Annotated in this window: 76 protein-coding genes (1 of these 76 only partly in view); 36 read left to right on the top strand and 40 right to left on the bottom strand. The window is 64.9% G+C overall.

The annotated features are described in order from the left end of the window. From AB3M81_RS17935 to AB3M81_RS17900, 8 genes are all read left to right on the top strand, one after another. Positions 1-377: the 3' portion of a hypothetical protein gene (locus AB3M81_RS17935; protein ID WP_412905305.1), read on the top strand. Its footprint begins 166 nt before the window's first position; the window shows 377 of its 543 coding nt (coding positions 167-543); the start codon falls outside the window, past its left edge; its stop codon occupies positions 375-377. Beyond that, positions 377-631 carry a hypothetical protein gene (locus AB3M81_RS17930; RefSeq protein WP_412905304.1) on the top strand — a complete coding sequence of 85 codons (255 nt, stop codon included), beginning with the start codon at positions 377-379 and terminating at the stop codon, positions 629-631. The genes AB3M81_RS17935 and AB3M81_RS17930 overlap by 1 nt, the downstream gene beginning before the upstream one ends. Then, entirely contained in the window at positions 628-801 is a 174-nt protein-coding gene (locus AB3M81_RS17925) for a hypothetical protein (RefSeq protein ID WP_412905303.1), read from the top strand. Before AB3M81_RS17930 ends, AB3M81_RS17925 begins: the two co-directional genes overlap by 4 nt. Then, the gene (locus AB3M81_RS17920) at positions 798-1,082 is read left to right on the top strand and encodes a hypothetical protein (protein WP_412905302.1); all 285 of its coding nucleotides are present in this window, start codon (positions 798-800) and stop codon (positions 1,080-1,082) included. The genes AB3M81_RS17925 and AB3M81_RS17920 overlap by 4 nt, the downstream gene beginning before the upstream one ends. Positions 1,083-1,105: 23 nt before the next feature. Next, entirely contained in the window at positions 1,106-1,462 is a 357-nt protein-coding gene (locus tag AB3M81_RS17915) for a hypothetical protein (RefSeq protein WP_412905301.1), read from the top strand. Beyond that, entirely contained in the window at positions 1,459-1,932 is a 474-nt protein-coding gene (locus tag AB3M81_RS17910) for a hypothetical protein (RefSeq protein WP_412905300.1), read from the top strand. Before AB3M81_RS17915 ends, AB3M81_RS17910 begins: the two co-directional genes overlap by 4 nt. A gap of 196 nt (positions 1,933-2,128) precedes the next feature. Continuing rightward, a complete protein-coding gene (locus AB3M81_RS17905; RefSeq protein ID WP_412905299.1) occupies positions 2,129-2,872 on the top strand; it encodes a GmrSD restriction endonuclease domain-containing protein in 744 nt (247 codons plus the stop codon). Continuing rightward, complete coding sequence (locus AB3M81_RS17900; RefSeq protein ID WP_412905298.1) at positions 2,869-3,660, top strand: hypothetical protein; 792 nt, start codon at positions 2,869-2,871, stop codon at positions 3,658-3,660. The genes AB3M81_RS17905 and AB3M81_RS17900 overlap by 4 nt, the downstream gene beginning before the upstream one ends. A 4-nt stretch (positions 3,661-3,664) precedes the next feature. Here the strand turns inward: AB3M81_RS17900 and AB3M81_RS17895 are convergent, their stop codons facing one another. Then, positions 3,665-4,123 (bottom strand): hypothetical protein, encoded by a 459-nt coding sequence (locus AB3M81_RS17895; RefSeq protein WP_412905297.1) that lies wholly within the window; start codon positions 4,121-4,123, stop codon positions 3,665-3,667. A gap of 119 nt (positions 4,124-4,242) precedes the next feature. On the opposite strand from AB3M81_RS17895, the gene AB3M81_RS17890 reads away from it, so the two are divergent. The 3 genes from AB3M81_RS17890 (at position 4,243) to AB3M81_RS17880 (ending at position 7,002) form a co-directional block, all read left to right on the top strand. After that, positions 4,243-5,016 carry a hypothetical protein gene (locus tag AB3M81_RS17890; RefSeq protein WP_412905296.1) on the top strand — a complete coding sequence of 258 codons (774 nt, stop codon included), beginning with the start codon at positions 4,243-4,245 and terminating at the stop codon, positions 5,014-5,016. 61 nt (positions 5,017-5,077) lie between these two features. Next, a complete protein-coding gene (locus tag AB3M81_RS17885) occupies positions 5,078-5,986 on the top strand; it encodes a hypothetical protein (RefSeq protein ID WP_412905295.1) in 909 nt (302 codons plus the stop codon). A 287-nt stretch (positions 5,987-6,273) separates the two neighbouring features. After that, complete coding sequence (locus AB3M81_RS17880) at positions 6,274-7,002, top strand: hypothetical protein (RefSeq protein WP_412905294.1); 729 nt, start codon at positions 6,274-6,276, stop codon at positions 7,000-7,002. Between the two features lie 6 nt (positions 7,003-7,008). Here AB3M81_RS17880 and AB3M81_RS17875 read toward each other — a convergent pair whose 3' ends face one another. The 11 genes from AB3M81_RS17875 to AB3M81_RS17825 all read right to left on the bottom strand — a co-directional run bounded on the left by AB3M81_RS17875 (position 7,009) and on the right by AB3M81_RS17825 (position 12,519). Further along, complete coding sequence (locus AB3M81_RS17875) at positions 7,009-7,374, bottom strand: hypothetical protein (RefSeq protein WP_412905293.1); 366 nt, start codon at positions 7,372-7,374, stop codon at positions 7,009-7,011. Positions 7,375-7,480: 106 nt separating this feature from the next. Next, on the bottom strand, positions 7,481-7,900 hold the full coding sequence (locus tag AB3M81_RS17870) for a hypothetical protein (RefSeq protein WP_412905292.1): 420 nt from the start codon (positions 7,898-7,900) through the stop codon (positions 7,481-7,483). A gap of 97 nt (positions 7,901-7,997) precedes the next feature. Next, positions 7,998-8,273: a hypothetical protein gene (locus AB3M81_RS17865; protein WP_412905291.1), complete on the bottom strand. Its 276-nt coding sequence runs from the start codon at positions 8,271-8,273 to the stop codon at positions 7,998-8,000. Further along, positions 8,249-8,476, bottom strand: a complete 228-nt coding sequence (locus AB3M81_RS17860; protein ID WP_412905290.1) for a hypothetical protein — start codon at positions 8,474-8,476, stop codon at positions 8,249-8,251. The genes AB3M81_RS17865 and AB3M81_RS17860 overlap by 25 nt, the downstream gene beginning before the upstream one ends. Before the next feature lie 35 nt (positions 8,477-8,511). After that, positions 8,512-9,237 carry a hypothetical protein gene (locus tag AB3M81_RS17855; protein ID WP_412905289.1) on the bottom strand — a complete coding sequence of 242 codons (726 nt, stop codon included), beginning with the start codon at positions 9,235-9,237 and terminating at the stop codon, positions 8,512-8,514. A gap of 69 nt (positions 9,238-9,306) precedes the next feature. Further along, positions 9,307-10,401, bottom strand: coding sequence for a tyrosine-type recombinase/integrase (locus tag AB3M81_RS17850; protein ID WP_412905288.1), 1,095 nt, complete (start codon positions 10,399-10,401; stop codon positions 9,307-9,309). A gap of 106 nt (positions 10,402-10,507) precedes the next feature. Further along, positions 10,508-10,939, bottom strand: a complete 432-nt coding sequence (locus AB3M81_RS17845) for a hypothetical protein (RefSeq protein ID WP_412905287.1) — start codon at positions 10,937-10,939, stop codon at positions 10,508-10,510. Between the two features lie 132 nt (positions 10,940-11,071). Further along, the gene (locus tag AB3M81_RS17840; RefSeq protein WP_412905286.1) at positions 11,072-11,422 is read right to left on the bottom strand and encodes a M35 family metalloendopeptidase; all 351 of its coding nucleotides are present in this window, start codon (positions 11,420-11,422) and stop codon (positions 11,072-11,074) included. Next, positions 11,422-11,835 (bottom strand): hypothetical protein, encoded by a 414-nt coding sequence (locus tag AB3M81_RS17835; RefSeq protein WP_412905285.1) that lies wholly within the window; start codon positions 11,833-11,835, stop codon positions 11,422-11,424. The genes AB3M81_RS17840 and AB3M81_RS17835 overlap by 1 nt, the downstream gene beginning before the upstream one ends. A gap of 25 nt (positions 11,836-11,860) precedes the next feature. Further along, the gene (locus AB3M81_RS17830; RefSeq protein WP_412905284.1) at positions 11,861-12,085 is read right to left on the bottom strand and encodes a hypothetical protein; all 225 of its coding nucleotides are present in this window, start codon (positions 12,083-12,085) and stop codon (positions 11,861-11,863) included. A gap of 35 nt (positions 12,086-12,120) precedes the next feature. Then, positions 12,121-12,519 carry a hypothetical protein gene (locus AB3M81_RS17825; protein WP_412905283.1) on the bottom strand — a complete coding sequence of 133 codons (399 nt, stop codon included), beginning with the start codon at positions 12,517-12,519 and terminating at the stop codon, positions 12,121-12,123. A 286-nt stretch (positions 12,520-12,805) separates the two neighbouring features. Between AB3M81_RS17825 and AB3M81_RS17820 the strand changes: the two genes are divergently transcribed. Together AB3M81_RS17820 and AB3M81_RS17815 are read left to right on the top strand one after the other, a co-directional pair. After that, entirely contained in the window at positions 12,806-13,231 is a 426-nt protein-coding gene (locus AB3M81_RS17820; protein WP_412905282.1) for a hypothetical protein, read from the top strand. A 38-nt stretch (positions 13,232-13,269) separates the two neighbouring features. Further along, positions 13,270-13,527 (top strand): hypothetical protein, encoded by a 258-nt coding sequence (locus AB3M81_RS17815; protein ID WP_412905281.1) that lies wholly within the window; start codon positions 13,270-13,272, stop codon positions 13,525-13,527. On the opposite strand, the gene AB3M81_RS17810 is transcribed toward AB3M81_RS17815, so the two are convergent. Genes AB3M81_RS17810 through AB3M81_RS17800 form a run of 3 tightly spaced genes read right to left on the bottom strand, consistent with a single transcriptional unit; the run spans position 13,515 to position 14,696 of the window. Continuing rightward, positions 13,515-13,796, bottom strand: coding sequence for a hypothetical protein (locus tag AB3M81_RS17810; protein WP_412905280.1), 282 nt, complete (start codon positions 13,794-13,796; stop codon positions 13,515-13,517). The genes AB3M81_RS17815 and AB3M81_RS17810 overlap by 13 nt on opposite strands. 2 nt (positions 13,797-13,798) lie before the next feature. Next, a complete protein-coding gene (locus AB3M81_RS17805; RefSeq protein WP_412905279.1) occupies positions 13,799-14,140 on the bottom strand; it encodes a hypothetical protein in 342 nt (113 codons plus the stop codon). A gap of 58 nt (positions 14,141-14,198) precedes the next feature. Beyond that, positions 14,199-14,696 carry a hypothetical protein gene (locus tag AB3M81_RS17800; protein ID WP_412905278.1) on the bottom strand — a complete coding sequence of 166 codons (498 nt, stop codon included), beginning with the start codon at positions 14,694-14,696 and terminating at the stop codon, positions 14,199-14,201. Positions 14,697-15,071: 375 nt separating this feature from the next. Between AB3M81_RS17800 and AB3M81_RS17795 the strand changes: the two genes are divergently transcribed. After that, positions 15,072-15,365 carry a hypothetical protein gene (locus AB3M81_RS17795; RefSeq protein WP_412905277.1) on the top strand — a complete coding sequence of 98 codons (294 nt, stop codon included), beginning with the start codon at positions 15,072-15,074 and terminating at the stop codon, positions 15,363-15,365. Positions 15,366-15,378: 13 nt separating this feature from the next. Here the strand turns inward: AB3M81_RS17795 and AB3M81_RS17790 are convergent, their stop codons facing one another. From AB3M81_RS17790 to AB3M81_RS17745, 10 genes are all read right to left on the bottom strand, one after another. After that, entirely contained in the window at positions 15,379-15,657 is a 279-nt protein-coding gene (locus tag AB3M81_RS17790; RefSeq protein WP_412905276.1) for a hypothetical protein, read from the bottom strand. A gap of 34 nt (positions 15,658-15,691) precedes the next feature. Beyond that, positions 15,692-16,030: a hypothetical protein gene (locus AB3M81_RS17785; RefSeq protein ID WP_412905275.1), complete on the bottom strand. Its 339-nt coding sequence runs from the start codon at positions 16,028-16,030 to the stop codon at positions 15,692-15,694. Between the two features lie 57 nt (positions 16,031-16,087). Continuing rightward, positions 16,088-16,717, bottom strand: a complete 630-nt coding sequence (locus AB3M81_RS17780) for a hypothetical protein (protein WP_412905274.1) — start codon at positions 16,715-16,717, stop codon at positions 16,088-16,090. 49 nt (positions 16,718-16,766) lie between these two features. Further along, on the bottom strand, positions 16,767-17,339 hold the full coding sequence (locus AB3M81_RS17775; protein ID WP_412905273.1) for a hypothetical protein: 573 nt from the start codon (positions 17,337-17,339) through the stop codon (positions 16,767-16,769). 149 nt (positions 17,340-17,488) lie between these two features. Continuing rightward, entirely contained in the window at positions 17,489-17,953 is a 465-nt protein-coding gene (locus AB3M81_RS17770; protein WP_412905272.1) for a hypothetical protein, read from the bottom strand. Positions 17,954-18,057: 104 nt separating this feature from the next. After that, a complete protein-coding gene (locus AB3M81_RS17765; protein WP_412905271.1) occupies positions 18,058-18,963 on the bottom strand; it encodes a flotillin domain-containing protein in 906 nt (301 codons plus the stop codon). After that, complete coding sequence (locus tag AB3M81_RS17760; protein ID WP_412905270.1) at positions 18,938-19,378, bottom strand: SPFH domain-containing protein; 441 nt, start codon at positions 19,376-19,378, stop codon at positions 18,938-18,940. The genes AB3M81_RS17765 and AB3M81_RS17760 overlap by 26 nt, the downstream gene beginning before the upstream one ends. 128 nt (positions 19,379-19,506) lie before the next feature. After that, on the bottom strand, positions 19,507-20,022 hold the full coding sequence (locus tag AB3M81_RS17755; RefSeq protein WP_412905269.1) for a hypothetical protein: 516 nt from the start codon (positions 20,020-20,022) through the stop codon (positions 19,507-19,509). 81 nt (positions 20,023-20,103) lie between these two features. Further along, positions 20,104-20,382 carry a hypothetical protein gene (locus tag AB3M81_RS17750; RefSeq protein ID WP_412905268.1) on the bottom strand — a complete coding sequence of 93 codons (279 nt, stop codon included), beginning with the start codon at positions 20,380-20,382 and terminating at the stop codon, positions 20,104-20,106. A gap of 238 nt (positions 20,383-20,620) precedes the next feature. After that, complete coding sequence (locus tag AB3M81_RS17745; protein ID WP_412905267.1) at positions 20,621-21,178, bottom strand: hypothetical protein; 558 nt, start codon at positions 21,176-21,178, stop codon at positions 20,621-20,623. A gap of 156 nt (positions 21,179-21,334) precedes the next feature. Here AB3M81_RS17745 and AB3M81_RS17740 point away from each other — a divergent pair, with 156 nt between their 5' ends. Together AB3M81_RS17740 and AB3M81_RS17735 are read left to right on the top strand one after the other, a co-directional pair. Next, the gene (locus tag AB3M81_RS17740; RefSeq protein ID WP_412905266.1) at positions 21,335-22,174 is read left to right on the top strand and encodes an LppM family (lipo)protein; all 840 of its coding nucleotides are present in this window, start codon (positions 21,335-21,337) and stop codon (positions 22,172-22,174) included. A 119-nt stretch (positions 22,175-22,293) separates the two neighbouring features. Continuing rightward, positions 22,294-23,253: a hypothetical protein gene (locus AB3M81_RS17735; protein WP_412905265.1), complete on the top strand. Its 960-nt coding sequence runs from the start codon at positions 22,294-22,296 to the stop codon at positions 23,251-23,253. 68 nt (positions 23,254-23,321) lie between these two features. On the opposite strand, the gene AB3M81_RS17730 is transcribed toward AB3M81_RS17735, so the two are convergent. The 5 genes from AB3M81_RS17730 to AB3M81_RS17710 form a co-directional block, all read right to left on the bottom strand. Then, positions 23,322-24,191, bottom strand: a complete 870-nt coding sequence (locus tag AB3M81_RS17730; RefSeq protein ID WP_412905264.1) for a metallophosphoesterase family protein — start codon at positions 24,189-24,191, stop codon at positions 23,322-23,324. A gap of 269 nt (positions 24,192-24,460) precedes the next feature. After that, positions 24,461-25,312, bottom strand: a complete 852-nt coding sequence (locus AB3M81_RS17725) for a hypothetical protein (RefSeq protein ID WP_412905263.1) — start codon at positions 25,310-25,312, stop codon at positions 24,461-24,463. Then, positions 25,309-25,770, bottom strand: coding sequence for a hypothetical protein (locus AB3M81_RS17720; RefSeq protein WP_412905262.1), 462 nt, complete (start codon positions 25,768-25,770; stop codon positions 25,309-25,311). The genes AB3M81_RS17725 and AB3M81_RS17720 overlap by 4 nt, the downstream gene beginning before the upstream one ends. Before the next feature lie 7 nt (positions 25,771-25,777). Continuing rightward, positions 25,778-26,326: a hypothetical protein gene (locus AB3M81_RS17715; protein ID WP_412905261.1), complete on the bottom strand. Its 549-nt coding sequence runs from the start codon at positions 26,324-26,326 to the stop codon at positions 25,778-25,780. Between the two features lie 458 nt (positions 26,327-26,784). Next, on the bottom strand, positions 26,785-29,343 hold the full coding sequence (locus tag AB3M81_RS17710) for a nucleotide-binding protein (protein WP_412905260.1): 2,559 nt from the start codon (positions 29,341-29,343) through the stop codon (positions 26,785-26,787). Positions 29,344-29,372: 29 nt separating this feature from the next. Between AB3M81_RS17710 and AB3M81_RS17705 the strand changes: the two genes are divergently transcribed. After that, positions 29,373-30,074 carry a hypothetical protein gene (locus AB3M81_RS17705; protein WP_412905259.1) on the top strand — a complete coding sequence of 234 codons (702 nt, stop codon included), beginning with the start codon at positions 29,373-29,375 and terminating at the stop codon, positions 30,072-30,074. Between the two features lie 46 nt (positions 30,075-30,120). Beyond that, positions 30,121-33,405: a hypothetical protein gene (locus AB3M81_RS17700; RefSeq protein ID WP_412905258.1), complete on the top strand. Its 3,285-nt coding sequence runs from the start codon at positions 30,121-30,123 to the stop codon at positions 33,403-33,405. Positions 33,406-33,684: 279 nt separating this feature from the next. Here AB3M81_RS17700 and AB3M81_RS17695 read toward each other — a convergent pair whose 3' ends face one another. The 8 genes from AB3M81_RS17695 to AB3M81_RS17660 form a co-directional block, all read right to left on the bottom strand. Continuing rightward, positions 33,685-34,887 carry a hypothetical protein gene (locus AB3M81_RS17695; protein ID WP_412905257.1) on the bottom strand — a complete coding sequence of 401 codons (1,203 nt, stop codon included), beginning with the start codon at positions 34,885-34,887 and terminating at the stop codon, positions 33,685-33,687. A gap of 13 nt (positions 34,888-34,900) precedes the next feature. Next, positions 34,901-35,428, bottom strand: a complete 528-nt coding sequence (locus AB3M81_RS17690) for a hypothetical protein (protein ID WP_412905256.1) — start codon at positions 35,426-35,428, stop codon at positions 34,901-34,903. Between the two features lies 1 nt (position 35,429). After that, positions 35,430-36,023, bottom strand: coding sequence for a deoxynucleotide monophosphate kinase family protein (locus AB3M81_RS17685; protein WP_412905255.1), 594 nt, complete (start codon positions 36,021-36,023; stop codon positions 35,430-35,432). A 67-nt stretch (positions 36,024-36,090) separates the two neighbouring features. After that, entirely contained in the window at positions 36,091-36,390 is a 300-nt protein-coding gene (locus AB3M81_RS17680) for a hypothetical protein (protein ID WP_412905254.1), read from the bottom strand. Between the two features lie 97 nt (positions 36,391-36,487). Beyond that, positions 36,488-36,760 carry a hypothetical protein gene (locus tag AB3M81_RS17675; RefSeq protein WP_412905253.1) on the bottom strand — a complete coding sequence of 91 codons (273 nt, stop codon included), beginning with the start codon at positions 36,758-36,760 and terminating at the stop codon, positions 36,488-36,490. A gap of 34 nt (positions 36,761-36,794) precedes the next feature. Then, a complete protein-coding gene (locus AB3M81_RS17670; protein WP_412905252.1) occupies positions 36,795-37,313 on the bottom strand; it encodes a hypothetical protein in 519 nt (172 codons plus the stop codon). Positions 37,314-37,379: 66 nt separating this feature from the next. Next, complete coding sequence (locus AB3M81_RS17665; protein WP_412905251.1) at positions 37,380-38,120, bottom strand: hypothetical protein; 741 nt, start codon at positions 38,118-38,120, stop codon at positions 37,380-37,382. A gap of 187 nt (positions 38,121-38,307) precedes the next feature. Further along, entirely contained in the window at positions 38,308-39,432 is a 1,125-nt protein-coding gene (locus AB3M81_RS17660) for a MoxR family ATPase (RefSeq protein WP_412905250.1), read from the bottom strand. 192 nt (positions 39,433-39,624) lie between these two features. On the opposite strand from AB3M81_RS17660, the gene AB3M81_RS17655 reads away from it, so the two are divergent. The 18 genes from AB3M81_RS17655 to AB3M81_RS17570 all read left to right on the top strand — a co-directional run bounded on the left by AB3M81_RS17655 (position 39,625) and on the right by AB3M81_RS17570 (position 49,914). Next, on the top strand, positions 39,625-39,984 hold the full coding sequence (locus AB3M81_RS17655) for a hypothetical protein (RefSeq protein WP_412905249.1): 360 nt from the start codon (positions 39,625-39,627) through the stop codon (positions 39,982-39,984). A gap of 316 nt (positions 39,985-40,300) precedes the next feature. Then, positions 40,301-41,029, top strand: coding sequence for a hypothetical protein (locus AB3M81_RS17650; RefSeq protein ID WP_412905248.1), 729 nt, complete (start codon positions 40,301-40,303; stop codon positions 41,027-41,029). Then, entirely contained in the window at positions 41,022-41,384 is a 363-nt protein-coding gene (locus tag AB3M81_RS17645; RefSeq protein WP_412905247.1) for a hypothetical protein, read from the top strand. The genes AB3M81_RS17650 and AB3M81_RS17645 overlap by 8 nt, the downstream gene beginning before the upstream one ends. Before the next feature lie 79 nt (positions 41,385-41,463). Then, on the top strand, positions 41,464-41,790 hold the full coding sequence (locus tag AB3M81_RS17640; RefSeq protein ID WP_412905246.1) for a hypothetical protein: 327 nt from the start codon (positions 41,464-41,466) through the stop codon (positions 41,788-41,790). 55 nt (positions 41,791-41,845) lie between these two features. Beyond that, on the top strand, positions 41,846-42,211 hold the full coding sequence (locus tag AB3M81_RS17635) for a hypothetical protein (protein ID WP_412905245.1): 366 nt from the start codon (positions 41,846-41,848) through the stop codon (positions 42,209-42,211). Further along, a complete protein-coding gene (locus tag AB3M81_RS17630) occupies positions 42,208-43,098 on the top strand; it encodes a hypothetical protein (RefSeq protein WP_412905244.1) in 891 nt (296 codons plus the stop codon). Before AB3M81_RS17635 ends, AB3M81_RS17630 begins: the two co-directional genes overlap by 4 nt. 48 nt (positions 43,099-43,146) lie before the next feature. Beyond that, complete coding sequence (locus AB3M81_RS17625) at positions 43,147-43,629, top strand: hypothetical protein (protein ID WP_412905243.1); 483 nt, start codon at positions 43,147-43,149, stop codon at positions 43,627-43,629. 3 nt (positions 43,630-43,632) lie between these two features. Then, on the top strand, positions 43,633-44,325 hold the full coding sequence (locus tag AB3M81_RS17620) for a hypothetical protein (protein WP_412905242.1): 693 nt from the start codon (positions 43,633-43,635) through the stop codon (positions 44,323-44,325). A 22-nt stretch (positions 44,326-44,347) separates the two neighbouring features. Continuing rightward, on the top strand, positions 44,348-44,788 hold the full coding sequence (locus AB3M81_RS17615) for a hypothetical protein (RefSeq protein ID WP_412905241.1): 441 nt from the start codon (positions 44,348-44,350) through the stop codon (positions 44,786-44,788). Continuing rightward, positions 44,785-45,210 (top strand): hypothetical protein, encoded by a 426-nt coding sequence (locus AB3M81_RS17610; protein WP_412905240.1) that lies wholly within the window; start codon positions 44,785-44,787, stop codon positions 45,208-45,210. The genes AB3M81_RS17615 and AB3M81_RS17610 overlap by 4 nt, the downstream gene beginning before the upstream one ends. Before the next feature lie 107 nt (positions 45,211-45,317). Next, on the top strand, positions 45,318-46,022 hold the full coding sequence (gene pnuC, locus AB3M81_RS17605; protein WP_412905239.1) for a nicotinamide riboside transporter PnuC: 705 nt from the start codon (positions 45,318-45,320) through the stop codon (positions 46,020-46,022). A 1-nt stretch (position 46,023) separates the two neighbouring features. After that, a complete protein-coding gene (locus AB3M81_RS17600; RefSeq protein WP_412905238.1) occupies positions 46,024-46,629 on the top strand; it encodes an isochorismatase family protein in 606 nt (201 codons plus the stop codon). Next, positions 46,626-46,904: a hypothetical protein gene (locus AB3M81_RS17595; protein WP_412905237.1), complete on the top strand. Its 279-nt coding sequence runs from the start codon at positions 46,626-46,628 to the stop codon at positions 46,902-46,904. Before AB3M81_RS17600 ends, AB3M81_RS17595 begins: the two co-directional genes overlap by 4 nt. 35 nt (positions 46,905-46,939) lie before the next feature. After that, positions 46,940-47,377, top strand: a complete 438-nt coding sequence (locus tag AB3M81_RS17590) for a hypothetical protein (RefSeq protein ID WP_412905236.1) — start codon at positions 46,940-46,942, stop codon at positions 47,375-47,377. 35 nt (positions 47,378-47,412) lie between these two features. Continuing rightward, positions 47,413-47,787 carry a hypothetical protein gene (locus AB3M81_RS17585; protein ID WP_412905235.1) on the top strand — a complete coding sequence of 125 codons (375 nt, stop codon included), beginning with the start codon at positions 47,413-47,415 and terminating at the stop codon, positions 47,785-47,787. Continuing rightward, positions 47,784-48,851 carry an AAA family ATPase gene (locus AB3M81_RS17580; RefSeq protein WP_412905234.1) on the top strand — a complete coding sequence of 356 codons (1,068 nt, stop codon included), beginning with the start codon at positions 47,784-47,786 and terminating at the stop codon, positions 48,849-48,851. The genes AB3M81_RS17585 and AB3M81_RS17580 overlap by 4 nt, the downstream gene beginning before the upstream one ends. Continuing rightward, entirely contained in the window at positions 48,848-49,273 is a 426-nt protein-coding gene (locus AB3M81_RS17575; RefSeq protein WP_412905233.1) for a hypothetical protein, read from the top strand. The genes AB3M81_RS17580 and AB3M81_RS17575 overlap by 4 nt, the downstream gene beginning before the upstream one ends. A 230-nt stretch (positions 49,274-49,503) precedes the next feature. Further along, positions 49,504-49,914 (top strand): hypothetical protein, encoded by a 411-nt coding sequence (locus tag AB3M81_RS17570; protein ID WP_412905232.1) that lies wholly within the window; start codon positions 49,504-49,506, stop codon positions 49,912-49,914. Positions 49,915-49,947: 33 nt separating this feature from the next. Here the strand turns inward: AB3M81_RS17570 and AB3M81_RS17565 are convergent, their stop codons facing one another. Together AB3M81_RS17565 and AB3M81_RS17560 are read right to left on the bottom strand one after the other, a co-directional pair. Continuing rightward, entirely contained in the window at positions 49,948-50,298 is a 351-nt protein-coding gene (locus tag AB3M81_RS17565; protein WP_412905231.1) for a hypothetical protein, read from the bottom strand. Positions 50,299-50,395: 97 nt separating this feature from the next. Continuing rightward, positions 50,396-51,748 carry an AAA family ATPase gene (locus tag AB3M81_RS17560; RefSeq protein ID WP_412905230.1) on the bottom strand — a complete coding sequence of 451 codons (1,353 nt, stop codon included), beginning with the start codon at positions 51,746-51,748 and terminating at the stop codon, positions 50,396-50,398. Positions 51,749-52,158: the final 410 nt, after the last annotated feature.

Here is a 52,158-nt window from a genome sequence, read left to right as displayed (position 1 = left end):
GCGCCGCGCAGGCCTCGATCATCGCCCGGGTATGCGGTGAGGACACCGCGTACTGGGGGTACATCTCTGGTGACAGTGTGATGGCTGCGGACGCCCGCCGGTTCGCTGACGCGGTGGAGGAGACCGTGGTCGGCGTCGCGAGCCACGTCGAGCCGTACACAACTTCGGTGAACCCGGTACTGCGTGACGCTCTCATCTACCGCAACGAGCGGATGTCGATGGACGACCCGAAGGACTGGGCGCACGTCGTCCGGGTCGTGAAGCGCGCCGTCGCAGGCGGCGTGTACGTCGGCGTCGCCACCCCCAACCAGATCGAGAAGGCGTGCGCCGCGCTCGACGAGATCGCCGAGGCCGAAGCGAACGGACAGGCCTCCTGATGACCGTCATGGGTGTCGAGCAGGCCACCGGCACGCCAGTCGGTTCACTGATGAACCCTGTCCTGCGGGACGCACTCGCGTTCCGCAACGAGTGCCTCACGTTGGGTTCCCCGCTGCTGGATTGGGGGTTTGTCGTGCGAACGATGGAAGGCGCGGTCGCCGACGGCGCCTACGCTGGCGTCGCGACCGACACCCAGATCGCGTGTGCGTTGGCTGTCTTGCGTCGCGCGATCGAGTTCGGGAGCAATCTGTGAACGACCTCAGTACCCCGAAGCCGGTCATGGTGGTGAAGCCGGACCTGTTCCCGATCGCGTTCCTCCCGGGCCGCCCCGGGCTCCATCCACTGTTCGAGCCGGTGTACACCCGGCGTAGGACTCTGACCGATCCGGTCTACTGGCCGCCGAAACCGAAGGACGAGAAGTGACGAAGGCAGCACAAGCGTTCGACGAGTACCGCAAGGCGCGCGACACCCGCGGCACCACCGAGGTCGAGGACATGCTCACGGACGCGCTTGGCAGCCTCATCGCCGCGCTCCCCGACTACGACCAGTCCGCCACGGACATCTCAGCGTCGCTGCACATGGGGTACGACATCGAGGGGCAGGACGAGAACTTCACGTTCTCCAAGCCGTCCGACGACGAGATCGCGTGGCTGGCTGCGTGGCTGGCCGGTGAAGGGTTCGTGAAGAAGCCGAACGTGCCCTGAGTTCTCGCCGCATGTTCAGACCCATGAAACTGAGCAGTAGCGAGACTCCCGGGCAGGCGGCGGACCGACATATCCGCGAGTTCCGGCAGGACAACGGGATCCTCCCGGCGGACATCACCGAGCCGACCGAGGAGATGATCGAGGCGTTCAAGAAGGCATGGGAGGACGCCGACCGTCACGGCATGGAGGGACTGCGTACCGAGCACGGTCTGCGTGCGGTCCTTGAACTCATGGACGACCAAGGCCTCCTCGGCGGGTACGGTCGCGAGGCACTGGCGTGGCGTGTCGGGGTGCAGACTGCGCTCGCGCATGCCGAACCTCGCGTCGGTGGTGTCCCTTTGACGATCGACGTCGCGAACCCGTACGGCGGTGAGGCATGAGCGTCGACCCGACTGGCGTTCTCGTCTCCGACGCGATCGCGCAGTACAAGTCGGTCAAGGCGCTCGCCGTTACGTCCCTGACCGAGGACATGTTGATGGCTGCGGTCGAGGCGTTGTTGGCTGAGCGAGGCACCGTCGGCGCCGTCGTCTTGTCCCCGGCCGAGCCGACGTTGGCGTCCGGGCGTCCCGCGCCGGAAACCAAGAGCGGCAGCGTGGACCTCATCGCCGCCGTGGCGACGGGTCGGATGTCGGTACCGGAAGCGCTCGATGACCCGAGGTCCGACGCGCGTGTGGTGGTGGTCGCGGCGCGCAAGGCCCAGTCCTTGCAAGACCCGGGCGAGTTCACCGCAGCGGTCACAGCGATCGCGAACCACGTGGACACGCATCCGCGCATGTTGAAGGCGTTTGTGGCCGATGAGCGTCTGGACGAGGAGATGCGGTGGGCGCTCGAATCAAGGATCGAGCAGTGAACGGCATGCACATCGGTCGGTCGTTCACTGGCACCCGGCTCGAGGACTCGTGCCCGTGCGAGAAGGGCGTCTGCGGGTTGGCGGTTGCTGGTTCAAGGCCGGACTGCCCGGAGCATGGGTTCGCCGCGGCGAAGTCGATACGGCAGGGGCACGCGGCTTCGAACTGCCCGGCCTGAGCCCCGCATACCCTCATGGCATGACCATCGGAAAGCACGGCAAGCCGGTGAACGTCGAGCCCGGCGTTCAGGGGTTCCAAGAGACCAAGAAGGGCGTCCCCGTGAAGGACACCATCGACATCGACACGGCCGAGCCGAAGTTCGACATCTCGGCGTTCCTTCCTTCGTCGGGCACCCGCCAGAGTGACAAGCCCCTCGAGCGGCTGAACCTGCAGGCCCAGCAGCGGTCCGCCCGCGAGATGATCCGTCTGGCCGAGGAAGGCCAGATCGACATCAACCCGGCCTACCAGCGTCCGTCGGTGTGGTCGGCCGAGCAGAAGCAGAACCTCGTCAAGTCGTGGCTGTCCGGCGTCCCCATCCCGGCGTTGGTCGTCAATGACCGGTTCCACATCGGTTGGACCGACGAGAAGCCCGACCCGAAGACCGGCAAGGGCATGTACGCGGTCGTGGACGGCAAGCAGCGCATCGAGGCGGGCATGGACTGGCAGGCCGGTCGGCTCCCGGTCCCGGCGTCGTGGTTCGAGGACGAGTTCATCGACACGACCATCGAGACCGAGGACGGCCCGTACGTCACCAACGAGAACCTCACCGACGTCGGTCGTCGCCTCATCGAGTCGCGCATGCACTTCGCAGTCGTGGAGGGCAAGTTGGGGTCCGTGGAGGCCGAAGCGGAGTTGTACATGCGCCTGAACACCGGCGGCACCGCCCACACCGACGCGGACTTGGACAAGGCTCGCGCATTCACCAAGGAGGACAACCGATGACCGCCCGCAAGGATCTGAACGTCAAGAAGGGCAAGCAGGGGTTCCAGCCGACCGCGCCGAAGCCCGAGGCGACCTCGCCGATGAGGATCGTCGTTCCTGAGGGCCCCGACACGTCCTCGATGCCGGACCAGTTGCTCGCCAAGAGTGTCGATGACGGTCTCATCTCCATCGACGCGGCACTCGGCGTCGCGCACGCGGGCGACAAGACGACCGCGAAGGCCGTCCAGATGCTCACCGAGGACGACTTCTCGTGGGCTGACCATGAGCAGGGCATCGCCGAGATGGTCGCGAACCACCCAGCCTCGAGCGACGAGACGCTCCGCAAGTTGGCCGACGACCGCCGTCTCGACGCCCGCACCAAGGGACGCATCGCTGCCCGCTTGAACGGTGTCGAGGCCGTGGACCCGGTGCAGACCGAAGCCGACAAGGTCGTCGCTGAGCAGTCCGGGTTCTCGCATCGCACACTCGCAAAGCAGCGGGAGTTCATCACCGAGAAGTTGGGGAGCGGTCGACGGTTGACCAGCAACGACTACACGACCCTGATGAAGCGTGAGGCTCGCGCAGGCATCTGGACGGAGATCGACAATCTCGTCGCGGAGCGTGGTGTCACCTATAGCGAGGCGGCCCGGCGTGCCCGGAAGATGGCGGTACGCAAGGTACTGGGCCAGTTCCCGGACTCCCGATCGTCCAACCAGTTGTCAAACGTGATGGACGACTACCAGCAGGCGGAACTGTTGGAGTTCATCCGCTGGTCCGAAGATCTCGAAGATGACGGGACGGTCGGCTGACGCGCTACAGGCCGGAGTGGAAGGGCGTGCAGAACATGCACGTCCACTCCGGGTTCTGGTCACGGAACACGATCCGCAGGAACCGCATGTCGTCGAACCGTCCGGCCGCGTCGGGATTCATCTCGACCACACGGTCGTACACGCCGTCGCTGGTGCGTCCGCACGTGTCGCAGGTGGTCTCGGGCGTGTACTCGGACTCGAACAGGGCCCGCATCTGCTCGCGCTCCAACTTGCGCAGGTACGCGTCGGGGTGCTCGTGGGTGATGCCGTTGATGGCGTCCTGACGACGCACGATCTCCTTGACGCCGTGGATGCTGAGCCCGAACTTCCCGGCGGCCCGGCGCAGGGCCTGCTGCTTTCGCATGGCGGCGCGGGAGTCGGGTCCGTGCGCGTTGGCCTTCAACGACTTCAGGACGTGCCGATACCAGCGGTAGACGTCTTCGTCGGTGATCTCGGACTTCATGGTTACCTCCACGGGGAAGGGGATAGGCGCCGGGGCGTCCACGAGAGTTGGTCTCCCGTACCTATTCAAGCCCGCGAGCGTCGGTACGCCCGATCACAGGCCCCGCACACCTGCCGGGCATGACGACGACAGGTAAGAACGGCAAGAAGGTCAACGCATCGAAGGGCGTGCAAGGTTTCCACGAGGTCGAGCGCACGGCGGGTGAGGTGTACGACGGCGTGCTCGGCGCCCCGGACGCGAGTTCAGTGACCGATGAGGATCTCGCCCTCAAGATCGGCACGGGGGACGCACTGCCGACGTACGATACGTTCAGCGACCCGGCGTTCGGTGCGGAGTCCGCGAAGATGACGTACTCGCGCCTGCGCATCAAGGTTGGTGACGAGGCGCTCTCCCTCGACGATGAGTACGTCGCTGACGCGCTTTCGGATCACACGATCTCCCCGCCGGAAGTTCTGTCGGCGCTCGCGTCGTGGGAGGCTGTGCCTGACCAGATTCGCAAGCGTGCCGCTCGTCGTCTGGTCGCGTTCGAGGTCGACAGTGCTGCCGATGCGGCGCAGGTGACTTTGGACGCGACCCGTGACCGGCTTCGCAAGTGCCTCGACGAGGACAAGGAAGTTCCCTCCTCACTGATGGGCTACCTGATGTACGAGCAGGCGACGCGTGACCTGTGGCGTCAGGTCGGCCAGAAGGCCACGGAGGACGACATCGAGGTCGCCGACGCGTTGGCGCAGGTGTCGGAGGAGCAGCAGACCCGTCTCATCCACGGGATGACGCACATCGGTCACCGTCAGTTGCTCTCCTCGGGTGACGCGACGAAGAAGCAGGCCGAGGCGGAGGCGTCGGTGGACTTCATTCGGGCGTCCAAGCGGGTGTTGAAGCACACCGTGCTCTGAACGTGTCTCACGATGTGGACGGGAATCAACGGGGGTTGGTTCCCCACACACCCAACCTGTCATGAGCACGAAGACCACTGTTGACATCGACCGTCTCAACCGGAACCGCCGCAAGAACGGTGAGTTCGGCGAGAGCGAGCGTCAAGCCCCCAAGAACCAGACGATCGGCGGCATGTCCGACGAGCAGTACGCCGAGTGGACGTCGGACGCCGACGAACTGGCCGACCTGTCGCTGCACTCGGATTCGTGGGTTCGCACCCTCGTCGCCCGGAACCTGCACACGCCCGACGAGATGGTCGAGCGTCTCAAGGGTGACAAGTCTCCGGGTGTGCGCCGTGCCGCGTTCCTGCGTGACGACACCACGAGCGACGAGTTGGAGACGGGTTGGAAGTCCGGCGCCCTGTCCCCGACCGACGTCGCCGGTCACCCGGCCTCGAACGCCGAGACCATCGCGGCCGCGGCGCGCGTGGAACTGGCTGACGAGTACGCCGCCGACGATCTGGTGAACTTCACGGTTCACAACCTGATGACGCACGAGAACGCCGACAACGACACCTTCCGTGCCGCCATCGAGTCCCCGCGCACGGACCTGACCACGCTCGCGGTCGCCATCGAGAAGACCTCGAACCCCGACGACCTGCAGAAGGCTGCGGAGCGTTTGAGCGAGTCGAACCAGAACGACCCGCAGATCGTTGGTGCGTGGGAGGCCCTCGCAGGTAACGACTCGGCCGACGAGATGGCCCTCGATCTGGTTCCGCACACGACGGAGGACGTCTCGTACGATCTGACGTTGGCGCAGAACCAGAACCTGTCGTACGCGCGGTTCAGCGAACTGGTCGAGTCGCTCGACGAGTCGCCGGACCGTGTCGATCTGGCTCGGTTCCTCGCGAAGAACCCGTCGCTGCCGGACGCGGGCATGATCGTGCTGGCGAGCCACCCGGATGCGAAGGTGCGCGCGGTCGCCGCCTGACCCTTCACTGGTTCGCTCGAGGACAGCGATCGTGTTCGGTCGCGGTTCGGGCTTGTCCAGTTGGCGCCCGTGGGGAATCACCTCGCGAAACCGTCAGTCAAACGCCCCAGATTCGCTCTCTGGGGCGTTTTGGCGTTCCCGGGCCCGAATACCCGCCCGAGGCCTCCCAACGGCTCAGGGAGGCCACTGCGCCCGTGTCGACGCCCTTGCAGGGTGTGCTCGTTCCCTTGGTGGGCTTCCCATCCGGGGAGGGCGCGGAGCGCGCCGACCCCGCACACCGAACAGGCATGAACGGTCGCGAGCAAACCCGTCACAAGCACCTGCGTTCGGTCCCGGCGCCGGGTCAAGGAACCGCCGGTTCGTGGGCGGCTGTGACACGTCCTGAGCCCGCCGCGATGCCTCAGGTCATCGAGGAGCAGGACCGCCGCGTTCACACCGAGACCGTCGAGGTGGTCCCGGACGAACGGTTCGCCGTCACGGTGGACAACCTGCCGCTCGTCCCGCGCGTCATCGAGGCAAAGATCTCTTACGGGCGCCTGCACTCGGTGTCGGTGTCCGACGGCCGTCGCACGCACGCGTGGACCGGTCTGGACATGATCGCTGCCGGAGAGGGCAAGCCGGAGATGCCTGAATGGGTGACTCCGGTTCTGTGGCGCAAGGGTGTCGACGTGGAGACCGAACTGGATAGGTTGCACGCCGAGACAGGCAACGCGCTCGATGAGTTGCTGCTCGCCGACCGGTACCCGGTTCAGCCTGCTGACGCGAAGCGTGGTGAGGCGTACGACTTCTTCGAGTACCGGTCGTACCACAAGACACGTGCCGGGTCGTTGAAGGTGCGGCACGGGATGGTGACCGGCTACTGGGCCAACCCGCAGACGGGTGAGGAGGAGCCGGTCTTGTTCGAGACTTTGCCGGGTGCTCGTAGCGAGTTCACGCAGGATGAGCGGGACGAGTTCATGCTGCGGACCCGCAAGCAGATCGCTTTGATGCAGGTCCGCAGCCAGACGCGAGCCTGAGTGTCTTCACATCCAGTAGTCGTCGGGGGTGTGCTTGGGCATCAACGGTTCACCGGGGTCTCCCGTGCCGTTGAACTCCACGACTGACGTGTCGAGGATCTGGCGGACCTGTCGGCGTTCACGCTTCCAGCGGCCTCGAGGGCTGCAGGCCGCGCACGAGTCGGTGCCCTTGTAGGTGCGCCACAGGGACCAGTTGGCGGGGTGGCGGGTGCAGCGTGCGTTCTGGCCGGAGTCGACGTCACAGGGCAAGCCCAGTGATCCCTTGGCGGGCAGGTCGATGTCGGCGCAGTCCCGGTGATGCCAGATCACGGTCTCGTGAGGAACCTTCGCGAGCGTGACCCACAACGGGCGGGTGCGGTACGTCTTGGACAAGATGTGCTCCTTCGTCTGTCGCGCGTGGCTCACCCACGCGCGAACCTGTCGGGTTTGCACATCTGGTCCACCTCCTTGCTGTGGTTCACGTTTCGGTTCCTCTCGGTCAGACCCACACCTTGCGGCGGGGCATGGACTTGTAGGTCCAGTCGTCGTTGCAGTCGCCGTGGTGGTTGTACTCGCGGCGCATGTCGTTCAGGCTCTCGCGGGCGACTCGGCGGATGCGGCTCTCGGGGTAGTTCTCGGGACGGCAGCAGCCGCAGCCGCGGTACTTGTAGACGATCTCGTGGTCGCGCGGGTTGGGGATGTCCCAGCCGCACGGGCTGTTCTGCTTGCCGAGGGTGCACGGTCCGGTGTGGAGTTCACCGCGCGTCTCGTAGTGGTGGAACATGCGGCGCTGGTACGAGGTGGCCGCCTCGTAGTCGAACTCCACGCAGGTGTAGTGGTGCGTGGGCGTGGCTCGTCCGGCCGCCTCGAACTGCGCAGCGATGACGTAGTGGGGTCGGGTGTTGAAGGTTCTGGACATGCAGAACTCCTGTCTGAGGGTGGTGCGTATCTCGCACCTAATGGCCCCTTAACATGGCGTTCCTTTCGTCGTGGTTGACCGGCATCGAGGGCCGGGTTCAGCCGTGGGGGTTGAGGTCGTGGCGGGCCGCGAGCGACTCGGGGATGGAGACCCCGGCGGCGAGGAGCGCCTCGACGATCTGGTCGGCCCAGCCGATGGCGTCGATCTCTCCGTGGTCGTCGCCGAGGTCGATGAACGCGCTGTCGGCGAGGGAGTGCAGTTCCTCCATCACGATGTCCTTGGCGGCGGACACCTCGGCAGGCTCGTAGTCCTCGGGCCCGTACTCGACGTTCACCGGGTCGGTGTCGGTCAGCGGGGGGTGGGCGTCGGCCATGTCGTGGTCCATTCGCTCGGGACGGTGGTGTCCGTGGTTTCGCGGTCCTGATCTTCTTGATGCGGCGACAGGTCGGCCACATCCTCATCGGGGGTCAACTGGAGCCGGACCGCGTACACGATCGCTGCGATGGTGACGGCGAGGTAGATGACCAAGCCGACGCACAGCAGCACCATCAACGTGGTGGTGTCCGATGCGTCCATGACCGGGTCAAGGTCTCAGGCTCTGCGGGTTCCGATCACGAGTTGGCGTGCAAGGCGAGAGCGGCCGCGACCCGCGCGTTCACCTCGTCGGCTGCGGCGCACGCGGCTTCGATCCGGTCGTTCATCTCGTCGAGCGCTGCGACGGCCGCGGCGGTGTCCATGTTGTCCGGGACGGGTTTGATGAAGCGGGGTTCGTCGGTGACGGGGTTGCCGGTTCGTCTGCGCGCGATGACGGTGGTGATGGCGCGGGCGCTCATGGGCTTCCAGTCCTCGGTCCAGCCGTGCTGGTCGATGGAGCAGAACGCCCACCAGAGGCCGGTGCCGTCGGGGGCGGGCGCCGGGGTGTCGCACACGTGCACGCTGGTGAGCGGCCGGTCGATGGTGAGGTGCTGGCGGACGGCGGCGCGACCCCATGTGAGGTTCAGGTCGGCGAGGGTGACCCATCGCCACAGGACGCATCGGGGGCAGGTGCGGGGCGGGTCGGTGCGTTCGACGGAACCGATGTTCGCGGCGAGTTCGCTGAGGGTGAGCGCCCGGGTTTGTTTGCGGGTGAGTCCGAGCCCTCCTGCGGTCTTGGAGGCGACAGCGACGAGGAGGGCGGCGTCTCGGGTGCCGCGGTATCCGGAGGGCCAGCCGGTGATCTCGCAGGCCCATACGGCTCGGGTGAGGTCGTCGGTGGCGGTGATGGGCCGACCGGGAGGTTCGATGCGGGTGCGGTGGCTCAGGCCTGCACGCTTGATGGTCGACGGTGCGTAGGACACCCACTCCTCGAGGGGACCGGCTCGGTCACCGAGGGCTTGGCGGAGATCTTCGACCAGTGACCCCAACGGCTACATTCCCAGTTCGGTGACGGCGTTGCCGATGAGGGGAGCGAAGTCCCGGTCGTAGGCGTTGACCATGTCGTCGGACTTATGCCGGGTCTGCCTGCGGACGGCGCGGGTGTCGGCTCCGTTGCGGCGCGCTTGGGTGACGAACCCGGAGCGCAGACTGTGGAAGCCGTACTTGTCGGGGTTGAGTCCGAGGTCATTGACACGGCGCTTGACGATCATGTTGAGCGCGTTGCCGGACAGGTGTGCTTCGCCGAGCCCACCGGCGCGGTTGACCGACACGAACGCGGGCGCGTCGGGGTTCTCGGGTTTGACGTCGGGCTCGTCGAAGCAGATGTGCTTCCAGTGCGGGGAGTGGCCACGTTGGAACAACGCCATCATCCGTTCGGGCCGGGTGGTGAGGTGACGAAGCCGATTCCAGTGCAGCCATGCGCAGACGGCGCAGGTCAGTTCGGAGTTGCCGCGCGGGATCGCGAGGGTCGCTCCGGCGCCTTCTTGGTCGCTCTTGGACTGGCTGATGGTGATGATGAGGCCATCTTCGTTGACGGTCATGTTCCGCAGTTTGAGCGCGCCGACTTCGCTGCGTCGGGCGGCGCTGCCGAAGCCAAGGAGGATGACGGCGGTGTCGCGGGCGGCGGCCATCCCGGTCGGCCACAGGTGGTGGTCCATGCGGGCGATCATGTGCCGGATCTCGGTGAGCAGAAGGGGGTGCTTGCGGTCGATCTGTTCCTTGCGGGCGCGACGGACTCCGTTGATGGTGTCGTTGACGTCTTCGTTGGAGGCGCGGGGGTATCCGAGGGCACGGTGGACGGCGTTGATGGCGGCGATGGCCCGGCTGATGGAGGAGGCCTTGTAACGCCAGTGACCGTCGTGGTCGATCTGGGTGCTCATGTGGGCGACGTAGGCGCGTACTGTGTTGGGATCGGCGGGTACCGGTTCGAGGTGGTTCTCTGTGCAGAACTCTTCGAACCGGTCCCAGTCACCTTGGTAGGCGCGTCGGGTGTTGTCCGAGAGGCGGAGCGATTTGGCTCGGTCAGCGATCTCGGTGAGACGCGCGAGTGTGCTGGGGTCTTGGGTGTGGTTGAGACTCTCCGGCATCGGGTCCATTATCACACATTGGGTGTGGTTCGGCTACATCAGCAAGATCATGTGTCACACACATTTACGCAGATCACACGGGGTTACCCGCGAGTCACCGGGTGATTCAAGTCGCATCGCGGACGAGTCGTGCGGCCAGCGCGCGAAGCAGGGTCGCCTCGTTGGCCGGATTGGCGACCATCTCGGCCGGGACGGGGGCGCCGTCGAGGTGTCGTTCGGGGGAGACGAGCCACAGCAGCAGGTCGCGTTCGGTCCACCCGTGGCTCGTGGCGAGACGTCGCATCTTGGCGATGACGGGGTGAGGGGTGCCGCCGCGGATCTGGAAGTACGGGTAGATGAGTCCCTCGTCGGTCCAGACGGCGATGAGGTCTCCAGCGCGGTGCCGTTGCCTCGCGACTCGTTCGGGCCGGTCGGCCTGCAGGTCGAGCATCTGGCCCATCTCCCGCGCGGGCACGGCCCCGTACCTGTCGAGCGCGTCGCTGATGCGCTGCTCCTCGGCGGCTCGGGACCGGTCTTGCAGTGAGGATGAGCGAGGCATACGGCGACGATACCGCCAAGATCCGTCTGCCCCTGCCGATCTTCACGTGTTCACCCGGCCGTCCTGCGGGAAGGCTGTGATAAGTGGAAGTTATCGACGGTGTCCGTCCGAGAGGGTGGAAGTGACGAGATCTCAGATGGTGATGACGTTGGAGACGGCCCACCATGCGCGGTCGGGGCTGGAATGACGGACTGGAACGTACATGTGGACGGGCCCGGACGGGTGGTTGAACAGCAGGTTGAGGTCGTACTCACGCTCGACGACCTCGCCGGGTGGCAGGGTGAACACGAGGGCGGACTTCAAGAGGGTCGGGAGTCTGCGCTCGGCGGCTGGCCCGGGCTGGGACAGGAACGAGAACGAACGACGTCCGATACTGCCGGGGTCGAGGTCGGTGGCCTTGATGAGTACGTCGAGGGTGGTGTCGTTGTGCACGATGGCCTTGATGCGTTTGTCGCTGACTTGTTCGATCGTGACGGCGGTCATCAGTGGTCGCTTCCGGTGAAGAAGTTGGTGTACTCGTCGGATCTGCTGGTCATCGCGTCGAGCGCGTCACGGAACCGGCACAGTTCGTCGTCGTCTCGCCACCTCTGCGACAGGGTGGTTTCGACGATGGAGCCGTTCTCGTCGTCTTCGAGGCACGCGTCGATGTCTCTGCCTTCGCTGTTGATGGTGAACAGCATGCGGGCGGTTCCGGTGTTGAAGCACAGGTGCACGTTTCCGTCGTCGTCTGCGTCGCCGATGGGTGCGGGGGAGTCGTCGTCGATGAGGGCGCTGACCAGATCGAGGGCGGCCTCGACGGTCAACTGATACTGGTCGGGCTCGGCATAGGAAGGGACCGTGGATTCCAACTCGGCTTCGAGCGTGTCGAGGAGGACGGTCTTGCGGGGCTTGCTCACGCTGGTTCTATGCAGCCGACGTGAACTACATCGGTGTGGTTTGTCCGGGTGCGGTCGGGTCGTGAACGTGCGCGGGTGCGGGTTGGAAGACGATGGTGAACGCGGGGTTCTTCGCCATCTCGATGATGCGGTGAAGGTCGGCGACCTGCGCTGCGAGGACGACACTGGTGGCGTAGGCGTTACCCATCGCTGCCAGCCACTCTCGTGTGGAGTCGGTGGGTTCTGCCTGCTCGGTCTGCTCGTCGCTCATGTTCGGATGCAAGGCGGAGGACGTGGTGGTCCCGATCAGCAGGATGTGGACAGCAGTGGGATACCGGACGGCAGGGCGTCACCGGTGGTGGTGTCGAAGATGGAGATGGCGCCGTGTTGGGCGACGAACGCGAGGTTCTGGACGCCGTTCGTGGTGACGGCGTTCATGGTCACGTGCGGCTGGTCGTCGAGGAACAGTCCGGCGTGGATGGTGTCGGCCTCGGCGGCGGTCAGTAGGACACCGTAGGCCTCGGACTGGTAGGCGATGTTCTCGGCGTCGGGGGTGTAGTCGCACTCGACGCTGGCGGTGGTGGAGAGGGTGTCGGCCTTGGTGGTGGCGGGTGCAGCGAACCTCAGGGCGACCATCACTCCGGCGGCCATGATGAGGGCGGCGACGGTGGTGAGGACGAACTTGTGGGTGGCGCTGCGCTGCATGTCGGTTCCTTGCTGACTGGTGTGGGGTCACCTGTTTCAAGGAATGCAGGGGGTGCGACGCTGATCCGATCTCATGCTTTGAGACCGTTTCTTCGGGTGGGTCGACGGGGCAGAGAACCCCGGGTTGGTGAGGGTGAACCGCGGGGTTCTCCGGGCCGTCGTTGCGGCGCTTCGGGGCGGTGGCTCGTGTGTGGCGGTCCCCATTCCGCTGCCATCTCCGCACTCCGATGGGTTCACGGTACGCGACCGTGATGATGTACGGCAGGTTTATCGCATAGATCTAGGCATGAACACTCACCCGCATCATGAGGGCAAGCCCGTCGTCGAGGTTCCGAACCCGACGGGTGCCGCTGTAGATTGCACCGACCCTGACGGGGCTTTCCATCGACTGCTCGCGATCGCGAAGTCTGGTGGGGAGACCGGTCTGGCGTTGACGCTCGGTGACGTGCACTGGACCTCGAAGTATCTCGAGGACTTCGGTGGTGACACGCTCCCGGTCATCCGTGTTGCTTTCGACTCGCGCACGCTGGCCGATGGCGTCCCGACCGAGGGGGTGCACTGGCAGCGTGTCCTGAACCGTCGCGGTGACGGTCTGGTGCTGTTCGTGACAACCTGCTGCGACGGCGCCCCGACACTGCTGGTCGATTCGTCGTACGTGCTGGCGGACTATCTGACCGGAGACGGTCCGGCCCCATCCATCACGATCCGGTGAGCGCACAGGTACGCCGGACCCGCCGACACCCGTTGGCGGTGTACGAGACCGAACGCGTCCGTGAGGACTGCCCGGAGAACGAGGACGGCGAGCGGGTTGCCCGTCACCTCGTCGCGACGTGTGATGTCACCACGGCGGCTCGCCTGCTGCGGGTGCCCGTGAATCGGTTGCGGATGGCACCGAGGAAGGCGCGTCGCTCGTTCGGGTACAAGACCGCGATGGCCGAGCCGTTCCGGGTGTTCTGGCAGCCTCGCGGTTACGACTTCGCGGAGGCGGGCATCTTCTACCGGGAGTGAACGACCGACAGGAGCCCGGGGGAGACGACGGCGCGACCGATGAGTCCGTTCGGGTGGGCTTGTTCGGCGTCGGCGGCTTCGAGAACGGCTTCGTAGGCTTCACCGAACCAGAAGGTGGCGAAGTCGCACGCGTCCTCGATGTTGTCGGCGTCGATGACGAAGTACCGGTCGGGCGTGATCGCTTTGTAGGAGCGGTGAGGCCGGTTGCGGTAACGCTCGGGGAACGTGACGGCGTACGACTTCATGTGATCCTGTCCTGACTTGGGCATGCCTAACCTCGACTCAGGTAACTGTACACCCCGGAATTGGGGGTGTCGCACAGGGAACGGATGTGCATAGCGACGCGCCGAAGGTGCGTCGGTGCGTCGTTTTCGGGGGTGACCGTGTACGCGATCGCTTCCCCGTTGGAGCGAATCTGCACGACGGTACGTCGTTTTGCGTTGTCGTCGCAGGGGAACTCGAGGATCAGGTCGCCGTCGGTCCCAAGGTTGGGGTCAGGGACGGCGAGATCGCGGTCGATGAGGTAGGCGCCGAGTAGTTTCGCTCGGTCGATGGCGGCGGGGGTGGGTGCGAGCGTTCCATGTCCGGCCCACCCGTCTTGGAGCATGCTCATGCCTGTGAGGCGCTCGTTGAGCGATCTGGTGGTTGCGTGGCGTTGTTTCACGCCGGGGTCAAGACCCGGTCTGCAGCCTTCTCAGATCAGGCTTGTAGGAGACTTCGGCGTTGCGGATGAGGTCGGTCGGTTCAGGGAGCCTAGTTCCACGCATCTTCGCCAGTTCGAAGGCCGTACTGACCATCATCTTCATGGCGAACATCACGGTGACGGGGCGCCACTTCGGGTCCGGTGCGATGGGCACGATGAGCAGGCCATCTCGGACGTGCGCGTCGGCGAGGCATTCGCCTGCGATCTTGGCGATGCGCTTTCGCTCCCGGCTGAGGTCACGTCGCTTGGACTGCTTGGTCAGTTGCTCGCCGACGTATCGCACGTTGCTGGCGGTGACGTCGGGGTCGATGGTCCCGTAGGAGCAGATGGCGACGAGGGTGAACAGGCCTCCTTCCATGAGGCGCATCTGGTCGGCGCGGGCTCGTTCGAGGGTCTTCTTGCCGGTTCGGTCGTCGCGCTCGGTGTTGAGAAAGTAGAGGGCTGCGTTGCGCCGACGCTCCATCATGGCGGGGATGTCGGCGGTCGTCTTTCGATGGTCAGGCACGTTCGGTACAGGCGGTTAGAAGGTTGCAGGGGATGTTCTGTCACGCCGTGGTGTGAGCGCCCCCGCCCCCGGAGTCAGCCATTCTCCTTCCGGATTCTCAGTAGTTACTTACTTACGGTACTCACAAGTCCCACGAGTCACACGGACCGATCGCTTCCATGCCGCGATCGGGCGGGTTCTGCAACTGGAAGAGATCACTGGCACCGCATTTCGGCTGGAATCGTAGTCAAAAGACGCCTCAAGTCCGAATCTGTAGAGTTATCACACCCGGAGAGAATGACACGTTTGTAACCGTTTCGTATCCAAACCACATTCGAATCATGCGTCACAGATCGGTTGGCGCTGCGTCTTGCTGCATTGGCGCGCGGACTGGTTGCGCATCCCGGCAAGTGGTTGCCGCATGTAGAGGACATGGGCAACGCAAGGCAGTCACGTACGAGAACTCTCGGCCTGTCGTCGCTGGCGATGCTGGTCGCGCTGTCGATGGCCGCTTGTGACGACTCGACGGTCGAACCGGACCCGGCGCCGTCGTCGTCGAAGTTGGGTGGACCGGCTGGTGCGGTTCAGGACGCGCGTGAGTTCGCGGCCGAACAGGAGGAGCGGGCCCGGAACCTCCCCGGGCAGGAGTGAATCGTCGGCGGCGTCAGTCCAACGCGAGCGGGGTCGCGAACTGACGGAGGTAGTCCTCCGGGCTCATGTGGCACGCCGCAGCGGTCTCGATCATCTCGACGACGGCCGTGAGCGACAGCGAGATGATCACCTCGCGCGTCTGCTCGGGGGTGAGGGTGCCGATGACATCGCGGAGCCCGGCGGCGAACATGTCGGCTTCGACGGGGTTCGCTGAGCGCATCTGACCGAGCGTGGCCGTCAGGACGGCGATCGCTTCGGGGCTCGGCTCGTGCGACTCGATGTCGATGCTCATGTCGGGGCAAGCCCTCAGGGTGATCGCGGGCCGATCAGGCGTCGACGAGGGGGCTCGCGTCGCCTTCGTCGTCCTGCTCGAGATTCATGAACGGCTCGAGGATGGAGAAGTACTCCGAGGGTGTCATCTCGTTGAGGCGTGCCGCTTCCTGCAGGAGGACGCTGCTCCAACCGATGATCGTGTAGACGGACGATTCAAGGGATGCTCGGTTCATCTTGCCGAGTAGGATGCCGAAGCGGTCGAGCGCCTCGAAGTCACCATTGCTGCCTGCAAGTTCTGCGCGGAGTAGTTCGAGCGCAGCGCTCTTGCCGTCCTCCCAGTCTCCGAAGGTCAGGGAGGAACGGTCCTTTCGCTTTCTTAGGAAGTTCCTCATGTTGTAGGAAAGGTCTCACTTGCCTGAACGACCGATCGTTTATCTCACATATTGAGACTAGGTCTTCTTCAAGGTGAGGTCGGGGCGCATGGCACGGAGTCGGTCTTCGAACTCGGGGGTGATGAAGTAGCGTGAGCCGATGTGGGTGAAGGTGCGTCCGCACCCGTCGTCCCAGAGGTGCTGCTTTTCTCTGGAATCAGCGGGCCTACCGCATTCTCCGCAGGTGGAGGTGAACCTGTCGACCAGCAGGACCACCGGATCTTCCTCGGTCTTGAGTCGGTCGTACAACATGTCGACCTCTTTGCGCAGCCGATCCGCTTCAATGTGAGCGACGTCACATTCGCGTTGCGCGCGTTCGGCGCGGTCCAGCGCTTCGTCACGGTCACGTTCGGCGATGACGGCGCGCCTCCGCTGAGCGTCGGCCTCATCATAGATGACCTCCCACGGGTCGCGGTTGTGGAACTTGCATTCCTCGCCGAGAGGGAACGTGGTGTCGTGTTTCTCGCACTGGGCGAAGTCGAACGGCGGGGTGTGCGTCATCTCGCAGGGTTGCGGGCCGAGGAGGATGAGCGCGTCAGCCGGGACGCGGAAGCGGACCTCCTCGTCGTTCTCAGTGAGAGCCGACACGAGCGAGAGCCCGTCGGCGGTCTCGACGACTGCGACTTCGAGGTGGGCGGTGGTGTCCATCGGGTTCCGTTCGGTACGGGGTGGTCAGCGGACCAAGTACGGCGGGTGGTCAGTGACCCGCGTCGAACTCGTGAAGGTCGCTGTCGGGGTCGAGGTCGTCGCCCGCGGTGGGGTAGCGACGGTCGCCGGGACCGGGGAACACGATGCGGTCGCGGCCGTCGCGGTCGCCGTGCTTGCGGTCGAATCCTCGGGCCGGGTTGCGGACGTCGAGGGAAACGAACTCCTTGCCTCGGGCGACCATCAGGAGGACGTTCCCGTCGCTGTAGGACCCGTACACCAGATCGGTGAGGTCGGTGGTCGACCGGCCGACCGGCGCGGACAGTGACCCCTCCCGACGCAGCATGCAGATGGCGTCGTAGTCCAGTTCGACGTCGTACTGGTTCTCGATCTGCTCGGTGACAGCCTCGTACTGAGCCGTGACCGCCTTCTTGCTCTGAGCCTCGACGCCGGTCAGCATGACGAAAGTGGCGAGAATCAGGACGACCCCGGAACCGACGACCTTCCTTCTACCCTTGATGCCGCCAGCAACCAGCATGACGAGGCCGATGATCGTTGCCGCGAGGATGAACCAGTCGAATCCTTGCCAGTCGTACGTGAACGTCTCAGCGGGAATCGTGGGCACAGCGTCAGACAGAGAGATCATCAGTGAGTTCCGTTCGGGTCGGTGGTGCTTCACCGACTTCTATGCACCAGACCAGAGCGACAGTCCCCGGACGGCAACATGCCCCGGTACCACTGAGGGCACCGAGGCATGTTGGAGTGGTGGAGGTACTACCTGTCGAGCGGGCGGTACTTCTTGGGTCCGTCAGCGACCGTCAGATACACCTTGTCGTCCATGTGGCTGCCGTAAACGATGGTCGACGGGTCGTCTCGCAGGACGCCGACCTTCTTGGCGTACCCGCCGTTCTTGGTGACGTCCCAGACGGCGTCTTGGTCGAGGGAGATGTCGTAGGTCTTCTCGGTGCCGTTGAAGATCACCCTGCTCGCGGCATTCTTGTCAGCGACCGCGAGCCAGAGGAAGACCATCACGGGGACCATGACGGCGAAGAACGGCAGGTTCCAAGCAACCTCGGTCTTGGTGAGCCAGCCGAGTAGGAGCATGGCGACGACCACGAGCATGGTCGCCATCAACGCGACGGCGGTCCACCAGATGTTCTGCCCGGTGAGGTAATCCGTGAGCGACAGGTGCGGGTGAGGGTCGATGAACGGCGCGGTCGTGTCGAAAGGGAAGGTCATGGTGACGTCAAACCCGTAGGCGTGGACGGGTCGATCGGGATAGGCAGTGGGCCCGCCACGAGACAATGCTCGCGACGGGCCCACTGAGGGGTGTTGCCGTCAGGTCAGGCCGTCTGGCCGTTCTCCGACGGGACCGACACCTCGACCGAAGCGGTCTTGTTGCCGCCACCCATCAGCGACGACAGGTTCGTGCCGAGGACCGGGGCGAGCACGCCGTCCAACTGGGCGATGCCGTTGACGATGCCCTTGGTGACCGCGCCAGCGCCCTCGGTGGAGACGATCTGGATGTTGTCGATGGCCGACATGGGCGCCGCGAACTCGCGGACGATCTCGGGCAACTTGTCGATCACCATCTGCTGGACCGCGGCCTCGTTGAACTCCTTCATCGCCTCGGCCTTCGCCTCGATGGCCTTGGCCTCGGCCAGACCCTTCGCCTCGATGGCGGCAGCCTCGGCGTCACCGCGAGCCTTGATGGCGGCAGCCTGCGCCTCGGCCTCAGCGACGACGCGCTGCTTGTCGGCCTCGGCGGTCTGACGCGTCTGGTAGAGCGCTGCGTCGGCGGGCTTGTTGACCTCGGCGACCAACTGGCGCTCACGCAGGACGGCCTGCTGCTCGGCGACGGCCTGCTCACGCTGCACGATGAGGGCCTGCTGCTCGGCGGCCTCGAGCGGACCGGCGGCGTCGGACACGGCCGATGCCTTGTCCGTCTCGGCCTTCAACTCGGCCTGACGGACCGCCAGTTCACGGTTCTTCTCCGCGATCAACTGGTTGGACGCGACCTCGGCGTCGTTGGCCTCCTGATTGGCCTTCGCGCGAGCGATGCGGGCCTCCCGGGCGACACGCTCGGCCTCGGGGACACCGAGGCTCTTGATGTAGTCGTTCGGGTCGCTGATCTCGCTGATCTGGAGCGAGTCCAGATCCAGACCGATGCGGTTCATGTCGCTGGTCGCGGCGGCGAGCACCTCCGAGGCCAACTTGTCACGGTCACGGATGACCTCCTCGACCGTCATCTTGCCGATGATGGCGCGCAGCGAACCGGTGAGGATCTCCTGCGCGTTCGAGGGGGATCTGGTCCTCCTTGCCGTTGAATCGCTCGGCGGCGGCGCGGATGAGTTCGGGCGACGAGCCGACCTTGATCATGGCGACGGCCTTGATGTTCAGAACGATGTTGCGGTGGTCGATGGCGTCCACGTGCAACTGGACCTGCGTCTGCGACAGGGAGATCGTGGAGGCCTTCTGCACGATGGGCATGACGAACGTCTTGCCGCCGGGGGAGACGACCTTGACCTCGCCGTTGTTCCGCGAGCCGGAGACGATGATGGCCTCCGAGACGCCTGCGATGCGCAGACGGTTGAGGATGAACGCGACAGCCGCGATGACCGCGATGACGAGTCCACCGATGAGCAACATGGTGGTGCTGGGCATGGGGATGCTTCCTTCTCTGGTGGGAGGTGCTGCTGGTGTCTGGGGTTAGTTGGACTCGTCGGCCGGGCGGCGCCGGTTGGCGATGGCCTCGACGGCGAGCACGATGAAGATCGCGACGACGGAGAACATCAGGCCTCCACGACCGGGCGCGCCTTGGAGACGACGAGGTGGCTGGAGTCGATGACCTCGGAGATGAACAGGACGTCGCCTGACTTGTAGGTCGCGTCGTCGAGGGTGTCGGCCTTGAACGAGCGGGGCTGGCCGAGCCACGTGGCGACGACCGATCCGCGGTCACCGGTCCACCAGTCCACGCGGGCGGTCTTGCCCACGAGGTCGTTCAGGTTGGGGACGAACGAGTCGTCGGCGTCAGCGATGGCCTTGAACTTGCGGAAGATGATGTAGAAGACGCCACCGGCGAGCAGGCCAGCGACACCCGCGATGACCGTGTAGAGGCCGGGGTTGTCGTCACCGGCGACGCTGTAGCCGAGCGCGCCAACGAAGCCGAAGAAGGTGGCGAACGCGGCGATGGACGGGATGACCGGCTCTCCGCCGAAGAAGTCGAAGATGTCGTCGAGGAACGACGAGATGACGAGGACGATGAGGCCGATGACCCCGATGGTGGCGAAGACGGTCATGCTGATCATGGGTGGTTTCTCCGTTGTGTGCTGCACACCGTGCGTGTGCGTTGTTCGACCGGCCCAAGGGATGAGCCGGGGTGTTTCCGATCAGAAGTTGCTGTTGGAGGGCCCGCGGACTGTCCGGTACAGGAACCGGACCGCGTAGACGGCGGTGGCGCCGAACCCGACGCAGGGGGTGAGGTAGCCCGAGACGACCCCGGGGGTGAACAGGGCCAGCGCGATGATGAGCAGCGCCGGGACGGCGATGGCGGTGCGGTCGCCGTAGAGGCCCGACTCGCGCCGGTCAGTACCGAGCATCACGGCGGCCTGCGCAGTGGCGGCGAAGCCAAGGACGCAGGTGAAGGCGATGATCCAGACGTCGTTCATGCCTGTTCTATGCCCCGAACCATGCCGAGATTCGATCTGTTCGATGTGGCATCGGGTAGACGCATAGAAGTGGTGTCAACTACCACCACCCGGTGGTGCGGTCACAGGTGGCAGTTGACATGTCGTTGCCGTCCACGTCCATCGGCTGCGAGAACAACGCCCGGGTCGGGCAGCCTTCACAGGCGTCTGGCCCGGGCGTTCGTCGATCTGGGCGCCGCCGCAAGCGGCAAAGAGCCCCTCACGGGACGTGCAGTGCGTTGATGACCTTCACGTCGGAGTCGTTGACGAGGATGTTGAACACGTCGTCGTTCAGGTTGTCGTGCTTGGCGACCAGCAGGCGAACCTCGGCCCGCGCGGATCCTGCGAGCGTGACCAGCACATCACCGGGCGTCTCGGGGTTCTTCGCGATGGCGACCTCGACCGTCGGGTCGCTCACGCACACGCGCAGTACCCCGGGGTCGATGTTCGGGTTCGACAGAGCGAACGTCCGCACCGACTGATCGACGTCGAACGCAAGACGGTTCACCACGTCAGTTGGCGTGTTCAGGTGCCCGGCGACGGTCCGACGAATCGACGTCTCCTCGTCGTCCGCCATGAACACGAGCGTCTCGACGCTCAACGACGGATGCGCGACCACGGCCCCACGCACCCGGGCGTTGTGACTGCCGGGCAACTGAGCCAGAGCGTGCAGGATCTCGAACGGGGTGTGAGGGTCGGTCGCCGCCTCGAGCCGCTCGTCCGGGCTCGCGTGCGCGATGCGCTCGGGCGTGTAGTTGCTGCTGCGACGAACCGACATGAAGGACTCCAAGGTGTGCGAGACGTGACGGCCGCGACGGGCGCTTGTCGGCCTGTCCGGCACTGCTGATGACCTTCCAAAGCCCGCACCGTCACAGATTCCGATCGCCCGGTCGCCGCATGTGGAGAGGTAGACCCCACGAACAGGAAGAACCACATGAAGAAGCCACTCCTGCTGGTCGTGACGACGTTGATGGCGTTGCTCATGTTGTCCGGCTGCTACCGCATGGACATGTCTATGAAGTTCAACGCCGACGACACCGTCGACGGTCACCTCGCGGTCGGCATCAAGGAAGACGCACTCGACGCGCTCATCTCCATGTCCGGTGAGGACGAGGATGCCTTCTGGGGCGAGATGAGCAAGGAAATGCAGTCCGACGACGAGAACGGTGTGTTCTCCGACGCGAAGGTCTCCAACTGGAAGGAAGGCGACTACAAGGGGCGTAAGTTCTCGTTCGAGGGCGCGACCATCAACAACTTGAACGACAACGACGAGGACAACTCGAAGGTCACCCACGCCGACGGCAAGTTCACGGTCGTCCTCGACACGTCCGACATGGCTGTCAGTGATGAGGATGACGACTTCGCGATGACCGGTTCACCGATCCTGCGGATGGAGTTCGAGTTCCCCGGAAAGGTGACCTCCGCGCCCGGCGGCGCCATCGACGGGAACAAGGTCGTGTACCTGTTCGACTCCAAGGACGAGTTGAAGGCCATCCCCGCCACGTTGACCATCACCGCGCTCGACAAGGGTGAGGGCGGTTCCAACACGGCTGTCCTGCTGGTGGTCGGCCTGCTCATCGTCGCCGGTGGCGCCGTCGGGGTCGCGCTGGTCGCGAAGTCCGGCAAGCGTGACCAGTCCGACGTGCCGGGCGACCCGGGTGTCGACGGTGCGCCGCGCGAGTCGCGGGTCAGCCCGTTCGCTACGGACGAGGGGGACGACCTCGCGCCCGGCGCCGGTGACGAAGATGATTGGGACCAGTACGACCGCCCCTGAACCGTCACGGTTCGACTCTCGACGAGACCGCCGGTACGCCCCGCAACGGGTGTCCGGCGGTCTCGTCATGTGGGCACCCCACAGTCCTCCACCAGCCCCCACACACCTGACCTTTCATGGTGAGCAACACAGACACGGCCCTCGCACCGCGACGCGACCGTCGCGGCCACAACGCGGCCTCCAAGCCCGGCGAGGTCGGCTTCCAAGCCGTCCGCCTGCCGGAGACCAACAGCGGCATCAACCACGCGGCCCGCGACGAGTTCGCCTCTGCCCATCGCGGCATCCTCGACATGGACCTCATCGAGCGCGACACGCTCGACGCAATGGTCGCCGGTGACCTCATCGAGGTCATGGAGTCACTCCCGGCGAACACCCCCGACTTCCCGGGCCCGCTGAACTCGAACAACTCCGAGATCGCCGTCAACGCCCTCACCCTGCACGCCAACTTGTCCAGCACCGACGAGGTGGACTGGGAAGGTTCGACCGGTTCGTGGGGCACCCGCAAGCCCGGCGAAGGCGCCGTCGCGTACGAGGCCGTGAAGTCGGAGTGGTCCAACCACGAGAACATGGCCGTCGAGATCGAGACCGTTCGCGGCACGATGACATGGGAGGAACTGACCTCCGGAGACATCCCGGTCGAAGCCGAAGGTGAAGATGGTGTGGTCACGTGGACGTTCGACGTGGACTTCAAGCGGCTGGTCGAGGAGAAGGACCAGTCCGCGCTCGGCGAGTCGTATCTCGACACTCTCCATGACGTCGCCGATGCGCGCCGTCTCGAGGGTTACACGAAGGACATGCTCGCCCGGGTGGACGCCGCGACCGTCGGCGCGAACTACGCCCAGCGTGAGTTCGTGCGCTGGCTCGCCAAGGACCGGTACAAGTTCCCGCTCGTCGAGCCGGACGACCCGCGCTTCCGTGAGGTTGCGCTGGCCCGTTACAAGGACGCTCACTCGGTTCCGCTCGGTGTGCTCAACTCGGGTGTCGGCGCCGAGCGCGCCGCCACCCACGAGGCGATGATCGCCCAGTGGTACGACACGGTGTTCCCTCTGGTGAAGCCGGTCCTGAACGACATGCGCTGACCCGGACGCCAAGACACCCGCACCTCGAGCCCGATGGGTTCAGGGTGCGGGTGTTCTCGTTTGTGGGTTCAGGCGATGACGGCGGCGTCCTCGAACGACAGCAGGGGCCACGTGCGCGTGTCATGGTCGATGAGGTACTTCCAGTCCACGCAGGTGATGGTGGACTCGCTGGCGTTCGCTGACGCGTCGATGAGGGTGCAGTAGCGGCGCGTCGCGTGGTCGACGATGGAGTTCTGGCGGATCTGCTCCAAGGGGTTGCCGTACCAGCCGTCGTCCTGCCAAGCCCACGCTGTGGAGTGGCCGTGGATCTGGTCGAACCCGGGGGAGCCGTACGCGAGCCAGCCGGGCAGGAGTTCGGTCCCGGCGAGCGCGTTCACCGGGTCGGCCGACAACGATGGGACACCGTTGATGAGTTGCCCGGGCATGATGAGGTTGTTGATGTCGCCGGTGACGTGCTGGTTGAGCAGCCGGGCGGCGCCGACCGCGGTGGGTGCTCCGAGAGACTTCCACAGCCCGATGGTCAGCCCGGCGTGCGTGACGAGGATCTGTCGGTCTCGGTGACGGATGACGGCGGCGACCTTCATGAGTCCTCGAGCCCACCAGTCACCGACGATCGGGTCGAGTTCAGCCTGCTCACCCCACAGGTAATTGCCTCGACCACCGAGCACGGCGACCTCATGGTTGCCGACCAACTGGATGTACCGGTGAGGGTTCACGCGGATGAGCGCGTCGGCCAGCGCGACACACTCGGAGTTGTCCAGTTCAGGGAACGCGCCACCGACACGCAGGATGTCGCCGACTTGGATGAGGGTCATCCCGTCGGGTAGCACGGGGTCGGACGGGTCGATGCCCAGTTCACGCAAGACTTTCTCGAACGCGTCGAACTGGCCGCCGATGTCACCGAGGATGACGACGCGTTTGCTTCCCGCTCCGGTCAAGGTGACGTACGGGTCACCGGCTCCGGGCGCGGGGGCGAGGTCAGGACCACTCGGCGAGAGAGTTCGCGACGACGCGACCTTCGTGACGTTCGCGCTTGTGGGTGCGACGCTTGATGCGCTTGCGTTCCCCGGCGCGCCACGAGTACCAGCGTCGTGCCTTTCGGCTGTAGGCCTCAACTTCGTCCCCGTCTCGAGCGATCCGCTTCATCTGACTGACCTCCTGTATGGGTGGTCTTGTCTGATATGCGGCGAGACGGGGACGACAGCCGTCAGGCGTCTACGTCCTCCTGCATGGATTGCAGGACGGCAGCGGTGGCGACCCGGATGTCACGCAGGTGGGCGCGGGCGACGGTGACGTCGAGACCGAACTCGTCGGCCAGTTCCTTGCCGGTGGGGATCTCCCCTTCGAGGCCGGACCGCAGCCAGTACTCGGCGATGTCACCGATACGCAGGTCGTCGTGGAAGGCGAGTCGGTCGCGCACCAACTTGAAGAAGCGGGGACGTTCCCCGGCGTGCAGACCGAGGGCACCGGTGCGGTCAGGCTGGTGCATGTCCGTGGTGTCGGGTCGGTCCACTTCCTCGATGATGGAGGTGACGGCGATGTTGCTCTTGAGGTCGGCCTTGGAGACGAGGAACCCGGACCGCTTCGGATCCTTGTTGGTCTCCCACAGGCGCCGGTTGGTCTCGGCGATGACCTCATCGTCGGAGGGCACGACGCCGGTGTTCTCGGTCATGATCTTGCGGGTCTTCGCGATGAGGGCCCGGCGACGCTCCACGTTACCCATGCCGGACAGCGGAGTGACCGCGTTGGAACGCACGAACTGGTAGGTGGCGTTCGAGGCGCGCTTCTTGACCACGGCGTCGAAGGACACGATCTCGTCGAGCAACTTCGGCTTAGCGCAGATCTCGAGGATGAGTTCGTACGCGGACATGGAGACGATCTGTGCGAGGTCGTCGAGCATGGCGTTGCGGTTCTGCCGGAAGTGGCTGCACAACTGTGCCCCGTGACGCATGAACATCGCCTTGCGTCGCGCGAGGAACGCGTTGATCAGCACCTTCCGTTCAGGTTCCGTCGCGACGAGGATGTCGCGCAGTTCGTCGTGCGTAGTGTCCGTGTTCATGCCCCGTACCTGCTGTTCCCGAGATGACCCTGTGTGAATGCGGGCGCCTCGTCGTGAACGAGTGGCGCGAATGGGAACCCTGTGACCGGGGTCTGTCGGTCACTGAGCGCGTCCCTGAAAGCGACGTAGCGTCGGCCGCCTGAGCGGGGGTCGACGAGGTTGGCGACGGTCTGCAACGGCTGACTGTCATCTCCGCGACCAGACAGGGCGGTGTGCGTCTTGCGAAGCACTCGCTCTGCCTTGGCCTTGCCGACACCGGGCTGTGCGAGGAGTAGTTGGCTGAGGCTGATCTTCATCAGCGGCTTGCCATCTGGCTCGCACGCGGCCCGGATGAGGTCGTCGACCGTCACTACTCCTTCGGTGATGGCGACGAGCCATTCGGCTCGGGTGCGGCTGGCTCGACGTCGCGCTTCGGCGAGTTCGTCGGGTGCCAGCAGCGGCGGTCGGGTCTGTGTCATTGCGTGTTCACACCCTCTCACTGAGGGGTGACACTTCTGGCAGGGGCGACCACGTTGCCATCGCGTCCGAACCCGCGTTGAGGGCTGCGAGCGCGCGCTTCTTGGCGAGGCGGTCGTTGGGGTACCGCTTGTTGTACTCGACGAGCACGGCCTCGACGTCGCGGGTGCCGATCTCCTCGGCGACGCGACGGACCTTACGGCCGATGTGCGGGTCGTTGATGGAGCGACGGATGGCGGACTCGGCGGCGCTGCTGATGGCCTTGCGCATGTACATCCACGGGTCGACCTTGATGAAGGTGCCGGGCGTCTTGCAGCGGCCGAGCAGGTTCAGGACGATCGAGGAGCCGTCGGTGTTGTCGTCGTCGCCGAACATGAGTGTGGTGACGACGTGCTCTCGGCCGGTGATGTCGAGGACGGGCTGGCCGTTGGGGGAGACCTCGGCGGAGACGACCTTGTGGGCCGACTCGACGGCGGATTCGACGAACGGCTGCAACTGGGCCATGAGAGCCCACTGGGCCTTCTTGCCGTTCTCCACCAGTGCGGTCAGCGCCTCCACCAGTTCCCCCTTGGTCAGTGTCTGGATGACCGCTCGCTCGGGGATCTCGTTGGCTTCGGGAAGTCCGAGCGGGTGTGCGAGAGGGTCCGGGGAAGTGGTCGTGGCGAGGTGTGTTTCGCCGACAGCAGAGTGTCCCATCCCGTTCGTCTGCCAACTCGCAGTTACAGTGGAATTGTCCAAGATTGCCACGGGGGAAGTGGTCCATGTCACACGGATAGGGAGTCGGACACGCTCGCCAGCGCTGTTGATCCCCTTGTGACCGACGTCGATGCGGGGGTAGGCCCACACCCATGACGGAGCGATGAATAGCCCGGCATGACTAGGAAATTCGGACTGGTTGGCGAGTAGTTCTTTCGAACTATCTCCAATGATCATGTCGTGCAAGTTCGCGCAAACGACGTGCAGCGACGCGTGGCGGCCGAACGACTCTGCGATGGCTCGGGAATCGTCGTCGTACTTCACTTGCTGGCCTTCCGTCCGAAAAGGCCACGCTTGCGCTTCTTGGCCGGGGTGGGGCTGGACAGGTTGACGGTCGGCGGCTGCTGGCCGGTGATGGTCGCGAGGATGGTGTCGAGCATCGGGAACAGGGCGAGCACCTCGACGGCCGTGCGGCCGAGGTTCATGTTGTTGTGGATCTCGTCGTCGTGGTAGACGGTGCCGAGGAACTTGCTGTTCTTGCTCAGCGTCTTGCCCAGCGTCGTCTCGTTGAACTTCGCGGTACGCGACACCTTGTTCAGCAGTGTGAGCATCCGGGTCGAGGGGACACCCTCGCCCTCGAACCGCTCGAGACGCTTGAACAGGTTCGCCATGCCGGGCGCAGACAGGTCCGAGACGCCGACACCCCACGCGTTCTCCTGCAGGAGCGGCTCGATGAGGCGCGTCACCATGCCGGACGTGTCGATGGTCTCGACGATCTGCGTGTCCACGACGACCAGATCGGCGAAGTGGGTGGACTCGGCGATGATGGCCGCGTACAACTCCGGCGTCACGATCGAGATGTCGGCGAGGTGCTCCGGCGGCGCGGCGACGTACACGAACTTGATGTCGTCCAGACCCTCAGGCCGGTAGTAGTTGATGGTGTCGGGCCCGACGAACGCGTCCTTCAACTCACGGCTGATCGCCGCGTCGTAGATGGACGGGATGTTCGCCTTCGCCAGACGCAGGTACTGACGGATGTCGCCCTGCCCGAAGTTGCCGTCGATGAGGACGACACGCAGGCCCGAAGCGGCAGCACGCTGCGCGAGGTTGAGCGCCGTGGTGGTCTTGCCGACCCCACCCTTGGCTCCCCACACGATGACGACGTCACCCTTGCCGTGCGGGCGCTTGCGCACGTCGAGGTACGCGTCATCGCGCTCGACGGCGGACGACTCGATGGTCGGGGTGGCGGTCACGAAACGCTGCTCCTCGACAGGACGGGTGAAGGCCTGCGGCTCCGGGGTGGGAACCGAGGTCGGGATGGGCGGCACCGGCGAGACCGGCTCGGGGGTCGTGTACTGGGGTCGGGCGGGCTCGACATCGGCAACCAGCGGAACCTGCGGAGCGACAGGCGGTGCGACGGGCGCCTCGTACGTCGGAACGACCGGTTCAGGCAGCACGGGCGCGACCGGCTCCGGCAGCGCCGGGGGAGCGGCAGGCTCATCGAGGTCGGCCGGAACGAACGTCGTCTCGGTGGTCGTGGCGACGTCATGGTCGATCTCGTGGCGCATGTCCTCGGAGACGGACTCACCACCGGACGTCAGCAGATCCACGTCCTCTTCTTCTTCGAGATCCACAGCGGGCTCGTCGGCGCAGACCGGCTTGACCGTCTCGCCCTCGAGCGGCTCGAACGCGGGCACCTCAGGTACCTGCGGAATGACCGGATCGCTGGCGCGGACACGACGCTCCACCGGCACGTAGCGCGGGTTCGGCTCGTAGAACTCCGGCACGATCTCGCCGTCGAGGTTCGAGTACCACGCGCCGACAGCCGACTCAGTGGTCTGCTCACCCGACGCGTCGTACTGGAGGATCCACTCGCCCGGCTGGCTCTTGCCGCGGGCGATAACGTCGGCGGGAATGACCGGCCCGGTCTCCTCGGCCTCATCCTCGGCCTCGTCCGGGACCACGGGAGCCGAAACGGCGGCAGGCACCGCGACATCAACCGTGGGCACGCTCGGCACCTGCGGGACGTCGGGAACCTGCGGCACCTGCGATGCAGGAGCAACGAACTCGCCGTGTGACTGGGCGGCACGCTCGGGCTCCGGCGCCGCAGGCACCTCAGGAACAATGGGGACAGCGACGGGCTCGGAAAACGACTCGGCCTCCGAGGACTCGCCCGGCATCACATCCGCACCCGGGACAGTGGCGTCCGAGTTATCGTATGTTGTATCGTTGGTCGACTGGGAGCCCGGATCGACACTCACGACAGAGCCGTCGGACGAGACTCCCAGTGTGTCGAAAGACGAGTCGTGAGGGAGGTCAAGCGCATCGAGCAGTTCGTTGAACGAGCACGGAGTGTTGATCACTCGCGCCCGGTCCGGCATGAAGTCGGTGTACCCGCCGTCGAGCACAACGACAGCCACGGGGGCAGCGCCGTCGTTGCCGGTGATGGCTCGACGCGTGCCGGTGCGCAGCAGCGACGCCGGACCCACGTTGGTCACCAGAACCGGAACCGGTCCTGCCTTCACCTCGGCAGTCACCGCCTTCAAGGCGGTCTGGATGGTCGTGTCAGTCACGACCCGATATCCGGCGTTCTCGAACGCCTCAGCGATTTCGGGCAGCGACACCAGCGCGATGGCTTGGCTTTCGTTCGTTTCAGTCACGAACCTTCTATGCAACTCGCCTCGCACACATACACTGCCAATCGCGCCTACATGCGACAAGATATGGCAAGAGAGTGCGTATCGAACCCCGATACGACAGCAATTTGGTCTGGAAAACCAGTCGAAACAGCCCCCGTTGACCGTCTTTCGAGACTGGCGTCCAGACAGGAGAGACCGTGGAACAAGTGAACCCCGTTCCCTCGCAGAAGGCCCTCGCACATTGGTCAGTAGCGATGTGCGAGCCGTTGATGAGCACCAAGGCGCGCGAGGACATCGATCGTGAAGTGGACGAGGCTTGCTATCGAGAACCCGAGTACGTGTGTGCGTGGGCGAGCGGCCTCATGGTGACCTTGCTGGGGTCGCTACCGAGTCAAGACCCGTGGCGGAACCTGTCCGCCGCCATCTACCCCGGTGACGGTCGGCCGCCCATCATCGCCGACCGTCCGGGCGTTCCCGCACCGTCAGTGACAGGATCTCGTTCGGCCAAGCGTGCGTTCGGTACCCGCCGTGACGTCGCCGACATGATCGTTCCCGAGTTCTCCGACTGGTACATGGACTTGGCGCTCGCCGGAGTCGCCGAAGATCTAGATGAGAACGCCGCCGCCCTCATCGGTTTCGCCAGCCACGACTTCCTGTCCGTATTGGAAGCCGCCACGTACATCTCATCGGCGCTCGTGGAGGAACGGAAGTTGTCCGTCACCTCGTCTGGCCCCACCATGCGCGAGATCTTGTGGTGCGCTGTCACACGTGTCGTACACCGGCGCCGTGTCTATTCCGGGCAGGACGACCCGTTCATCGTGTCGCAGATGTTCGAGTGGACCGTTCGCGCCCGCCGCTGGGTGGACAACCCTGACCCCGGGCGTCTGCCACGCGTGCAACAAGAACTCGTTGAACAGGTTGAGCCGTACCGGATTCCTGACGAGGATTACGAGCGGTTCTCGTTCACCTGATCCCTCGTTGTTGAGTGTGGCTGAGCCCAGCCGCATAGAAGCGGGCATGGACGCAAACAACGACTTCGATCAGAGCACCGCCGAAGGGTTCGACACCTTCGACGAACCCGCCAGCACACCCGCTCCGGCGCCGCAGCCCACCACCGCTGACGTGCCCGCCGTGCCCGAGAGCCTCTCCGTCGCCGACCTCCTCGAAGGTCAGGCGCGTATCCCGTGGACCCCGGCCGACTACGCCATCCTCGGCATCTTCGGTCCGACCGCCGAAAAGATGCACTCCTCGGCCATCGCCCCCATCGTCGCCGCCGCGCGCGGCTACGCCCAGATCAACGACACCAACCGGGCCGCCGCGAAGAAGAAGTACGGTCTGCCCGAGTGGAGCACCAAGCAGGGCAAGGGCCTGTCCAAGTCGCTCAAGGAGGGCGACGTCCTGCTGATGCCGTGGTACCGCGCCGACATCGCCACCTACTACCAGAAGGACGGCGTCACCCCGGAGTCCACCACCATCCAGTACCGGCCCGAGAGCCCCCGCGTTCACCGAGAGATCAAGGCCGACGGCACCGTCAAGGAACGCGTCGCGAAGTACGAGTTCGTCGCAGGCGACCCGTCCATCGTCGGACTGCACCCCGCCACCCCGATCGAGTGGCTGTCCTCTGACGAGAACCGCCGCCAGCACGTCGACACGTGGCTCGTGGCCGAAGGCCTGTTCAAGGCTGACGCCGCGCTCACCGGCATGCTTCTCGCCTCGAAGGAGATCAGCGACGAAGACCTCCTCGTCACCGAGGTCAAGACCCACGCCGAGCACCTCGACCGGCTCAACATGCTCATGAACCGCCTCGAGCGTCACCTGCGCATCCCGGTCCTGTGCATCGGCGGCGTCTACAACTTCCGCAACAACCCCGAGTGGAACTCGTTCCGCTTCGACGGTAAGGAAGTCTGGATCGGCATCGACGGTGACGTCGACGAGAACCGTCTCGTGTGGATCGCCGCGAACCAGATGTGGGGCCTGCTCGAAGCGAAGAAGAAGGCCACGGTCAAGTTGCTGACCCCGCGCGGCAACCCGTCCGACGGTGGTGACATCCCCAAGATGGGGATCGACGACTATCTGTACTCGGTCGGCACGTGGGATCGTCTCGTCTCGACCTGCCTGCACGATTCGCTGCCGCCCATCCCGGACGACGATGACGTTTCCATGATCGGTCACTGGCGGGTCACCAGTGATGATTGCGCCGTCGAGGAGTGCATGCCGCAGAAGGACGAGGCCACCGGCAAGCAGATCGGTGCCTACTGGGAGGTGCGGATCCCGATGGGTGGTCGCATCACCAAGATCTCCAAGAAGCGGTCCCCGTCCGAGGTCGAGATGACCACCGGTGTCCTTGGCGCGGGCGTGTCCGACAACGACGAGTCGATCGAATCCGAGGTCGAGGTCGAGGTGACGTGGAAGAACGTCGACGGCAACGTCGAAACCCACATCATCGTCGGTCCGCACTCCATCTTGAACTACGGACCGGACCAGTGGGACCGTCACGGCGCCCGCATCCCTCCCGAGGTCACCGCCCACCCGGCGTGGCCGCCGCGTGGTGGCAAGACGACCGAGCACTCGTGGCTCGGCGCCATCAAGAAGCACCGCATCGAGGAGCGTTCCGCGCCGACCGTGTGGACCCGCATGGGTTGGGTGCCGGTTGGCGACTCGACCACCATCCCGTCGTTCATCGTCGGTGAGCAGGTCATCAGCCACAAGGACGAGGACACCGTCACCGCCCCCGGCGTCGGCGAGTCGAACCTGAACCGTGCCCTGTCGTTCGGTGTCGGCGACCCGGTGCTGCAGCACATGTCGTTCGACGACGAGGAGTACCGCGCCGAGGTCGACAAGGATCTGCGCAAGGTGCTCACGCACTACATCCACAACGAGCCGTGGACCGAGCCGGGCGTCGGCCCGCTCATCATCGCGGCCGCGCTGCGTCCGGTCGTGCCGCTGCGCCCCAAGGGCACCATCATGAACGTCGGCGCCCCCGGTCGAGGCAAGTCCTTCACCGCTGGCGCGTTCATGGGTTTCTGGGGTCGACGTCCCGGCGTGTGGGCCTCGGACGACCTGCCCGGTTCGGCGTCGGACACCCCGACCGCCATCGAGTTGGCGATCTCTCGCGCCCCCGTCTGGGTCATCGACGACTACCACCCGTCGGTGGATGGTCGTAAGGCCCAGAACATGGAGGACAAGATCGCCGACATCATCCGCAGCCAGTTCAACGGCGGCGGCAAGAACCGCTCGAACCAGTTCATGGGTACGACCAAGCGCAACGACCCGAACACGGCTCTCATGGTCACCGGCGAGAACGAACTGTCCGGCACGTCGGTGCGTCAACGCATGGTCACCATCACGATGCGTAAGGGTTCGCTGGCGAAGTCGCGTGACGTGACCGACCAGATGGAGAAGTTGTACAACCGTGACGGTGCGCCGTCGCGTCTGACGCAGCACTTCATCCGCTTCATGCAGTACTACGCGTCCGTGAACGGCGGGTGGGAGGCGCTGGTCACCGAGACCAAGCACATCGTCGAGCAGGCCGAGAACCAGATGGAGGATCGTCTGCGTAGCGACCTGACCGTCTCCAAGAAGCGTGTCGGTGAACTGTTCGCTGATTACCGTGTCGTGCTGGAGTGGCTGTCCAAGATGACGGCCGTGCTCGGCTGGTCGGCCCGTGAGCGCAAGGTGTTCGGCATGGGTGACGGCCAGATGGGCGCCGCCATCGCGAACATGATCGCTCAGCAGTCCGAGTCGATGGCGACCCGCACCCCGGGTGTCTCGCTGATGCAGGCGCTGTACTCGACCCTCTCGGCGGGCAAGGCGCACATCATCAACGGCACGGACTTCTCCCAGCCTCCGGCGGCGAACGACACCGACACGTCGGTCGCGTTGTCGCTCGGTTGGGGTGTCTCCGGTGGCACCGACAACGGTCTTCGCCCGATGGGTAACGCGAGCATCGGCTTCCTCATCCAGCCGAATGTCGATGACGATGACGAGCCGTGCGTGCTGTTCGACCTGACGACCGCGTTCGCCGAAGCGCAGAAGGCGTTCCCGCGGTTGCTTCCCGGCGGTCAGGTCGAGCACTCGTCGTGGGCTGCGGCATGGGAGGAGGATCTGCTGGACAAGCGGATGCTCACCAAGTCGAAGGCTCGCTCGAAGACGAAGCCGTACAAGATTCGTGAGCGCCTGAACAACGCGCGCACGTACACCGACAACCTCGTTCCGGTGCGCCTGTCCACGCTGCTGGAGATCTCGTCGTACCGACAGGTCAACGACTTCGTGGAGAACGATGACGAGGACGGTGAGGAGTGACGAACCGATAACCCCATAGATCAGAAGGCCCCCATTGCGTCCATGCAGGGGGCCTTCTGCTTTGCCCAAGCAGCACCCTTCTGCGTACCTCATCGACACGCCTCGCGTACGTGCCTCAGCAGCGCGTCGCCCGGGCAGGTCGTGGAGAGGGGAAACCGGTTGAATCATGTGAGACTGAGGGAACGGACCCTACCTATCCGCATCCCCTGAATGGGTCCGCACACAAGAGAGCCCCGACACCTATCAGGTGCCGGGGCTCTCGTACCGCGAAGACGCGCCTCAGGTGCTCGTGGAGCGTCGGCGACGCGTCAACCACAATGTCACCGCACCGTACAGAACCAGCGGCGCCACAGCGAGCGCCGGGGACTGCACGACCGAAGCGACCGGAGCCAACCCGTCGAGCGTCTGGTCCACGGTCGCGACCTCATCAACCAACACGGTCGACTTCTCATCGAGCGTCGGGATGTTCAACACCACGGCGCCGTCAGCGGTCACCGACTCGAAGTAGCCGAACTCCACCAGCGAGTCCGTTCGCGTCACCCGCACCATGTCGCCACGGTCGAGCGACGTCACCTTCACCGGGTCGGAGTACACGATCAGGTCGCTTGGAGCGATCATCGCGCCGTACAAGTCGGAGTCCACTCGGTCGAGGTTCACAGCCGTCTGCCCGTACAGCACACCCCACGCGACAGCGGCCGTCACCAGCCAGCCAGTCGCCGTGGCAGCAGAACGGGTGGTCTGCTTGCGTGCCTCCGCTTTCGTGACGCCCTTCTTGGCGTTCCACTGGATGTCGGGACGGTTCGGGCGTGTCAGGTTCTTCCACGTCCGCTGGGCGCGCTCGCCCAGCGTCGGCTTCTGCTCAACGACCGGTGCGGCACGTTCGAACAGGCTCTGCCCGAACTGCGGGTCCACGCTCGGGACGAAGGGTACTGGGATCGGTTCACCGGCCGCCGCGCGGGCCGCCAGCAGGTCCGTCAGGACCGCCTTCACGTTCTCGCGTGCCGCGTCGATGGTCTTGCCGGTGGCCGTCACGTCAGGTAGTTCGTAAGCGAACGCCGTCCACATGTTTGCGGTGCGTCGCTGTCCGTAGTGGTACGGCGGCAGCAGGAACGTCGGACCGGTCTGCTCGGCGGTCGTATCGACCGGCTCGGGGGTTGGTGTGGGTCGCTTCGGGGTCACCTTGAATCGCAGCGTGCCAAGGATCCGCATCGGCTTTGCCGGTTCGGGGTCAGGCTCGCCGGTGGACTCGTCGATGAGGTCGGCGAACATCTCCACCAGTTCCTCATCGGTGGGTTCCGGGTCGGGTGTCGGGGCGGGTTCAGGTTCAACCCGGCGGGCCTCGATGTCTGACTCGTCGGCCCAGCGGGCGATCCGTCGGCCGACTTGAGGTTCCTCGACGGCAGGCGTCGGCTCCGGTTCGGGGGTGCGACGGCGCCGCAACTTCGCGAACCGGGACGACTTGCTTCGGGGTTCGTCAGTCACCGGGTGCCCCCTTTCACGAGGAGGTGAACAGGCGGATTTGGCCGAGGTCGGCGAGCGAATCCAAGAAGGTCGTCTCGTCGGTCGGGTCGATCCACAGCACGTTCCCTGAGGGGATCTCGTGGCCGGGGTCGTGCGGCTCGAACATCGTCGTGACCAGCACGAGTGGCACCTCGTGGTCCCAGTGCGTGACGCCGATGTTCTCCACGGGCCGGTCGAGCCGGTCTGACAGGAAGAGGGTCAACTCCTCCTCGGTTGCGGTGGCGAGGCTGAACGGCGCGTCGGGGTCGTTCGCGACGACACCGGCGATGAACCCCTGCAACGTGTTGGCGAGACGTACGGACTCACCGAACCGGTCCACGAGGGCGGTCACGTCGTCACCGGTGGCGATGTCGTCGTAGCCGGGGATGAGCGCGCCAACCAGTTCGGTGCGAGTGTCAGCGAACACGGTTCGTTCACCGTGCAGCATGACGAACGGCCACAGGGAGCCGTCGTCCTTGCCGGTGTCGTCGGGCAGGTCACCGACGATGATGCGCCGTGCCATGTCAGGCCGCCTTGGACGCGGCGAGATCCGCGACGAGCGCGTCGATCTTCGCGTACAGGTCGTCGAGGGAGCCGTCGTTCGTGACGGTGATGTCGCACTCGAGGGCCTGCTCGGACTTGTGGTTCTCCTGAGGTCCGAAGCCGGGACGAACGACGTTGACCATGATGCCGCCCTTGGAGCGGATGAAGTCGACCTCGTTCTGGAAGCGGGCGTCACAGATCGCGAACTTCGTGACGGGCGACTCGCTCATGTGACGGTCGGCGAGGTCGAGCCAGAAGTCCTCCCAGAAGGTCTCGCGGGCGGTCTCGGTGCCGAACCGCTGCTGGAGGCGACGGGAGTCGTCCTTCCATTCGGCCGACGCCTTGATGCCTTCCCAGCCGAGTTCATCGACGAGATTCTGCAGGAGTCGGAAGCGACGGTTGCCGTTCTCGTCGGGTGCGCCAGCGACCCACGGGTTGAGCGCGTACAGGCCAGCCTTGAGCGGTGCCGCGAACGAGACCTTCTCGAAGCCGAATCGCTCGTGCAGGTAGTCGCCCGAGGTGTCCTTGCCGCTGCGCTGGTAGCCGTGCAAGCCGATGATGAGGTTGTCACTCATGTGAGGTCCGTTTCTGTCGTGGTGCTCTGCCGGTTTCTATGCGGCAGATCGGACCCACATCGACGCGTCAGCGCGCGGCGGAAGAGGCGGCGTCGAGGTTGCGCTTGACGAACCGCAGCGCGACACCTCCGGCGACGAAGAACCAGCCCGAGACCGGATGGGAGACACCGATCGATGCGACGGTCAGGGCGATGGCCGGGCCGAGGAAGTACACGAGCGCGTCAGAGCGGTTCTCGAGCGTCTCGGTCAGGTGTGGGAGCAGATCCCACAGGCAGATGACGTAGCCGAGGAGCGCGACGAGAACGAACACGCCGCCGAGGGTCGCGAACTCGGCTGAGAGGGTGCCGGTCATCGTGTTGGTGTCCATGCCGGTTCTATGCGACGTCGAACGACCACATTCGCTCCCCGGACACGACAGGACCCCGCGCCCAAGATGCTGGGGCGGGGTCCGGCCGTGGCGTCGGTCAGGCGTTGGCTCGCTGGCCCGTGCCCTCCTTGGCGACCCACATGGCGCGGCCGAGGGCGGCGAAGCCGACCACGACGACGGGCAGGAAGATGACCGGGTTGAAGCCGGTCGCGTAGCACGAAATGAATGCGGAGCCGAAGACGACAGCAGCGAGCGTGAAGCGGCCGCGAGCCTTGGTCTCGACGACGACGACAGTGCCGACCAGTCCGAGCCCGAGAAGGGCGGCGAAGCCGGTCGAGATGAACGTGACGGTGAAGATGTCGTTGGTCATGCCATCTTTAAGGCTTCACTTGAAGGTTTCTCGATCAGACGAGACCCTGACCCGCCTGCAACTTCCAGAACGACTCACGCAGCCACGCCCGGAACGACTCACCATCGCGATGGCGACCCGACTGGACAGCGGTGTTCGACAAGATGTTCAACGGAACCAACGACGCCATCGCAGTCTCGAGCGTTCCATGCTCACCGGGCAGGAAGAACTCCATCTCGACACCGGTGCCGGTCTGACGTGGAGCCATGATCAGCGCCAGACCGTACTCGTCCACGGTGTTCACGACCTCTGCCGAGTGGGCCTGCTGATCGCGCCACCCCTCAGCAACCCGACGAACAGCCCGGCCGACCTCCATGATGTTGTAGACGCCCTCCATGTACGACGACGACCACTTCGACGCCGTGAAAGTGACCGCGATGATGGAACCACCAATGAGGTTCTGCGGGTCGATCTCCGACGTGATCAAGTTGAACTCGTCGTCGTTCAACGACAGTTGCGACTCCCACAAGGCCATGAGCGCGTGAGTGGGCAGGATGTCGGGGGTATCCGTCATGGACGGTTCTATGCGCGATGCCCCCACCACATGACGTGGCAGGGGCACCGTGCAGCGGTGAATGGTTCACATGTGGCAGTCCAGCGAGACAGCCCAACCCTTCGCGACCGCGCCCTTGCGAACCGACTCGACCTCCACATCGAGATGAATCTTGCCCCGAGACAGGACAACCTTCGACGTGAACAGCGCCTCGGAGCCGTCACGGGTGGTGACCTTGCGCAGGAACGTCTGCGAGTACCGCATCCACCGGTCGGAGGCGTTCGCGATCAAGAACGCCTCGGCAGCCTTCTTCGCCTCCGCGGCCGTGTCACCCTTGGCAAGCATGCGCCCACCGGTCTGGGAATCGAACACGCCGTAGAACGAAACGACCTCACCTTCGGACTTCTCGTGCACGACCTTCGCCTTGCCCGTGACACCCTTCGGCAGACCTTCGGCCTGAACATCCTCCGCGAGCGAGTACCGGCGCACCTGCTTGCCGTTCTCCTTCGCCCAACCCTTGACCAGTGCCTCCACTGCTCCGTAGTTCGACACGACCGACAAGTCCGACACCGGGAGCGACACCCGGTGCGTCTTCACAACCACGTCGTCGTCGCTGTAGACCTTCTGGGCCCACTCGCACGAATACGGGTCGGCGTTGAACGCCTGCGCGACCGTCGCGACGCCGGGACGGACCGTGTAGTACTGGCGGACGCTGTGGCTGTGGCCGTACTCGGCGTGATGGTCGTCCATGAGACCCCAGACGAGGTTCGTCAACGCCTCGTCGGTCGTTCCCTCGAAGGTGGTTCCGGTGACGCTCTCGTGACCCATGATGGTGCCTCTCGCTCAGGTGAATCGTTCGCTCACCCGGTTCAAGCCCGCAGCCCCACCCATTCACGATCCGATCTCGCATCGTGGACAAAACGGAAGGGCCCCACGTGAGCGAAACGTGGGGCCCTTTCAGGGACGCGAGGGCTGAGCGAAAGCCCTATCGGAGGCGACCCTGAGGTCGAACAGGTCAGGCGGCCTTGAGGATGCCCGCCTGCTCGAACAACTTGGAGTACTGGTTCAGCATGTCAGCCGGGATGGTCGCGTCGGAAGGGCACGACAAGATGAGTTGCTTCAACGACGGCAACGCCACGTCGGAACGGTTGTGCCGCTCGTACGCCTCCATCACCTTGAACCCGGCCTCGTAGGCGACCTTCGTGCCCCTCGACTTCACGATGTATGCGACCGAACGAACGATGGCGAACAGGACGTCCGGGCGCGACTGCCAATCGATCGCGTTCTCCGGGTCGGCCAGCACCTCGTCGGGGTTCGGCAGCGACGCCAACTTGCGCCAGCCGATGAACTCAGCGGCGGCCTTCTTTCCGACCAGTCCCTTCACGGCCAGCAGGATGGCCTTCTCGTCACGCGGGTTCAACTCCGCCATGACAGCGATTGCGTTGGTCCACGAGCGCGGCGACGGCCACGCGCCACCAGCCTCGGCCGGGTTCGTCGGCACGGGCGGGTTCAGGAACTCCGACCCGCGCTCGTACAGGAAGCCGGTCACCTGAGCGGCAGCGATGGAGCGTCGCATCTGGTCCGGGCGACCGATCAGTTCCTCGACCGAGTACACGTGCGTGGACTCGAAGTTGTCGGCGACACCGTTGAGCCACTCGTCCACGTCGAACTTCCACTCGACGTGGCAGAAGCGGTTCGCCATCGGGGGAGTCAGATCCCACGAGTCGGCGCCTTCCTCGACGGGGTTCGCGGCCGCCATCATGTAGACGTGCGAACCGAGGACCAACTCGCCCAGCACGCCCTCCTGAATGACACGCAGCATGCCCTTCTGGGTGGACGGGGCGGCGGTCTTCAACTCGTCGAACAGCAGGGCCGCGGACTTGGCCTTGTTGGCGTTGATGCCGTACATGGGCGGGTAGTTGACCACGCCACCCTCCGGGGTCGCGACGGGCAGGCCGAGGAAGTCGGTCGCCTCACGGATACCGCCGATGATGACGTCGTGGTAGTCCACCCACTTCTCGAGGTACGAGGTGATCTTGGCGGACTTGCCGACACCGGGGGAGCCCTCGAACAGCAGGGGCACGCGCGCTCGGAAGCACGCAGCCATCACACGCATCTCGGGGGTGGAGAGGAAAGCCATGATTCGCTCAATTCTGTCGTCGCCGTTCGCCCGGCGTGTCGCTCTGACACCGGGTTAAGACCCGAACCAGCCACTCTCCCGATCGCATCTCACATCCCGAGACAACCTGTACGATGTCTCGGCCCCGCACACCTGACAGTCATGACCTTGATTGACGCGGTGGGGAACGCGCACGGCCGCGACGGTCGGTACGTGCCCCAGACGCTCCCCGAAACCACCGAACCGTTCGACGCGCTTCCTGACGCCGGACACCCGATCGACCTGCACGACCGTGACGGCTGGGAGGAGTACCTGTCCACGCACCTGACCCAAGCGGCGATGCGGAACTTCAAGCAGGTCGCGGCATCTCGCATCTCCGTCAAGGTCGCCACCGACGCCACCTCCACGGCCGTCGAAGACCTGTGCACCGACGTCGCCCTCCTCGCTTGCGAGCACGCCTCCTACACGCGCATCTACGGCGACCGAGGCAACGACGACATCGGCACGTCCCTGCGTGACGAACTCGACTCCAAGTGGGACGCGCTCGAACACGCAGTCGAGCACGGCGCCTAACGTTCCACGTACCCGATCCGTCGCAGCCGGACCTTCGCGTTCTTCATCGACCGCCAGTCGCTCGGCGTCGTCGGTATCACCACATACGGGCCACCGTGGTTGCTCACGCGTAGGTGGCCGTTCTCTGTGTGCTCGACATTGAAGTCCTGCTTCTTGAGCCGTCGCACTAGTTGGCGAACGTCCTTGTTCATGTGAGTCCTCCCCGAGAAACGCGAGTTACATCACGGTAACGCCGAACACCGACCTTCGTCTCGCCTACAAGAGATCGAACCGTCGTTCGCATCTTCCTTGCAGGGGTTAATCACAGGAGGCACACGTGACACGAGCCACGGACCGGTCCCGGTTCACCAACGCTGACGGAACCCATGTCGGTCACTACACCGACCCGGACACCGGCGCGATCGTCCATGAAGACGGACAGGTCACCACCGGACACCTCGTAGAACCTGCAACGAACAGCAGCGAGGTGGCCAAGGCTGCTGAACTGCTGCGCGTCTTCGCTGAGCATTTCGCCGCTCGAGACTGGGCGTACACCCGCGAGCACGACATCCGTCACATCCGGTACGACGACGACTTCCGTGGCTACGACGCACCCCACCGGCGCCTCTACCGCGCCGCGCGACGTTTCGTTCCCCGCCGTCGTGGCGTAGGCGGACGGGACGGTCTGCTCGCTGCGTTTCGTGAAGCCGACCGCGAAGAGTTCGCAGGAAAGCCGTTCGGTGCCGTCCGCGCCAAGTGGAAGTCGCTGCGGTTCACCTTCCTGCTTGCGAAGCACACACTGGCGACCAGCAAGCACACCCCCGACGGTGTCCTCGACAACGGAGGTGTCATCGTCCAGTGGGAGGAGACCGGCGAGTACCTCGACTTGGTGCAGCCGCAGGTCGGTTCCCTCATTGCAGACTTCCTCGACGCCGAACCGGACAACCCGCACGCCCGCAAGATCGCCGCAGCCATGCTGCACTTCCGCAAGTCGCTGTGCGATCGCGTCTACAACGGCTACGAACCCGAAACCGACGAAGACGAGGAAGGTGCCGATGATGCCTGAACTCGACCAGACCGTTGCGAACCTCGACGAAGCGCTCGCGAAGTTCCGCCGTGATCACCACGGCGCAGTCACGTGGGAGATCACCGAAGCCCTCTTCGCGAACACCGGTGGACCGTTCATCCGTCGCGGCATGGTCGTCGGGCAGGCGTTCACCCAGTGGCGGCTCTACGTCCTGTGGTACGACACCACGGCCCGCATGTACGCCACCAGCGGAGGGTTCAACACAACCGCCACTCCTGAGGAGCCGTTGCGGCCCATCGGCGAGACCAACACGTACGTCCATTCGGAGGACTGGAACGCGATCTTGCACCAGTTCAATCCCGACGCGCACGTGTCCAGTGTCCAGCGTGCATAGAGGTCGGTAGGCCCGTCGCCGCCGTGGGCCTGTCCGTCTCAACCGGAAGGCCACCGACATGCCCCGTCGCCTCGCAGCCGTGTCCCGCAAACGATCCTGTCGCACCTGCGGCCCCGACGCGGGGCCCTATCTTGACTTCCTGTTCGCGAAGTTCATCGGCTGGGGCGCACGGCTGCTCGCGTCCCGGGCCGTCAACCGAGGCGACTGGCATGCCGCCAACCACCTCGCCGCAGCGTCCATCCTCAACAAGCCCTGCCATCACGCACCCGACTCGGCCAAGACATCCGCGTGCCCTGTCGGCTACGGACGCATGGACCACGAGTTCCTGAACTTCCGCATCGAACACGGAGACATCACGTTCGCTGGACACGGCGGCGTCCTCGAGGGCGCCTCGGGCCTTCGCTGACAACACGATAAGCCCCCGTGATCGACCCTCGGCTCTTTGATGCCTTGAGCGAGTCATGAGCAAGATCAACCGGCGCTACTTCGCCAAGGGAATCTTCAAGCCCCTGTTCGGCAAGAGGGACTGCCCCAACTGCGAGGCCCACAAGTCTCGGTTCGAGTACATCGTCGGTCAGTGGACCGGCGTCGTCCTCACGTGGCTCGCCGTCCGAGCGTCCAAGCGCGGCGACACCCACCTCGCGAACCACATGACCGTCGCCGTCCTGCTCGGCAACTCCTGCCACTGCCCCGGCGGCAGGTGGACCGGATGCGCCGTCGGAAGCGAACCGCTCAACTTCCATCTGCTCCGTGACCGGATGAACGCCGACGACCTGAACCTCATCCCGTTCCGCGACCTGCCCGTCACGGACAAGGACCGAGTGTGAGCACCAAGATCTACGACGCCTACCGGCTCGGTGAAGGCACGAACGCGTTCGAGTTCATCAACCACGTTCGACCCCTGCTGAACGCCGAGGTTGACAGGCTTGACGCCGTCGACACCGTCATCAAGGCCGTGCGCGTGTACGACCAGCGCGTCACCGGTGAACCCGCGACGTCCGGCGCCGGAGACACACCCCTGTCCGCTGCGACGTTCGAACTGCTCGAAGAGGACACCAAGAAGCACAAGGATCCCGACTACGCCGGGGTGTTCACGATGGGTGTGGCCGAGCATGACGGCCGCGTCTATGTGAAGGTCTACACCGTTCACGACGAACTCACCAACGTGCTCACCAGCATTCCCGGAGTGGAGGACTTCCACTACCAGAACTCCACCGAAGGCCCCGACGACCTGAGTGACGACGAATGGGATCACCGTCGTGACGTGTGGGACGCCGTCCTCGGGTGGAAGCCGCCCGTCGAGCAGATGTTGTTCTTCACCTTGCGCGGCCCCTACAACGGCAGCGTCCTGAACCTCTTCCACGGCACCGACTGGTCCCTGTACGACGCAGCCCTCAACGACCGCGAAGTGTCCCAGCGGATCAACCCGAAGAACCGGGCCGCCGTGTGGGTGCGCGCGCTCGCGCTCGAGGTCTACTTCAAGGCCAGCGGTAAGGACTTCACAGCGTCCGGGTACATGAACCAGATCGGCCGCGTCCGCAAGGACGAGAACCTCCTGCCGATCATCAAGTACGTCGCGCCCCTGTTCCCGGCACTGACACCACTCGACCTCACCGGCGAGGTTCCCGTGCTGACAACCGCAGAGCAGAAGCGACTCGCCACAGCCCGGACCCGCATCATCGACGCGACTGTCGCCGCGATTCGTCGCATCTGAACCCACAGTCCAACTACCGCGCCCCGGCGCAGCACAGGAGCCACCCCCATGACCGACGCCAAGTCGACCGTCACCCTCAACGTCAGCAAGGATCTCGACAGCGGCGTCAAGTTCCCTCTCGACTTCTCCATCGAGTACCCCACCGGTCAGGGCATGGCAGCGATCGCCGCGCTCGGCGAGCAGATGACCGACCCGCTCATCGAGATGTTCGCGGACATCGCCTACAACGATCACGAGGATCGTTCCATCACCGCGTTCGAGGACGACGGAATCATGACCCCGGCCACCCCTGAGAACGTCACCGGCGAGCGTCACGAGGTGAAGTTCGGCGCCAACATGACGTTGACGTCCGGCATCACCGTCCCCGTCGGGTTCACCTTCTCCTACCCCGAGCATCACGCCCTCACCACGGTCGCCATGATCGCGATGCTCCCCGGGCAGCAGAGGCACGTAGCCCAGATCATCGCCACCGAGTCCTACGACGGGTCCATCGTCAACGCGATGAACGCGGCTGGCGTCGCGGTCTCCTGACCCATGCTGATCGCGAACACGACCGTCGAAGCGGTCTGTGACTGGCCTGACGGCACCTTCGTTCAAGGGGGAGCCAACGGGATCGTGTTCGTTCGCGGCACCGCCGACTCGTACGAGACCGCTTTCGTCGAGGTGCACAACGATGTCATCGGGTTCCTTCGCGGTGAAGGCGACACGGTCACCGAAGCCGAGCATGCCGCATGGGCGAAGGCGCAGACCGTCCTGTCGTGTGAGTCGATGGTCAAGAACGGCGACCACGAATGGGAGGCCCGCGGGTACCGCAACGGCGCCGGGTTCTGCAAGGCATGCAACCGGTTCGGGACGCATGTGTTCGACATCTCCGAGGTCGGTGTGCCCTGCTACGTGTGCGGCACCAAGACCAACTGGCAGACCTTCGGGACCACCCCGGGCACGTACTTGTGCGAGGGCCACTGTCTCCCCGGGATGCAAGAGCCGTACTGGGCTGCCGCTCTGCTGGGCGGTTCGACCACCGACGAGGTGTTCGCGTTCTACGGCTTCGAGACGCGGGCGCGTTTCGCGACGCTCATGGAACGGTTCACGCTCGAGGAGATCGCTGGGTTCCTGCCGCCTGAGCACCTCAAGGACGCCGACTTCAACATCCGTTGGGCATGGATGAAGGATCATGAGCAGCAGTGGGCTGACCGGATCCGCGACGAGCACCGATCGGACCCGTGAACGTTCCGGGCTTGGACCCACCATGACGGACTTCATCACCATGACCCCGGCCGCCAAGTTGGCGTCAGGGCAGGACTTCGCGCCCACCCTGACGATCGACTACCCCGACGGGCAGGGCATGTCCGTGTACGCCCTGTTCCTCGACTCCATCGAACCGATCTTCGACACGATGCTGCAACTCGCTCGCGCTCAGGGCGACCAGTCCCTCGCCGAGTTCGAAACCAGTGGCGTCCTGCCCGCCCAGCCCGGGCGCCTCGACAACGACGCGACCACCGTCATCGAGTTCGGCGCCGACGTCACGACCGTGAACGGGCTCACCGCCGCGCTCAACCTCGTGTTCGAGTTCCCCAAGGATCACGTCACGTTCGCGTACCAGTGTTACGCGGCCATCACGCCCGAGCAGGTCGCCAACATGTTCATCCAACGCATGGACGCGTCCACCGTTGCGGCGCTCATGCGATGAACACTCCCGAGACGGTCATCGGCTACCTGCCCGTCGGCGACACCGAGGAGAAGTCCAACTTCGGCGACAAGCACAAGGTCGAGTACTACAAGGAAGTCCCTCTCACGCCCACCGGGCACACCCTCCCGTACGACAACGGGTACGAGCGAACCGACCAACCGACCTACCTGACACCTGCCGGGCGAATCTACCAGCGGCAGATCTCGTGGGACTACAACGCCCGGCCCCATTTCCGGCCGCTCAACGGTGACGGCCCGACCCTCGATACGAAGGCGTCGGTCTCCACGCACAGCCGCAACATCGACGGCTTCCCCTTGACTCCGAACACGCCAGCAGGGGAGCCGCTGAGCGTGCTCGTCGCCGAGGGCCGGATTTCGCTTCGGCCTGCGTTCGTTGTCCCTGCCACGGATCTCGACATCTGATCGATGTCGTCTCGAAGTGCCGCATAGAATCCAGTAACAGGTGATCGAGTCAACATGACCAAAAGGTCTTGTAATCGGTGACCGACAACTACAGAAAGAAGCACCCGGTGAATTACACGCGCACCATCAAGCAAGACGTGACCATCGCCCTCGGCGCTGGTCTGGCCATCACAGCCCTGTCCTACCTCGTCGCCCTCGCGGCTGGATGGGTCGACGGCATCAACTGGCTCGAAGCCCTCGCAGTCGTCACCAGTTACGCCTGCGTCATCCTCGTCGTGTTCCAGCGACGCATCAACTACCTCATCGGCGCCGTCGGCACCGCCTCCTACGCCATCTTGTTCTGGCAGTGGGGCCTCGTCGCGTCCGCCATGCTGAACATCTACATGACCCCCGCCCTCATCTACGGGTGGATGCGATGGAAGTCCGACACCAACACCCGGCCCGTCGGATTCGTCGCAGCCAAGTGGTGGCCCGCCTACATCGCCGCGACCGTGGTCGCCTACCTCGGCGCGCTCGGCATCGTGAACCTGTTCGACGGGAAGTTCGCACCCGCCGACGCGATCATCTTCGTCGGGTCGATGCTCGCCCAGTTCCTCCTCGACAACAAGAAGATCGAGTCGTGGGCCGTGTGGGGCATCGTGAACGTCGCCGCCATCTACACCTACTTCAACACCGGCTTGTACCTCGCCGGATTCCAGTACGTGTTCTTCCTCGCCAACGCGTGCTTCGGCGCGTGGGTCTGGTACCGAGCCAAGACCACCAACGACACCAACCGAGGCGACGCCGTCGCCCGCATCAAGGAGATGGTCTGACATGACCCGCAGGGCCCTCATCATCGTGGACGTCCAGAACGACTTCGTCGAAGGCGGCAGCCTCGCCGTCGCCGGAGGCCGGTCCGTCGCCTCCCAGATCGCGGCCGAAGACCTCTCGGCCCACGACGTCATCGTGTTCACGCAGGACTGGCACATCGACCCCGATGGGCACTTCGCCGCGGAGGGCACCGATCCGGACTTCATCGACACGTGGCCCGTCCACTGTGTCGCCAACAGCGGGGGAGCAGCAATCGCCGACGAACTCGTCTCCCGGTACAACGACCTGACCGAGAGCGCCGAGTCGAGCCCCGTTGTGAGGACCGTCCACAAGGGCAAGTACAACGCTGCCTACTCCGCGTTCGACTACGAGGCCAAGGACACGACCTACGAGGAGCACCTCACATCGTTCCTCGAAGGCTGGGACGTCACCGACGTCGACGTGGTCGGCATCGCGTACGACTACTGCGTCAAGGAGACCGCACTCGACGCCTCCCGGGCTGGGTTCAAGACCCGGGTGATCAAGCACCTGACCGCTTCGGTCAACCCCGACAACGACGAGCAGGTGGCCGACGAACTGCGCGCCGCCGGAGTGTGGGTCGCCGCATGAGCGACGTCGAAGCGAAGGTCGCTGAGTCCATCGCCGCGGGCGTCGCCACACACGGGTACCAGTACTCCGTGTCCGGGCCGTGGGGCAGTGACGTTGGCGGTGACAGCGACATCGAGTGCCTCGCGGCCGCGAAGAAGGCGCACGAGGATCTCGTGAAGGTCTACGGCGACCATCGCGAGGTCACCGCACGCCGCCGGATGTACGTGACGTTCCACGACGACAGCGAGTTCACCGGACCCGAGGAGACCCTCGGGTCGTTCGGGCGCGACTACTGATCGGCACGGGCAGCAGGGGAGGGCTTGAAAGGGGTATGCGACGCCGACCCGAGTGGTACCAGACCATCCCCTCGAGCGCCCTGCCGTGCCCGGCGACCTCACCGGACGGTCACGCCTGCGTGCGGGGTCGCGGCCACGCGCTCGGAACCACCGACATCGAGCACACCCACCCCGACGCGCCCGAACCGTGGATCGGCGGAATCCGCAAGAACGCCCGCTGGCAGTCCGACGAAGCCCAGCATCAAGCCGACGAGGCAGAGAAGCGCAAGATCCCATGCCGGTCCATCTCGCCCGACGGCAAGGTCTGCGTCAGCCACCAAAGCCACCGCCGCCTCGCACACAACGATGGGAACGGCAACTGGTGGCTCGGAGGCATCAACACCCCCGCCCGACGCACCGAGAACCCGAAGGCCCACATCGAGCCCGACCACACCGAGGCGATGTTCCAAATCCAGTCCCGGTACGGCATCTGATCGAACCACCCCGAGTTGAAGGGCTTGAACACGACATGAGCAACCGCACCGACACCCGGCTCGTCCCCGTCGATCGTGAACTCGCCGGACGCATCTACGACCTCCTCATCGAGAAGGCCGGAGCCGTCGACGACGCCGACGACAAGGACGACTTCGTGTATTGGCTCTCCGGCGCACTCGACACCCGGCTCGGCGGCAAGGAGTACCGCTTCATGGGTCGCCTCGGGTTCGGCGGGAAGTTCTGGTGGCACGTCCCCTACAACCTGCCCGGGCGTCCCGAGCAGGGCCAGTGGTACGTCACCTGCTACCCCGAGGACTCCAACCCCGAACGCGAACAGATCGTCGCCGACACCAACGCGGCTCTCCTCGACCTGTACCGGGCCGTCAAGATTAAGAACGGCTGGCAGTGACCGCCTACCGGGCGTTCGTCCTCATGACGGCGCTCCCGCCCACGACCGGACACCTCGACCTCATCCGGTTCGCGTCCCACCTCGCCGACCACGTGACCGTCGTGCTGAACACCCAACCCCACGAGCCGTACTCACGTGAACGCGCCGAAGCCCTCCGCTCCGCCGTTCACTCCATCCGGGGCGACGTTCGCGTCTACCAGATCCACCGGACCATCCAGCAGGAACCCAACGGCGAGAACGACACCGCCTTCTGGGACATGTGGCGGGACTTCCTCATCGGACACTGCGCGCTCGAGCCCGGCGACCTGCTCGTCGCGTCCGAGATGTACGGCCTGCGGCTCGCCAAGGAAGTCGGCGCGAAGTTCGTCCCCTACGACATCGCCCGCGAGATCAACGACGCCAAAGCCACCCGCGTCCGCAACAACGTCATCGGCAACTTCGACATCATCTTGCCCGAGTTCCAGAAGTACCTGCGCCCCACCGTCACCGTGTTCGGCGCCGACTCCACCGGTAAGACCACACTGTCGAAGGATCTCGCCCGCACCCTCGGCGGGCACTGGGTTCCCGAATGGGCTCGCCCTTACCTCGAAACCGTCGGACCGGACCTCACACCAGATGCCATGCGAACCATCGCAGCCGGACAGCAGGCCCGACAGCAGACCTGCGACGACAAGACCGGCAAGCCGTTCATCGTCCAAGACACCGACCTGTTCACCACGCTCGGCCTGTGGCGACAGTTCCGCAACAACGGCACCCTCACCCTCGACGAGGACGACGAGCGCACCCTCACCACGGCCGCGGCGAAACTCACCTCGGACCTGTACCTCGTCACGAAGTCGAACATCGAGTTCGAGCCCGACCCGCTCCGCTACGGCGGCGACCAGCGCGAGACCACCGACCAGTACTGGCTCGACCTGTGCGCCAAGTTCAACCTCAACTACCTCGTCCTCGACTCGGCCGACCACGACGAACGGCTCGCACAAGCGACCGAAGCGTGCTGGAACCTGTCCCGCGAGAAGGTCGCGCCCCTGTACTACACACGTGAAGGAAGCGAGTACCGATGACCGGCCTGCTGCCCGAGAACGCGATCGGATACACCTACGTCGTCTACCCCGACGGCGTGGATCCTGAGAGCGTCGACCCGAGGTTCGACAGCGCGTGGCTGTTCGCGGTGAAGGTCGAATGGCGTTCCCGTGGCCTGTACGCCGTCACCCGTCAGGACATGGCGCTCGGCACCGACGGGGAGTTCTCGTTCTTCGAAGGCCCCGAATCGGCGCGGAAGGAGTGGTTCGCCAACCACCGGTTCGACTTCGACACCGCGATGGAACTGGCCGTCGAGCACGCCAACAAGACCACCCAGTTCGACCTGCGGTACCACGAGTTCATGGTCGTCAACGCCATCGACGACCGGGACGAACGGATCGCCAAGCGGCTCGAGTTCCTCGCCGCCCGAACAGGATCGGAGGTCGAGCCCGTCCGGGCTTGAACCAGACATGAACCTCACCGAAACGATCGCCTACGGCTACCTCGCCGTCGCGCTTTTCGTGACCGTCGGCTGTCTCGGCGCTGTCTCGGCGCTGCGCTCGCGCTCGCCTCGTCCGACAACCCGGGCGACCGCGCCGACGCCAAGACGTACCTGTTCTACGGCCTCGCGTCCGTCGCATGGCTGCCCCTGATGGTCGCCGCCGTCGCCCGCGAGACCCGCAAAGCCGCCGCATGAGCAACGTTCACGCCACCACGTACACCGTGTACCCGACCGGAGTGGACCCCGACACGCTCGACGGGATGAGCGAAGCGCACTCGTTCACCATCACCGTTCAGTGGCGAAGCCCGCACAAGTGGGCCGTCCTTCGAAACCGTGAGGCGCTCGGCACCGACGGTTGCTGGGACTACGAGAGCCTTCCGTCCGGCCGTGAGGACCACTGGCTCGCCACCCACCGGTTCAGCCTCGACGAGGCGCTACGACTCGCCCAAGCACACGTCGACCACATCCCGGTCAACGGTCTCACGTGGCACCAGTGGGAGCACTACCGCGCCCTCGACGCCGAGGAGGCACGTCGGGCGTACCGAGCCGAGGTCGGTCCGTCCAACGGCGCATACTGGAAGAAGACCCACTACCCGAACTAGGGCAGTGGGTCTTCGGCGGCGGCGCCTCGCAGGTCAGTAGCCTGCCGGGCGCTTTCGTGCATCAGGGTCGAACGTCTTGACGAACACCTTGTCGCGGGACGGATCCGCGGTCGTCCGCTCGAGGTTCGCGCGACCCTTGATGGTGGCCGTGTACGACTCCACCCGGTCGATGACCTTGTCCGCCGGGACCATCCCGTTCTCGTCCGACAACGCCGTCACGATGTTGCGCACCCGCTCCTCGATCGCGTCAGCGAAGTCTGCCTTCGCCTGAACCTCCACCGTCGGCAGGACGGCCTTCACGGCAGCCTTGATACCGCCGAGTCCACCGGACTTGGTGAGGAACGCGTTGTACGCCTTCTGCAACAGTGCGTCGCTGAGAATCATGGTCCGTCCATTCGTGATCAGGACGCGAGGCCCGCGCCCAAAGCAAAGAGGTGCCTGTCCCTTATCTATGCGGCGGAACAGGCACCTCATCGCGCGTTCACGCGTCGAACGTCACCTCGCGACCCGAGTCGTGCACCGAGAGACGCTGACGGACGTCAATGCACAGGCTGGCGTCCTTCTGCGTGGCGGCCGCAACATCCTCAGAGTCGAGGACGGACGTGAACTTCTCACACCACGTACCGTCGTGCAGCCACGTCAGGTGGTGGGTGTGGCGCGACAACATCACGCACAGGCGCCCGGCCGACAACTGGTGCGAGCCCGCGTTCTCGTGACCGACCACCGGGTCGAGCGCGACGACAGTCTTCCACTGGCCGCCCTGCGCCCGGTCGGCGGTGCCGACGTAGATACGGGACTCGCTGGCGGCGTTCGCGCCACGTCCGAGCAGCATGTTGATGTACGCGCCGACCATCTGCGCCTGATCATTGTGCGCGACGACGACCGCGATGTCATGTTCCTCGATGACCGACTCGATGGGCGAACCGTCCTCGTGGTGACCGTCCACGACCGTCTGACCGATGAACTTCACGGCCTCGGCGGCGATGACCTTCATGAGCGGCTGGTCGGCACGAACAGACACCTCGGGCACCTTCACGGACGTGATCTCCGGGGCACGGGTGCCGTCAGCGGCGACGAGCCACCGGTCGGGGCGGGCGGACTTGAACACGAACTCGTACAGGGGAGCGATGACGTCCACGGTGGTCTGGCCGACCCGGTACGTGGAGTCGAGGTTGATCTCCACGATGCCGTCGAAGTTGGCGAACCCCTCGGGGGCGCGGGATGCGGGGGAGACCTTGGAGTTGTCCCAGAAGGTGACCGGAACACGGTTGACCGGACCGATCTGGCCGGGGTCGCCGACCATGACGATCTGCTGGGCCTGACCGGCTGCGGAGAACACCTGCGAGAACGTGGACTGGTATGCCTCGTCGATGATGAGGACGTCCACCGGCGGGGGCTTGGCCGCGCACGAGGCGACGGTTCGGACGGTCACGTGGCGGCTCTTGATGGCGGACGTGACGGACCCTTCGGGGCGGTCCATCGTGGGGTGGCTGAACACGACCTTGGGGATGTTCTCGCCGACGCCGAGGACGTCCACGAGGCGTTCGGTGAGGTCGTACATGCCGCGCTTGGTGGGGGAGGCGACGACGATGTCCAACTCGGTGCGGTGGAGTAGGTGTCGGACCAGATCGATGATGAGGGTGGACTTGCCCGCGCCGGGAGGGGACTTGACCGAGACGAGGCGGTCGCCGGACCACGTGTGCATGAGGGTGCGGGCGACGGCGCTGCCGGTGACGAGCGCGAACTCGTTCTCGGTGGTGTTCGGATCCTCGACGGGCTCGATGGGGGTGGTGTCCTTGACGGGGGTGAGTCCGAGGTCGCCGAGGGTGATCATGCAGTAACTCCTGTGTGGGTGCGGGTGCTGTCTGTGCAAGCCCTCAACCCTCACGCGACTCGATCGGGTCTCACATGATGAGACTTGCCGCCAACGTCGCGGTGGTGCCCGTGGCGTGTCTCGGGGCGCTGTTCGAGTCGATCGGCCCGGTTTCGGGTCGAAAGTTGGATCTGGCTCCAACGTGGGCCAACTGTCTGGAGCCAAGATTCTGGCTGGAAACGTTGACCAAAAGGAGCGCTGGCTCCAGAAATCCAACTTTTCCCGTACCCCCACCCTTATACAGAGAGTCCGTCTCAATCTCAGTGCTCTGAGATTCTGAGATGAAGGCCCCCTGTAGTAGTAGATCTATTTTGGATCTTTGGATCCAAGTAAGTAAGTAAGAGGGAAAGCCCTCCAATGCCAGTAAGAAT

The sequence above is a fragment of the Aeromicrobium jepli genome, from assembly GCF_047246605.1.
Classification (GTDB): Bacteria; Actinomycetota; Actinomycetes; order Propionibacteriales; family Nocardioidaceae; genus Aeromicrobium.
The sequence above is the reverse complement of the archived record's forward strand: the minus strand, read 5'-3'. Positions and strand labels throughout refer to the sequence as shown.

Bases quoted from the DNA above. Each gene is read 5' to 3' on its own strand.
- AB3M81_RS17685 (WP_412905255.1), bottom strand. From the start codon at position 36,023: ATGAGTGACAACCTCATCATCGGCTTGCACGGCTACCAGCGCAGCGGC.
- AB3M81_RS17610 (WP_412905240.1), top strand. From the start codon at position 44,785: ATGAACACTCCCGAGACGGTCATCGGCTACCTGCCCGTCGGCGACACC.
- AB3M81_RS17740 (WP_412905266.1), top strand. From the start codon at position 21,335: ATGAAGAAGCCACTCCTGCTGGTCGTGACGACGTTGATGGCGTTGCTC.
- AB3M81_RS17620 (WP_412905242.1), top strand. From the start codon at position 43,633: ATGCTGATCGCGAACACGACCGTCGAAGCGGTCTGTGACTGGCCTGAC.
- AB3M81_RS17860 (WP_412905290.1), bottom strand. From the start codon at position 8,476: ATGGACGCATCGGACACCACCACGTTGATGGTGCTGCTGTGCGTCGGC.
- AB3M81_RS17565 (WP_412905231.1), bottom strand. From the start codon at position 50,298: ATGATTCTCAGCGACGCACTGTTGCAGAAGGCGTACAACGCGTTCCTC.
- AB3M81_RS17840 (WP_412905286.1), bottom strand. From the start codon at position 11,422: ATGACCGCCGTCACGATCGAACAAGTCAGCGACAAACGCATCAAGGCC.
- AB3M81_RS17615 (WP_412905241.1), top strand. From the start codon at position 44,348: ATGACGGACTTCATCACCATGACCCCGGCCGCCAAGTTGGCGTCAGGG.
- AB3M81_RS17910 (WP_412905300.1), top strand. From the start codon at position 1,459: ATGAGCGTCGACCCGACTGGCGTTCTCGTCTCCGACGCGATCGCGCAG.
- AB3M81_RS17915 (WP_412905301.1), top strand. From the start codon at position 1,106: ATGAAACTGAGCAGTAGCGAGACTCCCGGGCAGGCGGCGGACCGACAT.
- AB3M81_RS17745 (WP_412905267.1), bottom strand. From the start codon at position 21,178: ATGTCGGTTCGTCGCAGCAGCAACTACACGCCCGAGCGCATCGCGCAC.
- AB3M81_RS17790 (WP_412905276.1), bottom strand. From the start codon at position 15,657: ATGAGCATCGACATCGAGTCGCACGAGCCGAGCCCCGAAGCGATCGCC.
- AB3M81_RS17645 (WP_412905247.1), top strand. From the start codon at position 41,022: ATGCCTGAACTCGACCAGACCGTTGCGAACCTCGACGAAGCGCTCGCG.
- AB3M81_RS17810 (WP_412905280.1), bottom strand. From the start codon at position 13,796: ATGCCCAAGTCAGGACAGGATCACATGAAGTCGTACGCCGTCACGTTC.
- AB3M81_RS17575 (WP_412905233.1), top strand. From the start codon at position 48,848: ATGACCGGCCTGCTGCCCGAGAACGCGATCGGATACACCTACGTCGTC.
- AB3M81_RS17660 (WP_412905250.1), bottom strand. From the start codon at position 39,432: ATGGCTTTCCTCTCCACCCCCGAGATGCGTGTGATGGCTGCGTGCTTC.
- AB3M81_RS17805 (WP_412905279.1), bottom strand. From the start codon at position 14,140: ATGAGCATGCTCCAAGACGGGTGGGCCGGACATGGAACGCTCGCACCC.
- AB3M81_RS17560 (WP_412905230.1), bottom strand. From the start codon at position 51,748: ATGATCACCCTCGGCGACCTCGGACTCACCCCCGTCAAGGACACCACC.
- AB3M81_RS17760 (WP_412905270.1), bottom strand. From the start codon at position 19,378: ATGCCCAGCACCACCATGTTGCTCATCGGTGGACTCGTCATCGCGGTC.
- AB3M81_RS17585 (WP_412905235.1), top strand. From the start codon at position 47,413: ATGAGCAACCGCACCGACACCCGGCTCGTCCCCGTCGATCGTGAACTC.
- AB3M81_RS17690 (WP_412905256.1), bottom strand. From the start codon at position 35,428: ATGGCACGGCGCATCATCGTCGGTGACCTGCCCGACGACACCGGCAAG.
- AB3M81_RS17725 (WP_412905263.1), bottom strand. From the start codon at position 25,312: ATGAACACGGACACTACGCACGACGAACTGCGCGACATCCTCGTCGCG.
- AB3M81_RS17830 (WP_412905284.1), bottom strand. From the start codon at position 12,085: ATGAGCGACGAGCAGACCGAGCAGGCAGAACCCACCGACTCCACACGA.
- AB3M81_RS17905 (WP_412905299.1), top strand. From the start codon at position 2,129: ATGACCATCGGAAAGCACGGCAAGCCGGTGAACGTCGAGCCCGGCGTT.
- AB3M81_RS17590 (WP_412905236.1), top strand. From the start codon at position 46,940: ATGCGACGCCGACCCGAGTGGTACCAGACCATCCCCTCGAGCGCCCTG.
- AB3M81_RS17865 (WP_412905291.1), bottom strand. From the start codon at position 8,273: ATGGCCGACGCCCACCCCCCGCTGACCGACACCGACCCGGTGAACGTC.
- AB3M81_RS17885 (WP_412905295.1), top strand. From the start codon at position 5,078: ATGAGCACGAAGACCACTGTTGACATCGACCGTCTCAACCGGAACCGC.
- AB3M81_RS17595 (WP_412905237.1), top strand. From the start codon at position 46,626: ATGAGCGACGTCGAAGCGAAGGTCGCTGAGTCCATCGCCGCGGGCGTC.
- AB3M81_RS17890 (WP_412905296.1), top strand. From the start codon at position 4,243: ATGACGACGACAGGTAAGAACGGCAAGAAGGTCAACGCATCGAAGGGC.
- AB3M81_RS17670 (WP_412905252.1), bottom strand. From the start codon at position 37,313: ATGACGGATACCCCCGACATCCTGCCCACTCACGCGCTCATGGCCTTG.
- AB3M81_RS17750 (WP_412905268.1), bottom strand. From the start codon at position 20,382: ATGAACGACGTCTGGATCATCGCCTTCACCTGCGTCCTTGGCTTCGCC.
- AB3M81_RS17675 (WP_412905253.1), bottom strand. From the start codon at position 36,760: ATGACCAACGACATCTTCACCGTCACGTTCATCTCGACCGGCTTCGCC.
- AB3M81_RS17850 (WP_412905288.1), bottom strand. From the start codon at position 10,401: ATGCCGGAGAGTCTCAACCACACCCAAGACCCCAGCACACTCGCGCGT.
- AB3M81_RS17635 (WP_412905245.1), top strand. From the start codon at position 41,846: ATGAGCAAGATCAACCGGCGCTACTTCGCCAAGGGAATCTTCAAGCCC.
- AB3M81_RS17755 (WP_412905269.1), bottom strand. From the start codon at position 20,022: ATGATCAGCATGACCGTCTTCGCCACCATCGGGGTCATCGGCCTCATC.
- AB3M81_RS17770 (WP_412905272.1), bottom strand. From the start codon at position 17,953: ATGACCTTCCCTTTCGACACGACCGCGCCGTTCATCGACCCTCACCCG.
- AB3M81_RS17820 (WP_412905282.1), top strand. From the start codon at position 12,806: ATGAACACTCACCCGCATCATGAGGGCAAGCCCGTCGTCGAGGTTCCG.
- AB3M81_RS17785 (WP_412905275.1), bottom strand. From the start codon at position 16,030: ATGAGGAACTTCCTAAGAAAGCGAAAGGACCGTTCCTCCCTGACCTTC.
- AB3M81_RS17600 (WP_412905238.1), top strand. From the start codon at position 46,024: ATGACCCGCAGGGCCCTCATCATCGTGGACGTCCAGAACGACTTCGTC.
- AB3M81_RS17665 (WP_412905251.1), bottom strand. From the start codon at position 38,120: ATGGGTCACGAGAGCGTCACCGGAACCACCTTCGAGGGAACGACCGAC.
- AB3M81_RS17870 (WP_412905292.1), bottom strand. From the start codon at position 7,900: ATGTCCAGAACCTTCAACACCCGACCCCACTACGTCATCGCTGCGCAG.
- AB3M81_RS17800 (WP_412905278.1), bottom strand. From the start codon at position 14,696: ATGATGGAGCGTCGGCGCAACGCAGCCCTCTACTTTCTCAACACCGAG.
- AB3M81_RS17845 (WP_412905287.1), bottom strand. From the start codon at position 10,939: ATGCCTCGCTCATCCTCACTGCAAGACCGGTCCCGAGCCGCCGAGGAG.
- AB3M81_RS17880 (WP_412905294.1), top strand. From the start codon at position 6,274: ATGAACGGTCGCGAGCAAACCCGTCACAAGCACCTGCGTTCGGTCCCG.
- AB3M81_RS17720 (WP_412905262.1), bottom strand. From the start codon at position 25,770: ATGACACAGACCCGACCGCCGCTGCTGGCACCCGACGAACTCGCCGAA.
- AB3M81_RS17825 (WP_412905283.1), bottom strand. From the start codon at position 12,519: ATGCAGCGCAGCGCCACCCACAAGTTCGTCCTCACCACCGTCGCCGCC.
- AB3M81_RS17780 (WP_412905274.1), bottom strand. From the start codon at position 16,717: ATGGACACCACCGCCCACCTCGAAGTCGCAGTCGTCGAGACCGCCGAC.
- AB3M81_RS17900 (WP_412905298.1), top strand. From the start codon at position 2,869: ATGACCGCCCGCAAGGATCTGAACGTCAAGAAGGGCAAGCAGGGGTTC.
- AB3M81_RS17680 (WP_412905254.1), bottom strand. From the start codon at position 36,390: ATGGACACCAACACGATGACCGGCACCCTCTCAGCCGAGTTCGCGACC.
- AB3M81_RS17895 (WP_412905297.1), bottom strand. From the start codon at position 4,123: ATGAAGTCCGAGATCACCGACGAAGACGTCTACCGCTGGTATCGGCAC.
- AB3M81_RS17705 (WP_412905259.1), top strand. From the start codon at position 29,373: ATGAGCACCAAGGCGCGCGAGGACATCGATCGTGAAGTGGACGAGGCT.
- AB3M81_RS17625 (WP_412905243.1), top strand. From the start codon at position 43,147: ATGACCGACGCCAAGTCGACCGTCACCCTCAACGTCAGCAAGGATCTC.
- AB3M81_RS17765 (WP_412905271.1), bottom strand. From the start codon at position 18,963: ATGACGGTCGAGGAGGTCATCCGTGACCGTGACAAGTTGGCCTCGGAG.
- AB3M81_RS17700 (WP_412905258.1), top strand. From the start codon at position 30,121: ATGGACGCAAACAACGACTTCGATCAGAGCACCGCCGAAGGGTTCGAC.
- AB3M81_RS17930 (WP_412905304.1), top strand. From the start codon at position 377: ATGACCGTCATGGGTGTCGAGCAGGCCACCGGCACGCCAGTCGGTTCA.
- AB3M81_RS17570 (WP_412905232.1), top strand. From the start codon at position 49,504: ATGAGCAACGTTCACGCCACCACGTACACCGTGTACCCGACCGGAGTG.